At 35.1% G+C, this 57,671-nt stretch carries 56 protein-coding genes, 1 tRNA gene and 1 pseudogene (1 of these 58 running past the window's edge); 48 read left to right on the plus strand and 10 right to left on the minus strand.

Going from position 1 to position 57,671, the window contains the following annotated elements; translation table 11 throughout:
* Positions 1 to 214 precede the first annotated feature (214 nt).
* The 6 genes from KA828_RS02180 (at position 215) to KA828_RS02205 (ending at position 4,581) form a co-directional block, all read left to right on the plus strand.
* Positions 215 to 673 carry a MarR family winged helix-turn-helix transcriptional regulator gene (locus tag KA828_RS02180; protein ID WP_210125319.1) on the plus strand — a complete coding sequence of 153 codons (459 nt, stop codon included), beginning with the start codon at positions 215 to 217 and terminating at the stop codon, positions 671 to 673.
* 21 nt (positions 674 to 694) lie between these two features.
* The gene (locus KA828_RS02185) at positions 695 to 1,555 is read left to right on the plus strand and encodes a patatin-like phospholipase family protein (RefSeq protein ID WP_210125320.1); all 861 of its coding nucleotides are present in this window, start codon (positions 695 to 697) and stop codon (positions 1,553 to 1,555) included.
* 56 nt (positions 1,556 to 1,611) lie between these two features.
* Positions 1,612 to 2,043, plus strand: coding sequence for a 6-pyruvoyl trahydropterin synthase family protein (locus KA828_RS02190; protein WP_210125321.1), 432 nt, complete (start codon positions 1,612 to 1,614; stop codon positions 2,041 to 2,043).
* Positions 2,044 to 2,205: 162 nt separating this feature from the next.
* Positions 2,206 to 3,222: a hemolysin family protein gene (locus KA828_RS02195; protein WP_204193738.1), complete on the plus strand. Its 1,017-nt coding sequence runs from the start codon at positions 2,206 to 2,208 to the stop codon at positions 3,220 to 3,222.
* 155 nt (positions 3,223 to 3,377) lie between these two features.
* Entirely contained in the window at positions 3,378 to 3,806 is a 429-nt protein-coding gene (locus KA828_RS02200; RefSeq protein WP_210125322.1) for an Rrf2 family transcriptional regulator, read from the plus strand.
* Positions 3,807 to 3,942: 136 nt separating this feature from the next.
* On the plus strand, positions 3,943 to 4,581 hold the full coding sequence (locus KA828_RS02205) for an NAD(P)-dependent oxidoreductase (RefSeq protein ID WP_210125323.1): 639 nt from the start codon (positions 3,943 to 3,945) through the stop codon (positions 4,579 to 4,581).
* Between the two features lie 138 nt (positions 4,582 to 4,719).
* On the opposite strand, the gene KA828_RS02210 is transcribed toward KA828_RS02205, so the two are convergent.
* Entirely contained in the window at positions 4,720 to 5,634 is a 915-nt protein-coding gene (locus KA828_RS02210) for a LysR family transcriptional regulator (protein ID WP_210125324.1), read from the minus strand.
* Between the two features lie 174 nt (positions 5,635 to 5,808).
* Here KA828_RS02210 and KA828_RS02215 point away from each other — a divergent pair, with 174 nt between their 5' ends.
* From KA828_RS02215 to KA828_RS02245, 7 genes are all read left to right on the plus strand, one after another.
* A complete protein-coding gene (locus tag KA828_RS02215) occupies positions 5,809 to 7,125 on the plus strand; it encodes a GntP family permease (protein ID WP_210125325.1) in 1,317 nt (438 codons plus the stop codon).
* Between the two features lie 39 nt (positions 7,126 to 7,164).
* A complete protein-coding gene (locus KA828_RS02220; RefSeq protein WP_210125326.1) occupies positions 7,165 to 7,920 on the plus strand; it encodes a 3-hydroxybutyrate dehydrogenase in 756 nt (251 codons plus the stop codon).
* A gap of 41 nt (positions 7,921 to 7,961) precedes the next feature.
* A complete protein-coding gene (locus KA828_RS02225) occupies positions 7,962 to 8,384 on the plus strand; it encodes a lipocalin-like domain-containing protein (protein ID WP_053030165.1) in 423 nt (140 codons plus the stop codon).
* A gap of 147 nt (positions 8,385 to 8,531) precedes the next feature.
* The gene (locus KA828_RS02230) at positions 8,532 to 9,290 is read left to right on the plus strand and encodes an SDR family NAD(P)-dependent oxidoreductase (RefSeq protein ID WP_107629360.1); all 759 of its coding nucleotides are present in this window, start codon (positions 8,532 to 8,534) and stop codon (positions 9,288 to 9,290) included.
* 313 nt (positions 9,291 to 9,603) lie between these two features.
* Entirely contained in the window at positions 9,604 to 10,128 is a 525-nt protein-coding gene (locus tag KA828_RS02235) for a dihydrofolate reductase family protein (protein WP_204193878.1), read from the plus strand.
* 84 nt (positions 10,129 to 10,212) lie between these two features.
* Positions 10,213 to 11,262, plus strand: a complete 1,050-nt coding sequence (locus KA828_RS02240) for an ABC transporter permease (RefSeq protein ID WP_107629358.1) — start codon at positions 10,213 to 10,215, stop codon at positions 11,260 to 11,262.
* A gap of 12 nt (positions 11,263 to 11,274) precedes the next feature.
* Entirely contained in the window at positions 11,275 to 11,937 is a 663-nt protein-coding gene (locus KA828_RS02245) for an ABC transporter ATP-binding protein (RefSeq protein WP_075109084.1), read from the plus strand.
* Between the two features lie 85 nt (positions 11,938 to 12,022).
* Here KA828_RS02245 and KA828_RS02250 read toward each other — a convergent pair whose 3' ends face one another.
* Positions 12,023 to 13,432 carry an amino acid permease gene (locus KA828_RS02250; protein ID WP_204193742.1) on the minus strand — a complete coding sequence of 470 codons (1,410 nt, stop codon included), beginning with the start codon at positions 13,430 to 13,432 and terminating at the stop codon, positions 12,023 to 12,025.
* A gap of 363 nt (positions 13,433 to 13,795) precedes the next feature.
* Here KA828_RS02250 and KA828_RS02255 point away from each other — a divergent pair, with 363 nt between their 5' ends.
* From KA828_RS02255 to KA828_RS02270, 4 genes and pseudogenes are all read left to right on the plus strand, one after another.
* Entirely contained in the window at positions 13,796 to 14,419 is a 624-nt protein-coding gene (locus KA828_RS02255; RefSeq protein WP_070855389.1) for a nitroreductase family protein, read from the plus strand.
* Positions 14,420 to 14,644: 225 nt separating this feature from the next.
* Entirely contained in the window at positions 14,645 to 15,310 is a 666-nt protein-coding gene (locus tag KA828_RS02260; protein ID WP_204193744.1) for an MBL fold metallo-hydrolase, read from the plus strand.
* Between the two features lie 299 nt (positions 15,311 to 15,609).
* A pseudogene (locus tag KA828_RS02265) lies at positions 15,610 to 16,053 on the plus strand (VOC family protein); the annotation flags it as partial.
* Positions 16,054 to 16,315: 262 nt separating this feature from the next.
* Complete coding sequence (locus tag KA828_RS02270) at positions 16,316 to 16,606, plus strand: hypothetical protein (RefSeq protein WP_053030156.1); 291 nt, start codon at positions 16,316 to 16,318, stop codon at positions 16,604 to 16,606.
* Between the two features lie 240 nt (positions 16,607 to 16,846).
* Here the strand turns inward: KA828_RS02270 and lip are convergent, their stop codons facing one another.
* A complete protein-coding gene (gene lip / locus KA828_RS02275; RefSeq protein WP_204193746.1) occupies positions 16,847 to 19,063 on the minus strand; it encodes a YSIRK-targeted triacylglycerol lipase in 2,217 nt (738 codons plus the stop codon).
* A 372-nt stretch (positions 19,064 to 19,435) separates the two neighbouring features.
* A tRNA-Ile gene (locus KA828_RS02280) sits at positions 19,436 to 19,525 on the minus strand.
* Between the two features lie 235 nt (positions 19,526 to 19,760).
* Between KA828_RS02280 and KA828_RS02285 the strand changes: the two genes are divergently transcribed.
* The gene (locus KA828_RS02285; RefSeq protein WP_107629353.1) at positions 19,761 to 20,624 is read left to right on the plus strand and encodes a trypsin-like serine peptidase; all 864 of its coding nucleotides are present in this window, start codon (positions 19,761 to 19,763) and stop codon (positions 20,622 to 20,624) included.
* A 526-nt stretch (positions 20,625 to 21,150) separates the two neighbouring features.
* Entirely contained in the window at positions 21,151 to 22,026 is an 876-nt protein-coding gene (locus KA828_RS13375; RefSeq protein WP_481906419.1) for a hypothetical protein, read from the plus strand.
* A gap of 253 nt (positions 22,027 to 22,279) precedes the next feature.
* Here the strand turns inward: KA828_RS13375 and KA828_RS02295 are convergent, their stop codons facing one another.
* Positions 22,280 to 23,143: a helix-turn-helix transcriptional regulator gene (locus KA828_RS02295; protein WP_204193752.1), complete on the minus strand. Its 864-nt coding sequence runs from the start codon at positions 23,141 to 23,143 to the stop codon at positions 22,280 to 22,282.
* Positions 23,144 to 23,386: 243 nt separating this feature from the next.
* Here KA828_RS02295 and KA828_RS02300 point away from each other — a divergent pair, with 243 nt between their 5' ends.
* Genes KA828_RS02300 through KA828_RS02325 form a run of 6 tightly spaced genes read left to right on the plus strand, consistent with a single transcriptional unit; the run spans position 23,387 to position 28,983 of the window.
* Positions 23,387 to 24,358 (plus strand): substrate-binding domain-containing protein, encoded by a 972-nt coding sequence (locus tag KA828_RS02300; RefSeq protein ID WP_204193753.1) that lies wholly within the window; start codon positions 23,387 to 23,389, stop codon positions 24,356 to 24,358.
* The gene (gene rbsK / locus KA828_RS02305; protein ID WP_204193754.1) at positions 24,355 to 25,236 is read left to right on the plus strand and encodes a ribokinase; all 882 of its coding nucleotides are present in this window, start codon (positions 24,355 to 24,357) and stop codon (positions 25,234 to 25,236) included. The genes KA828_RS02300 and rbsK overlap by 4 nt, the downstream gene beginning before the upstream one ends.
* Positions 25,229 to 25,618, plus strand: a complete 390-nt coding sequence (gene rbsD / locus KA828_RS02310; RefSeq protein ID WP_204193755.1) for a D-ribose pyranase — start codon at positions 25,229 to 25,231, stop codon at positions 25,616 to 25,618. The genes rbsK and rbsD overlap by 8 nt, the downstream gene beginning before the upstream one ends.
* Positions 25,619 to 25,630: 12 nt before the next feature.
* Positions 25,631 to 27,127, plus strand: coding sequence for a sugar ABC transporter ATP-binding protein (locus KA828_RS02315; RefSeq protein ID WP_210125328.1), 1,497 nt, complete (start codon positions 25,631 to 25,633; stop codon positions 27,125 to 27,127).
* Positions 27,108 to 28,046, plus strand: a complete 939-nt coding sequence (locus tag KA828_RS02320; RefSeq protein WP_107629346.1) for an ABC transporter permease subunit — start codon at positions 27,108 to 27,110, stop codon at positions 28,044 to 28,046. The genes KA828_RS02315 and KA828_RS02320 overlap by 20 nt, the downstream gene beginning before the upstream one ends.
* Before the next feature lie 19 nt (positions 28,047 to 28,065).
* Positions 28,066 to 28,983: a D-ribose ABC transporter substrate-binding protein gene (locus KA828_RS02325; protein WP_204193759.1), complete on the plus strand. Its 918-nt coding sequence runs from the start codon at positions 28,066 to 28,068 to the stop codon at positions 28,981 to 28,983.
* Between the two features lie 326 nt (positions 28,984 to 29,309).
* Here the strand turns inward: KA828_RS02325 and KA828_RS02330 are convergent, their stop codons facing one another.
* On the minus strand, positions 29,310 to 30,158 hold the full coding sequence (locus KA828_RS02330; protein WP_204193762.1) for an oxidoreductase: 849 nt from the start codon (positions 30,156 to 30,158) through the stop codon (positions 29,310 to 29,312).
* A gap of 81 nt (positions 30,159 to 30,239) precedes the next feature.
* Between KA828_RS02330 and panB the strand changes: the two genes are divergently transcribed.
* The 4 genes from panB to KA828_RS02350 all read left to right on the plus strand — a co-directional run bounded on the left by panB (position 30,240) and on the right by KA828_RS02350 (position 33,486).
* Positions 30,240 to 31,058: a 3-methyl-2-oxobutanoate hydroxymethyltransferase gene (gene panB, locus KA828_RS02335; protein WP_053030143.1), complete on the plus strand. Its 819-nt coding sequence runs from the start codon at positions 30,240 to 30,242 to the stop codon at positions 31,056 to 31,058.
* Positions 31,051 to 31,905 (plus strand): pantoate--beta-alanine ligase, encoded by an 855-nt coding sequence (gene panC / locus KA828_RS02340; RefSeq protein WP_119636059.1) that lies wholly within the window; start codon positions 31,051 to 31,053, stop codon positions 31,903 to 31,905. Before panB ends, panC begins: the two co-directional genes overlap by 8 nt.
* Before the next feature lie 3 nt (positions 31,906 to 31,908).
* Entirely contained in the window at positions 31,909 to 32,292 is a 384-nt protein-coding gene (gene panD / locus KA828_RS02345; RefSeq protein WP_011274512.1) for an aspartate 1-decarboxylase, read from the plus strand.
* Between the two features lie 300 nt (positions 32,293 to 32,592).
* Positions 32,593 to 33,486: a hypothetical protein gene (locus KA828_RS02350; RefSeq protein ID WP_245336021.1), complete on the plus strand. Its 894-nt coding sequence runs from the start codon at positions 32,593 to 32,595 to the stop codon at positions 33,484 to 33,486.
* A 27-nt stretch (positions 33,487 to 33,513) separates the two neighbouring features.
* Here the strand turns inward: KA828_RS02350 and KA828_RS02355 are convergent, their stop codons facing one another.
* On the minus strand, positions 33,514 to 34,188 hold the full coding sequence (locus tag KA828_RS02355) for a M15 family metallopeptidase (protein WP_210125329.1): 675 nt from the start codon (positions 34,186 to 34,188) through the stop codon (positions 33,514 to 33,516).
* Positions 34,189 to 34,375: 187 nt separating this feature from the next.
* Between KA828_RS02355 and KA828_RS02360 the strand changes: the two genes are divergently transcribed.
* From KA828_RS02360 to KA828_RS02395, 8 genes are all read left to right on the plus strand, one after another.
* A complete protein-coding gene (locus KA828_RS02360) occupies positions 34,376 to 35,227 on the plus strand; it encodes a MurR/RpiR family transcriptional regulator (protein WP_204193765.1) in 852 nt (283 codons plus the stop codon).
* A 13-nt stretch (positions 35,228 to 35,240) separates the two neighbouring features.
* Complete coding sequence (locus tag KA828_RS02365; protein WP_053030139.1) at positions 35,241 to 35,543, plus strand: PTS sugar transporter subunit IIB; 303 nt, start codon at positions 35,241 to 35,243, stop codon at positions 35,541 to 35,543.
* Positions 35,544 to 35,567: 24 nt separating this feature from the next.
* A complete protein-coding gene (locus KA828_RS02370; RefSeq protein ID WP_053030138.1) occupies positions 35,568 to 36,863 on the plus strand; it encodes a PTS sugar transporter subunit IIC in 1,296 nt (431 codons plus the stop codon).
* Between the two features lie 14 nt (positions 36,864 to 36,877).
* Positions 36,878 to 37,195, plus strand: a complete 318-nt coding sequence (locus KA828_RS02375) for a PTS lactose/cellobiose transporter subunit IIA (protein WP_053030137.1) — start codon at positions 36,878 to 36,880, stop codon at positions 37,193 to 37,195.
* Between the two features lie 294 nt (positions 37,196 to 37,489).
* Positions 37,490 to 38,578 carry a DUF871 domain-containing protein gene (locus KA828_RS02380; RefSeq protein WP_204193773.1) on the plus strand — a complete coding sequence of 363 codons (1,089 nt, stop codon included), beginning with the start codon at positions 37,490 to 37,492 and terminating at the stop codon, positions 38,576 to 38,578.
* A 13-nt stretch (positions 38,579 to 38,591) separates the two neighbouring features.
* Entirely contained in the window at positions 38,592 to 39,596 is a 1,005-nt protein-coding gene (locus KA828_RS02385) for an N-acetylglucosamine kinase (protein WP_204193775.1), read from the plus strand.
* Positions 39,597 to 39,740: 144 nt separating this feature from the next.
* A complete protein-coding gene (locus KA828_RS02390) occupies positions 39,741 to 40,607 on the plus strand; it encodes a hypothetical protein (RefSeq protein WP_107629340.1) in 867 nt (288 codons plus the stop codon).
* Positions 40,608 to 40,747: 140 nt separating this feature from the next.
* Positions 40,748 to 41,299 (plus strand): DUF805 domain-containing protein, encoded by a 552-nt coding sequence (locus KA828_RS02395; protein ID WP_107629339.1) that lies wholly within the window; start codon positions 40,748 to 40,750, stop codon positions 41,297 to 41,299.
* 91 nt (positions 41,300 to 41,390) lie between these two features.
* On the opposite strand, the gene KA828_RS02400 is transcribed toward KA828_RS02395, so the two are convergent.
* Both KA828_RS02400 and KA828_RS02405 read right to left on the minus strand, forming a co-directional pair.
* Complete coding sequence (locus KA828_RS02400; RefSeq protein WP_204193777.1) at positions 41,391 to 42,572, minus strand: DUF418 domain-containing protein; 1,182 nt, start codon at positions 42,570 to 42,572, stop codon at positions 41,391 to 41,393.
* Positions 42,573 to 42,737: 165 nt separating this feature from the next.
* Entirely contained in the window at positions 42,738 to 44,345 is a 1,608-nt protein-coding gene (locus KA828_RS02405) for a MutS-related protein (RefSeq protein WP_204193779.1), read from the minus strand.
* A 266-nt stretch (positions 44,346 to 44,611) separates the two neighbouring features.
* Here KA828_RS02405 and arsB point away from each other — a divergent pair, with 266 nt between their 5' ends.
* The 3 genes from arsB (at position 44,612) to KA828_RS02420 (ending at position 48,702) form a co-directional block, all read left to right on the plus strand.
* Positions 44,612 to 45,901, plus strand: coding sequence for an arsenite efflux transporter membrane subunit ArsB (arsB, locus tag KA828_RS02410; protein ID WP_204193884.1), 1,290 nt, complete (start codon positions 44,612 to 44,614; stop codon positions 45,899 to 45,901).
* 470 nt (positions 45,902 to 46,371) lie between these two features.
* Positions 46,372 to 47,073 (plus strand): NAD(P)H-dependent oxidoreductase, encoded by a 702-nt coding sequence (locus KA828_RS02415; protein WP_107629336.1) that lies wholly within the window; start codon positions 46,372 to 46,374, stop codon positions 47,071 to 47,073.
* Between the two features lie 234 nt (positions 47,074 to 47,307).
* Complete coding sequence (locus tag KA828_RS02420; RefSeq protein WP_204193782.1) at positions 47,308 to 48,702, plus strand: YfcC family protein; 1,395 nt, start codon at positions 47,308 to 47,310, stop codon at positions 48,700 to 48,702.
* A 159-nt stretch (positions 48,703 to 48,861) separates the two neighbouring features.
* On the opposite strand, the gene KA828_RS02425 is transcribed toward KA828_RS02420, so the two are convergent.
* The gene (locus tag KA828_RS02425; RefSeq protein WP_204193784.1) at positions 48,862 to 50,058 is read right to left on the minus strand and encodes an MFS transporter; all 1,197 of its coding nucleotides are present in this window, start codon (positions 50,056 to 50,058) and stop codon (positions 48,862 to 48,864) included.
* Between the two features lie 142 nt (positions 50,059 to 50,200).
* Here KA828_RS02425 and KA828_RS02430 point away from each other — a divergent pair, with 142 nt between their 5' ends.
* The 8 genes from KA828_RS02430 to KA828_RS02465 form a co-directional block, all read left to right on the plus strand.
* Positions 50,201 to 51,103, plus strand: coding sequence for a LysR family transcriptional regulator (locus KA828_RS02430; RefSeq protein WP_204193786.1), 903 nt, complete (start codon positions 50,201 to 50,203; stop codon positions 51,101 to 51,103).
* 104 nt (positions 51,104 to 51,207) lie between these two features.
* On the plus strand, positions 51,208 to 51,447 hold the full coding sequence (locus KA828_RS02435; protein WP_107629332.1) for a hypothetical protein: 240 nt from the start codon (positions 51,208 to 51,210) through the stop codon (positions 51,445 to 51,447).
* Positions 51,448 to 51,598: 151 nt separating this feature from the next.
* Positions 51,599 to 52,126: a YfiT family bacillithiol transferase gene (locus tag KA828_RS02440; protein WP_204193788.1), complete on the plus strand. Its 528-nt coding sequence runs from the start codon at positions 51,599 to 51,601 to the stop codon at positions 52,124 to 52,126.
* A 140-nt stretch (positions 52,127 to 52,266) separates the two neighbouring features.
* Positions 52,267 to 53,301 carry an SDR family NAD(P)-dependent oxidoreductase gene (locus tag KA828_RS02445; protein ID WP_107629330.1) on the plus strand — a complete coding sequence of 345 codons (1,035 nt, stop codon included), beginning with the start codon at positions 52,267 to 52,269 and terminating at the stop codon, positions 53,299 to 53,301.
* Between the two features lie 180 nt (positions 53,302 to 53,481).
* Complete coding sequence (locus tag KA828_RS02450; RefSeq protein ID WP_204193790.1) at positions 53,482 to 55,092, plus strand: xylulokinase; 1,611 nt, start codon at positions 53,482 to 53,484, stop codon at positions 55,090 to 55,092.
* Between the two features lie 34 nt (positions 55,093 to 55,126).
* On the plus strand, positions 55,127 to 56,407 hold the full coding sequence (locus KA828_RS02455; RefSeq protein WP_343283851.1) for an MFS transporter: 1,281 nt from the start codon (positions 55,127 to 55,129) through the stop codon (positions 56,405 to 56,407).
* 14 nt (positions 56,408 to 56,421) lie between these two features.
* A complete protein-coding gene (locus KA828_RS02460) occupies positions 56,422 to 57,204 on the plus strand; it encodes a glucose 1-dehydrogenase (protein WP_204193792.1) in 783 nt (260 codons plus the stop codon).
* 179 nt (positions 57,205 to 57,383) lie between these two features.
* Positions 57,384 to 57,671, plus strand: the 5' end (the start) of a protein-coding gene (locus tag KA828_RS02465) for an ABC-ATPase domain-containing protein (RefSeq protein ID WP_204193888.1). It continues 1,416 nt past the right edge of the window; the window shows 288 of its 1,704 coding nt (coding positions 1-288); its start codon is at positions 57,384 to 57,386; its stop codon lies beyond the right edge, outside the window.

The raw sequence follows: 57,671 nt of genomic DNA on the forward strand, positions 1-57,671 counted from the left end.
TAATACGGATTTAAAATCCAAGGGAGTGCACAGTCTACTTCTCTCTACAACTATAAAAAATAGCTGTGAAAAAATCTATCGTCATAGATTTCTTCACAGCTAATCTTAGTATGTTTTTTAAATGAAGCAAGAGTGCGCCATCTATTTAGTTGACAAGTCAACCAATGCGTTATATAGTTCAATAGTTGATAAGTCAACTATATGAGGTGAGGCAATGCGAAACGATAAAGAATTTGAGTATCGTGATATTAAATTTATTGGAAAATTATCATCGAAAATATATAGACGGGGCAATATTTATATTACAGAGCAGTTAAAGCCATATGGAATAAACTACATCCAAGTCATGTGTTTAGTTGCACTCTATATTGAGAATGGTATAAAACAAGAAACCATTGTTGAAGACATCGGTGTAGATAAAGCAAGCGTGAATCGAGCAATTAAGTATTTAGAAGAAAAGGGTTATATTACAAGAGAACGCAATCAAGACGATAAAAGAGCGTATAATTTATTTCTTACGCCTAAAGCAATGGCATTTAAAGAAATAAGTTGGGACATTTTAAGTAATTGGGAATTAATGATTTCCGAGGGTATTGATGCTCAAGAGAAAGCAATTGCTTTCGATGTTTTAAAAAAAATGTCGCTAAATGCAGACAAATATTATAAAAATTAAATGAATCAAGGAGTATATATCATGATTAATAAAGACAATATGGAACATGCAATTGTATTAGGTGGCGGTGGATCACTTGCGATAGGTTGGGAATTAGGATATCTTTCAGTCCTTTCTAAAGCAAATATCGATGTGAGACACGCAGATTTAGTCATTGGTACCTCTGGAGGTGCTCAAGCTGGGACGAGTTTAACATCTCAACAGAGTTGGGACGAGATTTATGAACAACAAATTGCGCCAAAGGCCAATGAAGCACCACCAGTAGACGACATGTCTGATATTTTTGCCAGATATGCTCAAATAAAAAATAGTGCAAACACACCAAAAGAATGGATTGAAAATTATAGTGTCTATGCATTAGAGGATCACAAATTTAATGAAAGCGTCCATATTAATCGATTACAAAATAGAATTAAAGTATCCAATTGGCCTGAAAATCTGATGATTACGGCAGTAAATGCGAATAAAGCAGCGCGTGTTGCTTTAACTTCAGATAGTCAAGTCGATTTGTATAGAGCAATGGCCTCAAGTGGTTCATTACCTGGTGTGTGGCCGGCAACAACAATTAATGGTGAGAAACATTTTGATGGTGGTTGTCATTCTATGGAGAATGCCGATTTAGCTAAAGGTGCTAAAAAAGTACTTATCTTTGCGACAAACCTTCCTGTATCAACACCATACAAACTTGAAGATGCGATAAAAGAACTCGAAGAAAGTGGTTCAGAAGTTAAATTAATTACACCAAGTAAAGCAGTGTTCGATAAATTAAATGAACTCGGTGGCAATACGGTTAATCCAGCTATTAGACCTGACATTTTTAAAGCGGGGGAAGCACAGGCCCTTGAAGATGTAGAGATGATACGAAGCTTCTGGAATGAATAAGCCTGATTGGCTTCCAAAGCAATGATGAAAATAGATATAAAAGGGGGAACGCAAACATGTCTAACCGTTTCGATCATGTTCAACCACCAAAGCAGTTTAAATATAAAGAAGGACAAACCATATTAAAGCAACAATATGATTTCGTCTGTGATAATCGAATTTATTATAGTGAAACGCTCTATCGAGATTTGAATAATCATTCATATCGCTTGTATGTAGACGTACTTTCGCCGATTGGTGATTATGGTTTGGGATTAGATTTTAATGATATAGACGCGATTTATAGCAAAGTGATTGAACCAAAATTAAACCATCAACTCATCAATGAGACGTTACCGGATATGAACACGACTGCTGAAAATATTGCGATGTGGATTTGGGATGAATTTGAACAACATCTTCCAGAACAAAATTATATGCATGAATTACAATTATTTGAGACTGACCGCCATGGGGTAAGTCTAAATCGTACAATAATGAAGTCGTAATATACAATTGAACACTATAATAGTATGGTTCTTAAGGATGTATTTTCAATTAAGTGCTATTTATATTAGTATTTAAAATTTAAATATTTTGATTATATATAAAACATTGATATAATTAGTATAGTAGAAAGTCTACAATTTTTTTATTTTGGAGGAACATATTTGGGGACCACATTTAGTCTTATTACTTTTATATTATTATTAGTCCTAACGGCTTTTTTCGTTGCAACAGAGTTTGCTATCGTAAAAGTCAGAGAAACAAGAATTGCGCAATTGTCTAATGCAGGAGAGAAGAAAGCAATCGCTGCTAAAAAAGTTGTCGATCATCTTGATGAATATTTAGCTGCCTGTCAATTAGGTATTACCATTACCGCACTAGGTATAGGTATGGTTGGGGAATCAACATTTGAATTTATTCTACATCCGTTATTCAGTAGTATCGGTATTCCTGAAGCGTGGATACATCCATTTACAATTGGTGGTGCATTTGTTATTGCGACATTTTTACACGTAGTTGTAGGTGAGATGGCGCCTAAGACCATTGCGATTCAAAAAGCAGAGTATATTACATTACTCTTTGCAAAGCCGATTATCTTTTTCTATAAAATAATGTATCCATTTATTTGGATATTAAATGGTGCAGCACGATTAATCTTGAAAATGTTCAACATGAAACCAGCTAAAGAGAGTGAAGTATTCCACTCTGAAGAAGAATTAAAACAATTAATTCAAGATAGCCATGAAGGTGGCGAAATTAATGACAGTGAATTACACCATATCAATCAAGCATTTAAATTCGATAATTTAGTCGCAAAAGACATTATGATCGATCAAGCACATGTTAAAACACTCAATTTAAATACGCATTTTGATGATGCGATTCAACAAATTAAAGTAGATGCGTTTACGAGATATCCAGCTGTTAAAGATGATCAAATCGTTGGTTTTATCCATTCCAAATCACTATTTAACGTGGATCAGCCATCTAAGTTAGAGACATTTGTTAATCCAATTATCAACATTAAACCGGATACGCCATTGAAGCATATCTTGGAAATGATGAAGAAGAAAAAAGTTCATATTGCCGCAGTTTATGATGATGCAGATTTCAAAGGAATCATTACTTTAGAGAATATTCTGGAAGAAATCGTAGGCGATATTGAAGATGAATATAATTAATGTGAACATAGTCTTATATAATTAATACAATTGCTTATATTGACCCTATCATTGAGATTTGAAAGTCTGAATGGTAGGGCTTTTTTTATGGATCGATTTAAAAAATTGACATCCAACTCAACTTGTAACTATAATGGTTACATGAGGTGAGAAGATTGAAAATTAGTAGTCGTTTTACTGTGGCTGTGCACATTTTAGCGTTAGTCAAACTAGAACAGTCGCAACCATTAACGTCTTCTTGGATTGCCAGCAGTGTGAATACAAATGCTGTCGTCATTAGAAGGTTAGTTAGTAAATTAAAACAAGCGAACTTAATTGAAACACAGCAAGGTAGTGGCGGTATTCAATTGTTGAAACCATTAACGGACATTACATTACTTGATGTATATCAAGCGGTGGAAGTAGTAGAAGAAGGCGAATTATTCCAAATGCATGAAGACACGAATATGAATTGTGTTGTAGGTGCTAATATTCAAAGCGTACTTGAAATCGTTCTCTTACGCGCACAAGATGCGATGGAAGGTGTCTTGGCGAATGTTACGATGGAGGATATCGTTTCAGATATCTTGCAACAAAACGGATAAGTCGTCATCCGTTATATCCAACTTGTAACTAAAATAGTTACAAGTAAAAATAACAATACCAATTCACTATAACGACCTAATTGAAGCATATCACCAATGAAATCACTATAAATACAAATAAGTGGAGGAATAAATAATGAAAATTGGCATTATTGGAGCAACAGGTAAAGTAGGAACTAAAGTATTACAAGAAGCAACACGTCGTGGTCATGAAGTGACGGCCATCGTCAGAAATGCGGCTAAATTAAATCACTCAGATGTCAAAGTGATTGAAAAAGATATTTTTAATTTAACAACAGATGATATTAAAGATCTTGATGTCGTTGTTAATGCGTTTGGCGCACCACTCGGCGAGGAAGAAGCCCATGTTGAAGCAGGACGTGCGTTAATTGCATTATTAAAAGATGTAGATACAAGAGCGATTATTGTTGGAGGTGCGGGAAGTCTATTTGTGGATGAGGCACAAACAACTCGTGTCGTTGATACACCAGATTTTCCAGATGTTGTTAAACCAACAGCTAAAGGTCAAGGACGCAACCTTCAAGACCTTAAAGATACAGAAGGTATCACTTGGACATTTGTAAGTCCATCTGCAGAATTTGATGCGGAAGGTAAACGCACAGGATCATATACATCAGGTAAAGATCAATTATTAGTTAATAGTCAAGGTAATAGTTACATTAGCTATGCAGATTATGCGATTGCGATTGTAGATGAAGCTGAAAATGCAGACCACATTAATGAACGCTTTACTGTTGTTGGCGAACAAGCGTAATTGATTAAACGAGCCATTTAAGACGAGTGGAAATATTGTCTGAGTATAAATATACAAAGGGCGTGGAACAGAATGCTTTATGATTCATTGTTCCACGCCCGTTTTTTATGGCTAATACGATTGTTTTTAATATATATCTTATTTCATTCCGGATTTCGCCATTTGGATAAAGGTCTTAGCTGCTCTGGATAACCGTTTTTTATCATTTTCTTTATATGCTAACACGACTTGATTGTAATAATGATGCGGGTTCAACTGGACAAACGCACCATTAAATCGATCAGATGTCATATCTTTAACGCTTTTAGGGACAAATGTGATAGCAATACCTTCATTTACGAGACGAAGCGCGTTCTCTACACTCACCGTTTCCATCATTACGTCAGGTACGACATGATAATCGTTTAAGATTTGATTGGTTAATTGACGTAACGTCATTTCAGGCTTCAGCAAGATAAATTTTTCATTATGCAATAAATGAAATGGGAATTTACCATCATCTGCATGGGCTTTCGCTTGGTCGATAAGGTTATGCCCAGGCGGTAATGCTAGATAGACATTTTCAGTATACAAAATATCATAAGATAAATCCTCAGTGTACAACGGTAAAATCGTTACACCGATATCCACTTTCTGATCGTAAACAATTTGTTCGATTCGATGTGCCACTTCTTCTACTAATTCAATCTCGACACCAGGGTAATGCTCGATAAACTTTGGCAAGATACTATAAAGCGTATGTGTAGCTAAAATTGGATTTACACCTATACGGATGCGTCCCTTTTTCAAATTAGAAATCGTCTGTAACTCATCGCGCATTTGCGTGTCGATATCTTCAATGTCGTGTAAATAATCTAGAAATCGTTCAGCTGAATAAGTGAGTTCTAAAGGATTACTGTCGCGATTAATCAAAGTAACGCCTAAGTCATTCTCGACTTCTTTAATATAACGACTTAAATAGGGTTGAGATATATAAAGATGTTTCGCTGCGTGTGAAATACTGCCATAACGTTGAATAGCTTCTAAATATTGAATTTTATTTTTATAAGTCATGTAGATGACCGCCTTTCATCGTGCTATATATGGCTATAACTATTTAGTTATACATTTGATAGTTAAATACGTCTTTTACATTTAGACTATAAGGTCAGATAATAGATTTAGACATAAAACAGACACATTTTCCAGAATGCGTATTGTTAATTTCATACCTTTGGGGGTGACATGATGGACATGATTGGAACGATAGGGATTGTATTAGCAATTCTTTTCATTATATATATGTCAGACAAGAACTATTCTATTTTAGTTATAGGTCCTTTGGCATCTATTATAGTCATTTTGACGAATAATTTACCATTTTTCGACTCATTAATTGGTACGAAAGCGTCATATATGACTGGGTTAGCAGATTTTATCGTTAGCTTCTTTGGCGTTTTTATACTTGGTTCATTATTAGCGAAATTTATGGACGAAAGTGGCGCAGCACAATCTATCGCTGAAAAGATTGTGTCAAAAACAGGAACGAATAGTCCATATGCTATTTTAGTTGCTATATTCATTATTACAGCAATCTTAACATATGGTGGTATTAGTCTTTACGTTGTTGTATTTGTATTAATTCCATTAGCGAAACCACTTTTCAAAGAGATGGACTTAGCTTGGAACTTAATCGGTATTCCAGTTATGCTTGGTTTGGGTACATTTACCATGACTATGCTACCCGGTACACCTTCAGTACAGAATGTTGTACCAACTAAGTATTTAGGCACAACATTAACAGCAGCACCGATATTAGGTATCGTAGGAACGATTGTCGCAATTGCATTTGGTCTTTGGTATATGAAACATGCATTAAATAAAAGTATCGCAAAAGGTGAATCTTTTGCAGACTATAATATCAAGGATATGCAATTTGACAAGAAGGAACAGACACCGCATTTTCTATTAAGTATATTACCAATTGTCGTGCTTATTGTGATGAATATCGTTGGTAGTGCAATGGGTATTTCCAATATTATACTGATTAGTTTAACGACAGCGATTATACTTTCAGCACTTCTATTCTTTAAATACATTCCAGTTAAAAGACAAGTGCTCAATGAAGGTGCATCTAATTCATTAATGCCAATGTTCCTTACCGGCTCAGCAATTGCATTCGGTACGGTTATTACATTAGCGCCAGGATTCGAAACGATTCGCTCATTAATATTAAATATTCCGGGTAACCCATTAATTAGCTTAGCTGTTGCATCAGCACTATTTGGTGTGATTACAGGTTCAGCATCAGGTTCACTCGGCATTGTGTTACAAGCATTTGGCCAACACTATGTTGAGATGGGCATTGATCCTGAAGTGATTCACAGAGTTGCAGCGATGTCATCATCAATATTTACAGTAATGCCGCACACAGGCGTTGTATTAACATTCTTTGCAATTACTGGTTTAACACATAAAAACGGCTTTAAATATTTATTCATTACAAATACCGGTGCCAACCTTTTAGCGCTGATCGTCATATTATTAGGCGTAATTATTTTTTAGGAAAAGGCAGCACCAAACACTTATAGGAGGTAATTTATTATGACAAGAAATGTAATCGTAACAGGTTCAGCACAAGGAATAGGATTTGCAATTGCGCAAGCATTTGATAAAGAACAGGATCGTGTGTTCATCTTTGATATGAATCAAGAAGCGGCAGACAAAGCAGCGAATGAATTAAATAATGGCGTTGCATATAAAGTAGATATTACAAATGAAGATGAAGTGTCACAAGCAATTAAAGACGTGAATAATCAATATGGTGCGGTTGATGTATTAGTTAATAATGCAGGTATTCAGCACATCGATAAAGTTGAAGATTTCCCATTAGATCAATGGAACAAAGTGATTGGTGTTATCCAAACAGGTACATTCTTAATGACTAAACACGTGTTACCTTCAATGAAACAACAACAAAGTGGACGTATTGTGACAATTTCATCAGCACACGGTGAAATGGCGGACCCATTTAAATCAGCTTATGTTGCTTCTAAATTTGCACAAATTGGTTTCACTAAAACAGTTGCGCTTGAAACGGTTAAAGATGGTATTACAGCAAATGCTGTGTTGCCTGGACCTGTGCGTACGTCATTAATTGAGAACCAATTAGCACACCTTGCAAAACAAGATGGCTCAACAGAACAAGAAGCAATGGAAAAATATATTACAGGTAAAATGCCTATGAACCGTTTATTAGAAACTTCAGAGATTGCAGCAACAGTTGTATTCTTAGCTTCTGAAGGTGCTACAGCGATTACTGGTGAAACAATCAGTGTTTCTGGCGGTTCAAACGCATAATCATCAATTATTTTAAAAAATTAAGAAAGGATGTATTTAAAATGGCAGAACTTAAAGAACAATTAATCGGAACTTGGAAATTAGTTAGATATCAAGATGAAGATAAAGATGGCAACATCTTCTTTCCACTAGGTAAAGATGCAACAGGATTCATCATGTATAATCCAGATGGTTATATGTCAGCACAATTAATGCAACAAGGACGTCAAGCTTATGAATCAGGTGACTTACACACAGGCACACAAGATGAAATGGCTGAAGCAGCACATGGTTACGTTGCATATTCAGGTCGTTTTGAATTAGATGAAGAAAATTCAACAGTGTACCACACAATGGAAGTGAGTATGAATCCAACTTGGTTAGGCGATACACAACCACGTTTATTTGAATTAGAAGGCGATACACTTAGCATTGTAAACGGCAATGTGCCTAACCAAAAATTAGTTTGGCAACGTGTGAAATAAAAATACTGTTCACGAAATGATTAAAGCGTACATTTTAAAGGTAGGCATGTTGTGAAAGCGATATGCGTGAGTCAATGTGATGTATAGCTTTCAATAATGGTACTTTGCACATCGTATACAGAGATAAATCAAAGGGAGATGTTAAATATGAGATACAATGAGTTCGAAGGGAAAACAGTTGTTATCACAGGCGCAGCATCAGGAATTGGGAAAGCTACAGCATTAAAATTTGCTCAAGAGAAAGCAAATGTCGTTATCGGAGATGTCGATGAACGTGCGCAACAAACAGCACAAGACATCAATGATAATGGTGGTCATGCAGTATTCGTGAAAACAGACGTTTCTGATCCAGAACAGGTACGCGCATTGATGCAAAAAGCACTTGATGAATTTGGTAGTTTGGATCACGCATTTAATAATGCAGGTATTTTAAATCAACCGAAAAAATTCGCTGATCTTGACCCTGAAACATTCGATAAAGTGATGAATGTTGACGTCAAAGGCGTATTCTTATCAATGAAATATGAATTAGAAAGCATGCTTAAAAATGGTGGCGGCACAATTGTTAATACTGCATCAGTTGCCGGATTAATTGCTGACCCTCAAATGGGACCTTACATTGCTGCAAAACATGCAGTTGTTGGAATGACAAAATCAGCAGGTTTCGACCATGCAACAGATGGCGTGCGTATCAATGCTGTTGCACCTGGCTTAACTGAAACAGAAATGACGAAAGCTTGGAAAGATGATGATGAAAAATGGCAACAAATGATTTCAGGTGTACCAATGGCAAAAGCAGCACAACCTGATGACATTGCTGACATCGTATTATTCTTATCATCTGATTCAGCAAAATTCATGACAGCACAAGTTTACCTTGTTGACGGTGGTCAAACAGCACATTAGTCTTCATATTTATAAGATTTAGTTGTAATGAGTCTAGGAAATAAAAATATAATAATGCTACTTTGTAAATTTGCAGTAGCTGACTGAACTGAGAAGGTGCTTAAACTAAGTGCCTTCTTTGTTTTAGTCATGCTTGGAGTCGGGGCCCCAACACAAAAAATCACGAAAGTGATTTTACAAGCTAAGCAAGCTGGGGTTACTACGAATTCAAAAGAATTCTGTCCCACTCCTTTCGCCTTTGTCTTTATATTATAAGTCATTATCGGTATAGTTAGGTTCAAACTATATTATAGAGAAAAGTGAGTGGATAATGATGTCAGCAAATATTTGTGCCTATTTAGGCGTATCTGTCGATGGTTATATAGCGGATCAATATGAAAGTGTTCAATTTCTAGAAGAGGTCGAAGGCGAAGGGGATAATGGTTATGCTCAATTTTATGACAGTGTCGATGTTGTGATCATGGGTGGGAATACATTTAGATGGTTACTCAATAATGGCGTTAAGACAAATCCATATGAAGGTAAACGCGTCATCGTAATGAGTACGCAACACGTTACGATAGACTGGGATATTGAATTTTATAGTGGAGACCTAAAGCAATTGTTTACGCAATTTAATAATGACGCACTGGTTTGGATTGTAGGTGGCGGTGCCTTAATTTCTGAGTTAGTGAATTTAAATATGCTAACATCAATGCGCTTAACGCTGGCACCTAACTTATTAGGTCAAGGTATCAGTTTGTTCAATGATATTAAGGATAACGTTCATTTAACGTTGCGAGATGTGACGCAATATAACCAATTTGTAGAACTTAATTATGACATTAATTACAAATAATAAAAAAATTTAAATCAATTTATTGTAATTCTTAATATAAGTATTGCTATACTTGTTAATAATATGCATAAAGGAGGGAAAGACATGTTTCTTGCATGGAACGAAATTAAGCGTAATAAGCTGAAATTTGGATTAATTATAGGCATTCTTGTATTAATTAGTTACTTACTCTTTTTATTATCCGGCCTAGCGAGTGGTTTAATTAATATGAATACAGAAGGCATCAAGAAGTGGAAGGCAGATGCGATTGTCTTAAATAAAGATGCTAACCAAACTGTGCAACAATCAGTCATAAAAACATCAGACGTTGAAGGCAAATTTAAAGAAGAGGCGCCTTTGAAACAAATGGGCGTTATAGCATCAAATGGAGATAGTGAAGAGAATGCGCTACTCTTTGGTGTAACGTCAAATTCATTTTTGATTCCAAAGATTGAGGAAGGTAAAACATTTGATAAAGATAATGATGTCGTCATTGATCAATCATTGAAAGATAAGGGATTCAATATTGGTGATACGATCAAGTTATCTCAATCTGATGAGAAATTACATATCGTAGGGGTATCAGAAAGTGCTAAATATAACGCTTCTCCAGTTATTTTTGCGAATAATAAAACGATGGAAAAAATCAATCCAGCATTATCATCAGATAAAACCAATGCCGTAGTCGTTAAAGATAGTAATTGGAAAGATAAAAAGGTTGATAGTGATTTAGAGGTTATAGGTATCGATGACTTTGTAGAAAACCTACCAGGCTATAAACCACAAAACTTAACAATGAACTTCATGATTACATTCTTATTTGTTATTTCTGCTACAGTCATCGGCGTATTCTTATACGTGATTACATTACAGAAAAAGAATTTATTCGGTGTGTTAAAGGCACAAGGATTTACAAATGGCTTCTTAATGAAGATGGTATTAGCACAAACCTTTATATTAGCCTTAATCGGAACATTAATTGGTTTAATACTCACCTTACTGACAAGTTTAGTCTTGCCTGAAGCGGTACCTGTCCAATTTAATATTGGTACACTCATTATCTTTGGTATCGTCTTAATATTAACGTCACTTGTTGGTAGTTTATTCTCAGTACTATCTATTCGCAAAATCGATCCACTCAAGGCAATCGGATAAGGAGGTGCCACTATGTTAAAATTTGATGAAGTAACAAAAGAATTCCAAGATGGGAATCATATCATTGAAGCAGTTAAACCAACATCGTTATCGTTTGAAAAAGGTGAACTGATAGCCATTGTCGGCCCTTCCGGTTCCGGTAAGAGTACGTTTTTAACAATGGCTGGTGCGTTACAAACACCAACATCTGGTGAAATTTATATCAATGATAAGAAAATTTCGCAAATGAGTCAGAAACAATTAGCTAAAATGAGAATGAAGGAAATTGGTTTTATTCTACAAGCGACCAACTTAGTCCCATTCTTAACAATCAAGCAACAATTCCATTTATTGAAAAGTTATAAAAAAGATGTCTTAAGTACAGAAGAATACGATAAGTTGTTGAATGATTTAGGATTAAAAGAAATTGAAAATAAATTACCTTCTGAGGTGTCAGGAGGACAAAAACAACGTGTCGCCATAGCTAAGGCGATTTATACGCAACCATCAATTATTTTAGCCGATGAGCCAACTGCATCACTTGATACAGAAAATGCAATGGCAGTTATGGAAATCTTAAAAGAACAATCTAAACAACGTCATAAAACGTGTATCATCGTTACTCATGACGAACGTTTAACTAAATTCTGTGATAAAGTCTTTCATATGGAAGACGGACGTCTAAAAGAAAAATAAACAAATGAAAACACCCTCCAAGTAGGCTTTAAGTGGTCCTACTTGGAGGGTGTTTATAATAGGTTGAGATAACTTTAATCAACATCTATTTATCTTGTAATTCTCTCTCTAAATCAGTTTCATCTTCCATCGCGATGGTCGCTTTTTCAGATTCTTTTTTATATTTTTGATACATAATTACCAGTACAATTCCCCAAACTGGTGCAAAGAGTACAGCATAACGTGTACTACTATTGATCAGTAAAACAATAAAGATAAATGCGAAGAAGACTAGAATCGCATACGCCATATATTTGCCACCTGGCATTTTAAATGAACTCTCATTGTGTAATTCTGGGTTTCTTTTCACGAAGCCTAGATAAGCAATCATAATACATGTCCAAATCATAATATTAAGTACTGTTGAGAACGTTGTGATTTGAACGAATACTTTCGTAGCGTCTTTAAATATAGCGTTTAAGATAATCGCAATACTTAATAAACCACATGTTAATAAGATAGCGTAATATGGGACACCATGTTTATTCGTCTTATGTAAGAATGGCGGTCCTTGCTTTCTGCCGGCTAAACCGAATAACGTACGGCTATTAGCGAAAATACCACTATTACATGATGAAGCGGCAGCTGTTAATACAACAAAGTTAATAATTCCCGCTGCAAATGGAATACCAACTAAACCAAATAGTTTTACATATGGACTTTCCGCAGGATCTAATTGATTCCAAGGTACAACTGACATAATTACTGCTAATGAACCGATATAGAATATTAATATACGGAAAGGTACGTTGTTAATTGCTTGTGGGATTGTTTTATATGGGTTCTTAGTTTCCCCTGCAGTGATACCGATTAACTCAATACCAATAAATGAGAAGATTGCCATTTGGAAGGCCATTAAGAAACCAGAGATGCCGTTAGGGAAGAATCCACCATAACGCCAAATATTCGATACACTTGCTGTACCGTAGTCAGTCTTCATTGCGAAGACAACCATCACAATACCTACAACAATTAACGCAATAATTGTTATTACTTTAATTAGTGATAACCAGAATTCTAGTTCACCAAATAGTTTGGCGCTGAATAAGTTCATGCCAACAAGTACAAGAATTGTAAATGCGACAGTTAACCAGTTCGGTATTGCTGGATACCAAAACTCAACATATTTCGCGACAGCTGTTACTTCAGCCATGCCTGAAATAATCCATGTGAGCCAATATGTCCAACCAACCATGAACCCTGCCATTGGACCGATGTGATGATGCGCGATATCCCCAAATGATTTAAATCCTAAATTAGATAATAAGATTTCTCCCATTGCACGCATAAACATAAATAATACGAAACCAACGATAATGTATGTAAGTAAAATCGATGGACCTGCTAAATGAATGGATGCACCGGCACCTAAGAATAAACCAGTACCAATCGCACCACCAATTGCAATCAGTTGTATATGCCTATTGCTTAACTCCCTTTGTAATTTATCTGCCATAATGTTCGTCCTTTCATGAGTATATACATGACTTAAGGTTATGACTGACTATAAATACCCTTAATAATTAGTTAAATAATTGTATTAAATTATGTAATTAATTTTTTTGTTAAGATTAATGATACCCTATTTATTAATTTTTAATCAATTGATAATTAAATGCCGGGCTATTTTAACAAGCACAGGTACATGGATTGAAATCATTGTGATACATCAAATCAGTGGTTTCATTGGCGCTTTCGTTACTAAGGAAGACTGACGTTAGTCTAAAGTGTGATAACATCGGGAAACAAATCATTGTACATAGATGCTATTTGCATTTAAATTATAACTAGAGAAAATGAATAGAAAGTAGGCTAAATCATGCTTAATGACTTTAATGAAATATTAGAAGGTCGTAGATCAGTTAAAGGTTTCGACCCAGACTATAAAATTCCGCATGAGGAAATGAATGAGATGATTGCAAAAGCAACCAAAGCACCTTCATCAGTAAACATGCAACCTTGGCGTTTTGTTGTGGTTGAAAGTGACGAAGCGAAAGCGAAATTGCGTCCATTGATTCAATTCAATACGAATCAAAATGACACATCATCAGCAATGATTATTATCTTCGGCGATTTACATTGCTATGAAGAAGGCGAATATATTTATGAACAAGCGGTGCTTAATGGGCACATGCCACAAGAAGTTAAAGAACAAATGTTGCCAATCGTGTTAGAGAATTATAAAAATCGCACACGCCAATCAATGAATGACATTGTGAAAGTAGATAGTAGTTTAGCCGCTATGCAATTGATGTTAGTAGCAAAACAACACGGTTACGATACAAATCCAATTGGTGGCTTTGAACATGAAGAAATCGGAAAAGCATTTGGCTATGATTTAGAACGTTATGTACCTGTCATGATTGTCGCTATCGGTAAGAAAGCTAAAGAGGCACATACATCATTCAGAATGCCAGTTGATCGTGTCATCGACTATAAATAATACGTTAAACATATCATGCAAGACACAGTAGCGAACGCCATTGACAACTGTCGATAACAAGTTTTGGCTACAGTCATCCACATGGTGGGGCGGAACAGTAAATTCATGATGAATGCTGTTTCGCCCTTTTTAATTAAAATAAAGACCATGAACATGAACGGTCATATTCAATATATAGAAAAAGGGTATAGCTAAAGACGCAGAAATTCACAAAGGGTGATTCACATGGAAAATAAACAATTCGAGACATTAACACACATAGAAAAGGGATTATATGAAACTACAAAGGCAGTCTTACCATTTGATAAACGTTACCGTATCAAATCATTTGTATTAGAGCGACCATCAGGCAATATCATCATATATCATTCTCCAGGGTTAAATGAGGCAGATTCAGATATTCAATTATTAGGTGGTGCGACGCGCGTTTTAATGAATCATGAGCATGAATCTCTAGGTGGACACCCTCGGATTGATGTACCGTTTTGGATTCATCGAGATGATGTAGCCGCTATACGTCATACAGTGGCCATTGATGGGCAGTTCGAACAACGGGAGGCAATTGCAAATGATTTGGAAGTCATTCCTACACCCGGACATACGCCTGGTACAACCATGTTTCTATGGAATAATGGTGAGTATCGCTTCCTGTTTACTGGTGATTTTTTATGTGTAGAAGGTGGCGAATGGCGTACTGTGATATTGAGTTCAAGTGATCGAGACGCATCGATTAGAAGCTTGGAGATGATTCGTGATTTAGCGTTTGATGCGATTGTACCTTGGGTTGCGATTGAGGGTGAAGACGCAATTTATTATGTTGAGAATGAAGAGGATAAACAAAATAGAGTGCAAAAGATAATTGACCGTGTTCGTCGTGGTGAAAATACGTAAACATAATATGAATAGTTTATTAAACGGGGGGATAGCATATGAATATCAATAGAGGCATTAATCATATTGGACTGACTGTACCTGATATCGAAGCGGGAGTGGGACAGAATTATTTTTAAATTCGTCGTCCCTCTCCCAACTCGCTTTGCTTGTAGAATTTCTTAGTGAAATTCTTTTTGTTGGGGCCCCGCCCGCAAGGATGACTAGAACTGAAAAAGCTTGATTTAAGCGCATTTCAGTTCAGTCAGCTACTGCGAATTTGCAAAATAGCACCATCATATTATTTATGTCCCAGGCTCCTTAATGGCAAGATTGCCTATGATAGTCAACGAAAGAACGACGTGCCACGTGGTGGAGAAACGGTTGAACGCATACTTGGCTTAGAAAAAGGGGCCGCCATTATTCATAAACGTATGATGGTCTTTGGCAATGGACCGAATATCGAAATGTTTGAATTTAAAGATGCGTATCAAGGTCAAGTGCAATCATTACAGGATATTGGTTTTACACATATTTCATTTTATATCGAGGCAGAACATTTTGATGAAGCTGTTAAACAGTTAACGCGTGCTGGTGGACAGCCGATATCTGAGCCTCATGCGAATACAAAATATGAAGATACGGAAGGTAACCGTACCGTTTATGTGAAAAGTCCGTGGGGAAGCTTAATCGAATTACAAACCGTACCGAATGGATTTTACTATCCAGATGATAGCGAAGCAGCCGTTTTTGTGCCGAAATAGTTAGACGATTGATTAGTGAAAAATATATCAATATTCATTAATATGACACATTTGTCATATTTAAAAATTTAAGTATTTTCTCCTTTTGAATTAAGGTATAATGCCTTTATCAAGCCTTTCAAGGGGCTTAATGAGCTAGATGTTATAGGGGAATTCGGGCTGTTTGATAGATACTATTTTGAATATCTATGCTTAAAAAGGGTATAAATTTAAAGACATAATTTTTTTGATATGTCAACAAAATTTTAAGGGAGTAATAGTCATGATTGATATTCAAATTCAAAAATCAGAATTAATCGAAGCAATTGAAAGTATTGTAAAAGAAAAAGTATATGTTGAAAGTGACGATGCATGTGAAGTATTAGCGACTGAGATTGTCAATGGCTTGGAAGAGTTGAATAGCGATGAAACGCAAGCGAATAATTTGCTAGGTCTAAATAGTGAATTGCAGCACAAGGTTGATCAATCAAATGGCGCAATCGATAAAGTAACCGTCTCCACTGCAGGTAATGCCTCCAGTAACGTACAATCTATGAATGCGCGTGCGAAATAGTCAGTCGTGGTTAACATAATCATGATGAACAAGAGACCTTTCAAGTACAATGGCAATCAACGACAAATGATAAGCACCACCTATGTTAAGAAGCAAATGCTTTTTAAGATAAGTGGTGCTTATTTGATTTGTCATTTATTTATGAAAATAAGACTTTCAAAATATTAAATAAAGAACCTATTAATTGAAGCACAGTACCAGACATGAGAGGACCTCCCTTCGGTTAGATTGAAATATGTGTTAAGCCTCACGTGTTAGCGACTCACTTTGAACTAAATCATCGGCTAAACTATGCCAAAATTGTTGTAGTTCGTCTCTAGTACGCTTCGTATCAGAACTATCTTGACCTACAAAATCGATATGGTCCCAATCATGTTTCGTTGGAGTGACTTGCCAAATGCCTTTTTGATTCGTATCTGTAGCTTGAGTAAAGGCTTGATTAAATGGATGTTGTGACGAAATAACAGACACTAAGCCATCATTTTCTCGCCATTCTTTTTCAGCTACCTTACCGATCACATTAGCAGTAAGGGTGAACGGGAAATATAAATTTAAATCTGATTTTTGACGTCCGAATAATGATGCATGTGTTGATTCACCAGTGTATGTTTTATATAAAATATTTGGATTTAAAGATGTTTGGCGATTAAGATTTGTCGCGCCTTCACGTGTTAAATCATAAAAGCCATTGTCTTTTGTTTGCCATAATTTAGAATCTTTAACACGTTTGGCGTAGTCGATATAAGATTCATTCGGTTGTTGTTTTAGACCCCATTGAGACAGACCGAAGTCTACACGTGAATCTTTATTGCCAAGTACTTTTCCTGCGTCAAAGACAATTTGACGAATAAGCGCCTCGTTACCTAATAAATCTGATGCATGTGTGCCGTTATGTGGCGTACCAAGCGTTGTTATGGAAGAAATCATATTGTCGTGTTGACCTTGATATAATGGTGAAATTTCGCCACCATGAACACGTTGGTATTCCTGTTCTTCTGGATTACCATTTCTTAATAGTGCCTCTAATTGACGAATGGTCTGACCACCCATACTATGTCCAACTAGATGGACTTTTTGACCTGGTTGCCAATCTTTATAGACACCTTCGTATGTTTTGCCGTAACGCTGATGACCATATTTGGCAGCGTGTGCAGCCCCATAATCAACCGTTCCACCTTTAATATAGTAATAAAGTTCAACGGCACGATCGTAGTTACTACCAAATGCACTAATACTTGCTTCATAAGATTCATAACCGTTTTCTTCTAAATCTTGGCGAATGTTTAATTTATCGCCACCCCAATAATGTGCTAATACAGATGGGCTTATATCATCAGTAAAACCACTAAAGCCGTGAACTAAAATAATAGGATCTTGGTTTTTATACTGAGCTTGTTTCGCAACTTTATTGGTTTGATCTTTTGTGCCACTTGTCGCTTGAGATTTAGATTGCGTATTGGTTGTTGCGACTGCATTATTTTTAAGTGTATTTAACCCTGATTGTGCATCTTTATCTTCCTTAGAAGGGTTGTCGTTATTGAAAGGGTTAGTTTGCGCATCAATAGAAATGTTAACATGATCGCCCTTTTCTGTGTTGAGATTTTGTGATGCTTGAGTTGTCGTTGTCTCTTTTTTAGTTATCATTTGTTGCTGTGACGGTGTGGTTGATTTAAGTGCCTCGTTTTGATGGTTATCTTTTAGTTGTGATGGCGCTTGTTGATTGTCGTCTTTTGATTGAGTGGATTGCGTTGACAGTTGTTGTTCAGTTGCGCCACTCTTGCTCGAATGTACGTCATTTGAAGACACACTTGTATCCTTAGATTTAACAGTATTTGAATGTGGTTGATTTAAGTCCGCTTGTTTAGTTTCAGATGTTTGGTTAACTTGTGGTTCAGTATGTGGTGTCACTTTCTTAGTTGAATCATCCGTCTTCGATGATGGTTCAGATGATTGTAAAGATCGTTCATCTTGTTCTAATGATGCTGCGTGTTCTGTTGATGTGACTTCGTTAGTAGTTGTTTTAGAAGTTGGTGTTTCAGTTGAATGTGTTTGTTGAGAAGTTGATGTCACTTCTGTGTGTTGATTGTCTGTATTTGAATCTGGCTTCTCAGATTCTTCAGTAGAAGGTTGATGCGTCTCGTTGGAAGAAACATGATTCTTAGATGCATCCGTTTGATGAAGTTCATTATGTAAGCTTGTTTGATTGTTATTTTCATTTTTAATTTGAGACACATTGTGCTTTGCTTGTTCAACGGATTGAACTTGTCCCTTTTGAGCCTCTGGTGTGTCATTATCCCCAATAGATTGTGCTGACGCCGTATCAGGAGTTCCCAATTCCTGTTGTTTCTCGGCTGCCTGTGCTGAGCCACCTCCCATGAATAGCAATGTCGCTACTACAATTGATGACGCACCTACGCTTAATTTACGAATACTAAATCGGTTCTCTTTTGTTTTCATAAACAGCACCTCTATTTTATTTAATTTTTGAAAATGTAAATCAGTGAATCCATGTTAGATAAATAAATTAATAATTAGACGTGGTAAGAATTCAAACAATTTGCTAAATATCGCCTTAATTTCTTCCATAATGACCTTCCTTTCTTTTGAAAAGAGAAAACGTTTGCAGAACTAGATAAAAAAATATGTATTGATAAGGACAGTTCAAGTGGAAAAACGTATCTCTTTCAAAGTAATTTAAACAAATAGTAACCTTGCTCACTAGCAATTGTCAATGACTTAGTAGGAATCGTTTTTTATATGGCAACGAGTTGGGACGATCTTTAAATCATAAAAAAGACTGAAACGATCATCGTTCCAGTCTAGAAATAGCGGAGAGGGAAGGATTTGAACCAACGCGAGCAAAAAGCTCCTACCAATCATAAATGATTGGCCTCTTTAGCCAGGCTTGAGTACCCCTCCATAAATATATTTTTTAAATATGTTTTACAGTTTACCTCTATCAATTTATTTTGTAAACGAAAAATACTTTGTTTTTGTTATTAAATTAAAAAATAAGTCTAAAGTTTTATTAATTAATAAGTCTAAAGACGTATATTGTCCGACTAATATCATATAATAATATTGAAAAATTATTATATTAAGCGATGTATGTCGTGACATAGCTATATAAAAGAAAGGTATTGAGGAGAATAATATGTGGAAATCAAAAGTTGGTAAAACATTTATTGCAAGTGTAGTGATTGGAACAACGATGTTTGGTTATGCTAGTCATCATGATGAAGCGCAAGCTGTTGGTAACTATTATTATGATGGCTTACATGCAGGTGAGTACTCAGGATATTTAAAAGCTAAAAAGATCAGTAACAGTTCAATTTCAAACAAATATTATCCAAATGCATCCCAAAGTAATTTGAAATCTATTGGTCGTGTTTCGAATTTAAATGGTTGGAAAGTGGGGATTCCAGAATATAAAGGACAAGACTCAATGGGTACTGGTACGGTTATTGGTGCGCATACTTTTGTCACAAATGGACATGTTATTGATGATAAATATGGTAAAGCCGCAGCACCAAAATATATTAAATTTCAATTGAATCGTAATGGTAAATCAATACCTTATACTTTTCATGCAAATGAAGTCATTAAGGTACCGCAATATGATATTGCGATAGTCCACACTAAAGAAAATATGTCGAAGTATGCTAAACCGATACGTATTGCGACAGATTCAGAAATTAAAAAGTTGAAATTTAATACACCATTATATTCATTAGGTTACTCAAAAATTAATGGTGACAATACGAAACCATATCTTAGTAAATTTCGCGTAACACAATTTTCCCCTAATGGTTCAGAAATTCAAACGAAAGACATTTTTAGATCAGGTGCGTCAGGTTCGCCTATGTTAAATAGCAAATATACTACAATGTACGGTATGAGAACGTATGGACACAATTTAGGTGGTACTGCTACCGATATGTATGCTAAGCAAGAAGCTTCTGGAGGAGAATCTTTCAAAGGATATGCTGGCAAATTTGTTCGTCAACATATTAAGTAATTTGATTAAATAAATTGAATTACAAGCGTTTCGCAATTTATTTTACAAAGGGAGTAAAGGGTGGAGAGAAATGAAGAGAAATTATTTAATGATTGGTGCGCTTACTGGAACAATGTTATTAGCTGGTTGTAGTTTAAGTGACTTTGGTCTTGGAAATGGAGCATCCGACGATAATAACAAATCATCACAAACGGATAAATCGAATAACGATAGTAATTCGAAATCTGATAATAGTACTAATAATAAGAAAAATAATGATGCGAATTCAGTAAACAGTGTTAAAGATTTAAATCAAGCAGAGAAAGTGGCATTAGCGCTAAGTGATGACAGTGTGTCTAATATAGCGATAACTGCCAATGATTTAAAGCGTCATTCATACATTGAAAATAGTAATACTGGGAAAAGGCAACAAAGTATAGATAAATACGAATTACAAGCAACTGGAGAAGCAGTTGAAGACGCACCAGAAGGGATGACATTTTATAGTGCTTCACCTGGCAAAGGATCCTTTGCGACGTTAATCGGTGTGAGTGATGATAAAGTAGCAGTAATAGGTACGCAAAATATAGGCAAATATCAACAATTTATTCAATCCGACTTAGGATATGAACTTGATGTTAAAGATTTATATCATAAATATGGCAAAGATTCGGATTATAAGAAAGTGGCAAAACAAATTTCGATTAGTGGCGGTTCTAATAGTACGCATTCGGCCGACAGTAATGATAAAAATACGAAAGAATACTTTGCTAAAGTGTGGCTGACAGCACGAAATGACGCGGATGAAATATTTAATGGAGAAGACCATACGTATGAACCTATAGATATGTCGGGCAAACCGATTAATTCATATAATGAAGATGCGTCAGAGGTGTACCCTGAGGGAACGATCGTATTAGCACCGTCTGTTAATGCGTTAGGTCACATTACGTTTAAAGATAATAATGATGGAACAGTCACATTTTATGATGTACCAAGTCATTTCCAAGATCATCGTTGGATTGAAGGTGGCTACTCTAAACAAGAAACTGCTCGAATTTTAAATAATGGTCAAACGAAGAAGATGAAGAACGCGTCAGATTCAGAAATTGAAAAGGTAGCAAGTCATATTACGTCAGAAACAGCTAGACAACCTGAAGATTTCGATAGTTCAAACTCAGAAGATAACGATAATAGTTCAAGTGATGAAACGGTGACACGCGATAATGTGATTGATAAAGTCGAAGCATACGAAGGGCATACCTTAGATACAGACACATACACTTATAAAGAACCAGAAAAAAATTCTGACGGCGATTGGGGCTTCTCATTTACTGATAAAAATGGTGAATTAGCTGGATCATATATAGTAACCTCAGACGGTAGCGTTACGAAATATGATGAAAACGGAGAAGAAGAATAAGTTAATAATATATAAGGCACCTCGTTAATTTAGNNACTAAATTAACGAGGTGCCTAATTTATTGTAATTTGGAGATACATAGTTGAATTACGAAAATCTCTTTGCTGGGGAAAAGAAACGTAAGTGTTCACACACTGACGTAAGTAGTTCTAATGATTAAAATCAAAGAACTGCTTTAGAGCCTTTCCCACAGGAAAGCGAAATAACTTAAGCAAGCGAAATCTATCTATGAACTACTTTACGAACACTTTTATTATTTATAAATACCTTTAATCTCATCTAATCTTTCTACAAAACTATCAATATATGATTGTGGTTTCAGAATCTTAGCATGTGGCGCTAATTGATAAGCGATATAGTACGCATCGAAACGCGTACAATTCACCCATACTGTGATATAATCCTCACTTCGTTCAACAACTTCCTTAATTGAAAATTGCTGTTGGAATTGGTTCCAAAATTGATTATGAATTTGGAATAACACAGGATTACAAGTGCCATCTTTCTTAAATTTTAAATTTAAAATCTTAACAGACAGAATATCTCGAAGAAGAATCGTTTCAATCTCATGGTCTACCTCATATGTAAACCAATAGTCATAATGCATATACAAGATAGATAACGGTTTAACCACTATCTTTTTATCTTGAAGTTCAATGCGAACAATTTCTTTATTCACGATTGCTTTTTGCAGGAGCATGAGATGTTTCCCAGGCAATAATTCTTGTCTGATTTTAAATTGATGTAACGTACTCATTAAAACATGTTTATCTGAAACTTTCATTGAAGTAATTGAACTAAGTAAAAATTTATGAATATCGTGATGCAATATAGGCGTTAAGCTTTGAAGTTTAATGAGCAGACTCAGAATGCCCAAACTGTGTTTACTTTGAGTATCCTGCTTAAGTTCGTATCCTGCCAATTGATGATTATAAACGACTCTAGTATTACTAGGATTCCAAAACTCATTTTCATAAAAGAAAGTGTTAATCGTATTAATATCACGTTGAATTGATTTTTTACTTACATCAGTGAATTGATTTAAGTCTTGTTGCGTAACAACATAACCTTTAAGAAGCAAAGTTAAAATATTTAGTATACGAGTTGATTTATCCAAGAATTGGGTCCCCTTTGCATCAATTCTGTATTTACTTTGAAAATTAACTATATAGTATCATATTATTTTTGTAATGTGTATAATTCCAAATTTAAAAAATAGCGATATATCAATAAACATAAATAATAAGATAGCGTACATTTACAAAAGTAATAATCTATAAATGTTTTATTTAATATTGCATTTAAAAGAAAAAAGTGATAAATTTTTGTGTAAGCGGTTACACATAAAAGGAGTGGCAAAGTGAGAACGATTAAAGAAGTGGCTAAACAAGCAAATGTTTCAGTAGCCACAGTTTCAAGAGTGATTAATAAAAGTGGTTATGTTAAAGAAGCAACACGTAAAAGAATTGAACAAGTCATCAAAGACCTAGATTATTATCCAAATGAAACTGCAAGAACCTTATTCACAAAGAAATCTAAAACGATTGGACTGCTTTTACCAGATATGAGTAATCCATTTTTTACAATTGTTGCTAAAGGTGTTGAGGATACTGCAATTCAAAAAGGGTATCATGTCATGATTGGTAATGGTGAAATGCAAGAACATAAAGAACTTAACTATTTAACCACATTTAAAGTGAATAATTGCAGTGGCGTCATTGCTTCACAATTATCGACGCAATTTGCTTTTGATCAATTCAACTCCTATCAATTACCCTATGTTCTCATTGACCGCGTTACAGATAATCAACAATGTATCGAAGCAGATCATTATAAAGGTGGTCAATTACAAGCTGAGGCAATCATAGAAGGCAATGCGCAACGTGTATTAGTGCTACATCAAGACCTAAATTATCGCTCGTTTGAAGAACGATTCAACGGTGCAAGAACGACGTTAGAAAGTCAGGGCATTCAATTATGGATTGAAGATGAGCGTGATATCACAATGGATAAATTGCAGCGTTACATTAAACACAATGATATCGATAGTGTGATATGTAGCAATGATGTATCAGCACTGAAAATGATGAAATGGTTACATGATTTACATATTACTATTCCAGATGACGTACAAGTCATTGGGTATGATGATATCCCGTTAGCTAAGCTATTTTATCCAAGTCTCACAACCATCAAACAACCTGCTTATGACATTGGTAAGCAAGCAGCATTAGGTTTGATTCAACAATTAGAACATAATGATATCACAACGAAAGTAGTATTAGATGTTGATTTAATTTATAGAGAATCTACAAGGAGGAAGACAAAATGACAAGTATTTATGTAGTTGGAAGTTTATCTATTGATTTAGTCGTTTCTACGAATCGAGTACCAAGTAAAGGTGAAACCGTACTAGGTGAGTCATTCTTTACGACACCTGGAGGCAAAGGTGCAAACCAAGCCGTAGCAGCTGCCAGACTTGGTGATGATGTGTATATGGTAGGACGCATTGGGGATGACGATTTTGGTAATCAAATTTTCACAAATTTAGAAGATAACCATGTTTTAACGACATTTCTGAAACCCGTTACACATTCAGCATCAGGGACAGCACATATTACATTATCAGACAATGACAATAGCATTATTGTGGTGCCTTCAGCCAACAACTATGTGACTTCAGCGTATGCATTGGAAGCATTAAATCAAGCGCAAGCAGGTGACATTGTATTAATTCAACAAGAAATTCCTGCCGAAACAGTTAAAGACGTCATAACTTATTGTGATGATCATGATTTAATCTCAATTCTTAACCCGGCACCATTCCGAGAAGTAGAAGCAGAAGTCATTGATAAAGCGACATATATTACACCTAATGAAACAGAGAGTAACGCGATGTTCCAGACTAACATTGATGAAGCGTTAGCACATTATCCTAACAAACTGATTATTACATTAGGGGATAAAGGTGCTATGTATCATAACGGCACTAAAAAGGTTCATATCGCAGGATTTAAGCGAGAAGTTAAAGATACCACAGGTGCCGGAGATACATTTAATGGTGCTTTCGCAGTAGGATTACAAAAGGGATATTCCATCGCACATGCCCTTACACTTGCGAATTTAGCAGCAAGTCACTCAGTAACAGGTATGGGCGCTCAAGGTGGTATGCCGACCTTTTCAGAAATAGAAGGTGAATTCGATGTATAAAACAGGCATATTAAACAGCGAAATTTCAAAGGTACTTAGCGACTTAGGACATACAGATCAAATTGTAATCGGCGATTGTGGGCTACCAGTACCTAAAGATGTTAAGAAGATTGACCTAGCACTAACGTTAGGGAAGCCTAGTTTCCTAGACGTTTATGACGTCCTTAAGCAACACATGGAAATTGAACATATTACGATAGCCGAGGAAATGGAAGTAAACAATGCACCTATTTATAAGCAAGTGACACATGACTTTTCAGGCATAACACAAGTCGATCATGAAACGTTTAAAGCATTAACGAAGGATGCGAAAGCGATTATACGTACAGGTGAAGCAACACCATATGCAAACATCATACTTCAAAGTGGTGTCATATTTTAAGGGGTGAGATTAATGATTCAAATGACTAATATTCATAAAGCCTTTGGTGATAACGAGGTGCTTAAGGGTGTTGATTTTACTTTGAAACCAGGTACCGTCCATGCCTTAATGGGAGAAAATGGGGCTGGAAAATCTACGCTAATGAAAATTTTAGTAGGTATTCATAAGAAAGATCAAGGTGTCATGACGTATTCTGATGTTGAAATAGAATATAGCAATCCTAAAGAAGCGGAAGAAAAAGGATTAACCTTTATACACCAAGAATTGAATTTATATCCAGAATTAACAGTACTCGATAATTTGTTTGTAGGAAAAGAAATCCGCAACAAAATGGGCATACTCAATACAAAAGCAATGAAACAACAGGCGGAACAAGTATTTAAAGAATTAGATTTCTACATTCCGTTAAATAAAGTAGTTAAAGATTGCTCGATTGGTGAGCAACAAATGATAGAAATCGCTAAAGCGATGATGACGAAAGCACAAATCATTATTATGGATGAACCGACAGCTACCTTAACAGACAAAGAAATCCGACGTCTATTCGATATGATTCGTAATTTAAAAGCAAAAGGTGTTGCCTTTGTTTACATTTCGCATAGAATGGCTGAAATATTTGAGATTTCAGATGAAATAACAGTCATGCGTGATGGCGTTTCTGTGATGTACGATGAAACACGTCATCTAACGTACAACCAAATTGTGAAAGCAATGGTAGGACGCGAATTAGATGAACAATTTCCACATAGAACGTATGAACCACAAGATATGATCTTAAATGTAAAACGGCTCAATAATCCGCTACATCATATTGAGAATCAATCATTTTATCTTAGAAAAGGTGAAATACTAGGTGTAAGTGGCTTGATGGGTGCAGGACGTACGGAAATGATGCGCAGTTTATTTGGTGTGGATAAAGCGGACAATGACATTGAAATTAAAGGTCAACTAGTGACGATCACGTCCCCAATTGAAGCGATGAAACATGGACTTGCCTTTATAACCGAGAATCGTAAGGAAGAAGGATTAATTTTAGACTTCTCCATTCAAGACAATATGGTGTTACCTTCGTTATTTAGCTTTTCAAAACGTGGCATCGTAGACGATAAGAGTTCTGAGCAATTTGTTGATACGATGCGCAAAAGACTGAACATTAAATCGCCAGGCAAGCTACCAGCTGGTTCATTATCAGGAGGTAATCAACAGAAAGTCGTATTAGCTAAGTGGATTGGTACGGGTGCGCAAATCATCATATTGGATGAACCTACAAGAGGTATTGATGTTGGCGCTAAGAGAGAGATTTATCAACTTATGAATGAACTTACAGATCGTGGTGTGTCTATTATTATGGTCTCATCTGAATTACCGGAAGTCATTGGCATGAGCGATAGAGTGATGGTCGTGCATGAAGGTAATATCAAAGGAGATCTTACAGGAAATGAAATTACAGAAGAAAATATTATGACGTTAGCTACAGGGGGAACTTTAAATGAAACAGTTAACAGCTAAAACATCGTTCATGGAAAAGATTATTCCATTTATTGGTCTAATTTTATTAATTATTGTAGTGAGTATTTTAAATCCATCATTTTTAGATTTATCTAATTTACTCAATTTATTAAGACAAATTTCTATCAATGGTCTGATTGCCTTTGGGATGACATTTATTATCTTAACTGGTGGCATAGATTTATCAGTAGGTTCAATCCTTGCTTTATCATCTGCGTTTATTGCACTGATGATTACAAGTGGTGTTGATCCAATTATCGCCTTAATTATAGGTGTACTGATAGGCTTTATTTTGGGTGCAGTCAACGGTTTACTAGTGACGAAAGGGAATATGGCGCCATTTATTGCAACACTTGCGACAATGACAATCTTCCGTGGATTAACACTAGTCATTACTGACGGCAATCCAATTACTAATTTAGGTGATAGCTATTTATTCCAATTATTTGGTAAAGGCTACTTTATTGGTATTCCGGTACCAGCAGTAACGATGATTATCGTATTTATTATTTTACTTATCATTCTTCAAAAGACAACGTTCGGTCGTCATACATATGCAATTGGTGGGAATGAGGTAGCAGCTAAAATTTCAGGTATTAAAGTGAATAAAATTAAAATCTTTATTTATGGTATTTCAGGATTAATGTCAGCGTTAGCCGGAGGAATACTAACATCACGTCTAAATTCTGCACAACCAACAGCAGGTATGTCTTATGAGTTAGATGCGATTGCCGCGGTCGTGCTTGGTGGTACGTCATTGACAGGTGGTAAAGGACGAATTGTTGGGACACTTATAGGTGTACTTATCATAGGTGTTTTAAATAATGGATTAAATTTACTCGGTGTGTCTTCATTCTATCAACAAGTCGTTAAAGGTGTAGTCATTTTAATTGCGGTATTAATTGACCGTAAAAAATAAGAGAAAGCAGGATAACAATATGAAGAAATTATTAGCCATTACATTAGCACTCGTCCTATTTTTAGCAGCGTGTTCCTTAGAATCACCTTTGAAAAATGATAAAAATGGTAAAACAAATAAGAAAAAATCAGAGATTACAATTGGTGTAAGTATTTCAACGTTAAACAATCCATTCTTCGTTAAAATTAAAAATGGCATTGAAAAAGATGCAAAAGCACAAGGGATGAAAGTCAAAGTTGTAGATGCACGAGATGATTCAGCAAAACAAACGAATGACATTGAAGATTTAATTCAACAACAAGTGGATTACTTAATTGTTAACCCGACAGATTCAAGTGCAATCTCAAGTGCGGTAGAATCAGCTAATAATGAAGGAATTCCGGTAATTACGTTAGACCGATCTGTAGATAAAGGTGATGTAGCGTCATTTATTGCGTCAGATAACGTTGAAGGTGGTAAAATGGCTGGAAATTACTTGGTAGATAAAGTCGGTAAAAATGCCAAAGTGGGTGAACTTGAAGGTGTACCTGGGGCAAGTGCGACTAGAGAAAGAGGTAAAGGGTTCCACGACGTTGCTGATAAGCAGTTAAAAGTCATCGCCAAACAAAGTGCAAAGTTTGATAGAGCAGAGGGGTTAAATGTAACGCAAAACATGCTTGAAGCACACCCTGATATCCAAGCAATCTTTGCCCAAAATGATGAAATGGCTTTAGGTGCAATAGAAGCAATTGGTGGTAAGGAAATTCAAGTCATTGGATTTGATGGTAATGAAGATGCGATGAAATCCATTAAAAATGGCAAACTAGATGCGACAATTGCGCAACAACCTGAACTTATGGGTAAAGAAGCAATTAAGGTAGTTAATGGTCTAATGAAAGGCGATTCTGTCGATAAACAAATTAAAGTGCCATTAAAGTTAAAACAAAGTAAGAGTTAACTAGAAAAAAGAGTATGAGACATCAATCATATGATGATGCTATTTTGCAAATTCGCAGTAGCTGACTGAACTGAAAATGCGCTTAAATCAAGCTTTTTTCAGTTCTAGTCATCCTTGCGGCCGGGGCCCCAACACAAAAAATCAAGAAAGTGATTTTACAAGCAAAGCAAGTTGGGGTTCGGGGCCCCAACACAAAAAACCACGAAAGTGATTTTACAAGCTAAGCAAGTTGGGCTTCGGGGCCCAACAAAAAGAATTTCTTAAAGAAATTCTACAAGCAAAGAGGGGTTACGACGAATTTCAAAAAATACCGTCGCATCCCCTTTTTACTTTGCAATAGAATGATGTGATAGTAAAAGGGCGTAAACAGTGTCTAGATGTGGTGTATTGAGATTATAGTATCTCGCCTTGCTATAGATAAAGCCTTGAATGGCTTCAACTTCAAGCGGTTGGCTATTGATCACATCATAATACATACTCGTACCCATATGGTCAGGATAACCTGCATAAATCTGCATAATATCATCGACCAATGAATCAGGAAGCGTAATGCCCTCTGATAAAGCTACGTGTTGTCCCTCGTATAATAAGTTTTTACATAATTGTTCCACTTCTTTAATTTTTAAGATTTGAGCGGTATTATGACCAAGCGCAGTAATAGAATTAATACCAAGATTAACTAATAATTTATACCAAATTTTGTCTTCAATATGTTCTTCAAGTACGAGTTCAATTTTTGTGTGATCAAGTAACTGTTTTAAGCGCATTGTTTGAGCATCTTTTTGAACATGTAAGCGATAATCACGAAAATGTATGACTTCGTTTCCCGACTTTTGGCCACTAATATAAACAACAGCTTGGTAAGTGTGTTGAAATGGAAGACGAGATAGTAGGCCGTAGCCATTTTGAGCTAAAATAAATAATGTTTCGTCATGGGCTAAACGATGTAACTTTGGAATTAAATGATTAAGCTGATGTGTTTTGACAGCAATGATTATAACGTCAAAGGTCGACGTCACGTCATCTATATTAAATACTTCTATCATTTGATTTGCGGGTTGAATGGTTATGTGTTTATTAGAACGACCAATTAGTGTGACGTTTGGCAACGATGTTTGTAGTTCATAGGCGATAGTAGTGCCAACCGCACCTGGTCCAATAACAGCAATCTGCATTTAAAACTTTCCTTTCTAGGTATTCTTACATATAATTATACGTATTATTATCGAACTTTTAATATAGGAGTTAATTTAAAAATGAAAAATTTAGCAAAATTAGTTGAAATGAAACAAGAGAAAACAAAAATTTCGATGATTACGGCATATGACTTTCCAAGCGCAAAACAAGCACAAGATGCAAATATAGATATGATTTTAGTGGGTGATTCACTTGGAATGACAGTGCTTGGTTATGAGACGACAACACAAGTGACGCTAGATGACATGATTCACCACGGTAAAGCGGTACGCAGAGGCGCAGATGATACCTTTGTAGTAGTAGATTTACCAATTGGCGCAGTTGGTGTGAGTGACGAACATGATTTGAAAAATGCGCTCACACTTTATCAACAAACAAATGCGAATGCGTTAAAAGCAGAAGGTGCACATTTAGTTAATTTCATTAAGAAATCAACACAAATTGGAATACCAATTGTAGCGCACCTAGGTTTAATGCCACAAAGCGTGGGTGTTATGGGCTATCGTTTACAAGGTAGTACGAAAGATGCAGCTGAACAATTAATTCAAGATGCACATGCGGTACAAGAAGCAGGCGCAGTTGCCTTAGTATTAGAAGCAATCCCTAGTGACTTAGCTGGTTTAATTAGTGACCAATTAGATATACCAGTGATTGGTATCGGCGCAGGAAAAGACACAGACGGTCAAGTATTGGTTTATCACGATATGTTGAATTATGGTGTAGATCGTTATGCTAAATTTGTGAAACAATTTGGTGATTTTTCAGTGGGAATTAAAGGCATCAAACAATATGATGAGGAAGTTAAGGCAGGGACGTTTCCAGCTGAAGCACACACATATAAGAAAAAGATATTGAACGAGGTAAATGGTAATGACTAAAGTAATTCAAACTGTAGCTGAGATGCAACACATTACGCAAGAATTGAAACGTTCGGGGAAGACCATTGGTTTTGTTCCTACAATGGGTGCCTTACATGAAGGGCATTTAAGTATGATGCGTCGCTCAGTTGAAGACAATGATGTTACAGTGATTAGCGTATTCGTTAACCCACTACAATTCGGGCCAAACGAAGATTTCGATGCGTATCCACGTCAAATTGATCAAGATGTCGCTTTAGTTGAAGCTATTCATGTGGATTACGTCTTTCATCCAACAGTAGAAGAAATGTATCCAAACGAATTAAGTGTAACATTGAAGGTGGGACGTCTAGCGGAAGTCTTAGAAGGCGCACAACGTCCAGGTCATTTCGACGGCGTTGTGACTGTCGTGAATAAACTATTTAATATCGTCAGTCCTAATAAAGCTTACTTTGGTAAGAAGGATGCGCAACAACTTGCAATCGTTGAAAAAATGGTTGAAGACTTTAACCATCCAATTGAAATTGTTGGTGTTGATATTGTACGTGAAGCGGATGGACTCGCACGCAGTTCGCGAAATGTATATTTAACTGACGATGAGCGACAAGAGGCTGTTCACCTAAGTAAAAGTTTAGCATTAGCGCAAACGTTATATAACCAAGGGGAACGTCGTAGTCATATTATTGTTGGTGAGATTAAGGCATATTTAACGGAACATACGCGTGGTCATATTGATGAAGTTGCAATTTACAGTTACCCCGGTTTAGAAGTTGCGACGGAAATACAAGGTCAAATCTTTATATCACTCGCTGTTAAATTCTCGAAAGCACGGTTAATAGATAATATTATTTTAGGAAGTGAATCGTAAGTTATGATTAGAACAATGATGAATGGTAAGATTCATAGAGCACGAGTAACAGAATCAAATTTAAATTATGTTGGAAGTATTACGATAGATGCAGATATCTTGGATGCAGTTGATATTTTACCGAATGAAAAGGTAGCCATCGTGAATAACAATAATGGTGCCCGCTTTGAAACCTATGTCATTGCTGGTGAACGAGGTAGTGGCAAAATTTGCCTTAATGGTGCAGCATCTCGATTAGTTGAAGTTGACGATGTGGTGATTATTATGACTTATGTTCAATTAGATGAACGTGAATTAGTTGACCATGCACCGAAAGTTGCTGTGATGAATGAGAAGAATGAAATTATTCAAATGATTCATGAAAAAGAAGGCACTATAATTAAATAAATAAGTATGACGGCAGTCTAAAAATATTGAAATGATTTCGAGGGAGTGGGACAGAATTCTTTTAAATTCGTCGTCCCACCCCCGCAAGGATGACTAGAACTGAGAAAAGCTTGATTTAAGCGCCTTCTCAGTTCAGTCAGCTACTGCGAATTTGCAAAATAGCTTCATTATATTATTTATGTCCCGGACTCTTTCTGTGTATATTAGGTGTGATTTAAATTGCAACTATAACCTCTAATTAAATAATTATTTTATAGTATAATAAAATTATATAAATTGATTAGATTAGAGGGCTCGTTTATGAAAAGATTTATATTACTTAGCATCACATTTATGTTGATTTTAACAGCTTGTAGTACGAATGAATCGTCCAAGGAAGATAAAACTAAGTCACATTCGAAACAAACGGATACTAAAACAACAGAAGACAATAAAAAACAAAATAAGTTTGAAAGCAAAAAGAAGAATGAAGAAAAAACTAAAGATATAGTAGCTAACTTTTCGGAAAAGGAAAAATTAGCTTTAGCATTTTGTGTCGACCAATATACATTAACTAAAAATGAAATTTTAACTGGATTTTATTTAGCCATAGCACCAGCTGGGGAGTATCATTATAAATTAGTCGATTTTACGTTAGTTAAGCATGATAAACCTGTTGCAAATGCGCCAAAAGATATGCATTTTTACACTGTATATCCTGATAAACGAAATTTTGCTGCAATCATCGGTGTGAATAATGAAAAGATATTCTTAGGCGGAACACAAGCCGCAATCATAGATTATAATGCATTGATGCAATATGGTAGAGAAGTGAATTTAAGCGATGTCTATTTAAAAAATAAACATAACAAAGCTTTGCCAGAATTAGTAAGTAAAATGCATATTGATAATAAGTATCCTGACATTAGTTATGACGAGAATGACATCTCTTACAAACAGTTGGAGAGATTGGGTGGCGTAGGATTACATCTTAGAAATCAAATTTATCAAATTATTGCAGATTTTGAAGGTGTTAGTTTAACAGATTCAGGTTATTTGTGGGAAGATGTGAAGTTACTTAATTCAAATGGTGATTGGTCGGTACGATATCGCAATCAAGATGGAGAAATCGTTGGTTCCTATAGAAATAAAAATGGCACACTTCAAAAACTCGATGCTAATGGTAATGTAGTCAAAGAAAAAAAGGTTGAATAGTATTTAGAACGCTCAGAGAGTCATAAGTTAGCTTTCTGAGCGTTTTTTAGAATGAACATATTCTTCTAAGGCTTTGCCAGATTGGGCTACTTTAGTAGCTGTGTCCTTTCCTAAGTAGCGAAGATGCCATGGTTCATATTGATAGCCCGTTACCTGTTCTTTACCTTTGGGATAACGCACAATAAAACCATAGTTATGGGCATTGCGTGCAATCCATTGCCCCTCTTTAGTATCTCCAAAACATTCACGTAAATTGCAATTTGATCCAATAGCACCTACATCATAACTTAATCCACTTTGATGTTCAGAAGTGCCAGGACGCGCACTATATCGATTCGCAGCTTGTTCGCCATCACGCGCAACATACTGCTGATACAGACTCACTTGTGTTTGATAACTTCTGAAACCACTCATCTGATAAAGATTTACACCCTCTTCGCCAGCATCAGCAAACATCCGTTGTAATGCACGTTGCGCTTTCGGATTTTCACCAGGATTGTAATCAGGTGGGAGCGTTGTTGTTTTATTAACAATTAAAATATCGTCATAATACGTTCGACCATTTTTGATTTCTTTCTTGTGTACATGATGAGTTGATTTTTGTGATGAATCATGATTATTTTTGCTTTTTGAGTCATGATTATCATGACATGCACATAAGATTAAAGTACTCAAAATTAAAATTGCAATAAGCTTTTTCACAATATAATTCCTTTCCCAAAAAAGTTTGTTAATAGAGTATTCTTACAATGTAAGATTAGCATAAAAAAAGAAATGAAATAAGATGTAAAATAACTAAATTACATACAAATTAGATTTTGACAAATGTAATAATATTTTGTAAATTGTAATTGAAGTGAAATATTATTCCTTTTAGAGGTGATGTTTATTGCATGGTAGTTTAATTTTTATTGAATCATCTTTAAGCGATTTAAACCCCTCGGAACGTAGAGTTGCTGAGTATATTCTTAAACATCCGGAAGAAATTATTAATTACTCAGTACAAAAGCTAGCCGACCTAACAAACGTAAGCGTAGCTACGATTGTTAGGTTATCTAAAAAGATGAAATGTAAGGGCTTTCAAGATTTAAAATTGAAAATCGCATTTGATTTAAATGAACCTGGGAATGTACAACGCGATTATGCAGAAATTGATGAAGATTATTCAATTGAAGAAGTCACACAATCAGTATTTCATAACAATACTAAGACTTTAAAAGACACAGAAAGGATTTTATCCACAGTTAGTATTAAGCAAGCTTTTGAATTAATTATCAATTCAAGAAAAACTTGTATTTATGGAATTGGTGCATCAGCTATTATTGCACAAGATTTTAAACAAAAGTTAACGCGTATAGATTATTGGTGTGATGTAGGAAGTAGTTTTGATGAGCAAGTTACTTTAAGTGCTAACCTATCTTCTGAAGATGTTGTAATTGCAATATCAAATTCAGGTCAAACTAAAGATATAGTCTACGCTACGCAATTAGCTAAAGAAAAGGGTACAAAAATTATTTCTATAACTAAATATGGTGATAATTCAATAGCTAAATTAGCAGATGTACAATTGTTTGTTAGTTCTTCCGAAAAAACGATACGAAGTGGGGCAATGAGTTCAAGAATTGCTATGCTAAGCATCATTGATATTTTGTATATTTGCATCGCTAGTGATGATTATTTAAGTAATCGCCAGAAATTAGAGAATACAAGAAATGCTATAAAAAACAATAAATTAAAATAGAGGAGTGTTTTAAATGAAAGTAATTATGGTTTGTTCAGGTGGAATGTCAAGTGCAATGGTAGTTGATTCAATTAAGAAACAAGCAGATAAAGAAAACTATGATCTTGAAATTAAAGCAGTAGGATCTGAAGAATTTGAAAATCAAATCGAACATTATGATTTAGGGTTAGTTGCCCCACAAGTTAAACACCGTTTAGATAAATTTAAAAAAATGGGAGAAGAAGTTGGTAAACCAGTTGATGTAGTTGATCCAATGGGTTATACACCAATAGGTGCACCTAAAATTTTAAAACAAATTAAAGAATACGATAACTAATATACATGTTTAGGAGATGGTCTTATGCAAAAGATATTACAATGGCTTGAAAAAGTATTAATGACACCAATGGCAAAAGCATCGGAGCAAAGACATTTAGTTGCCATTCGTGACGGTATTATTGCAACATTACCATTGATTATCGTCGGTTCATTCTTCACTTTGTTTGCATCACCACCAATACCCTATCTCGCAGATTTAGTACAACCACATGCTGAGAAGATTATGATTGCAAATAGAATGACGTTGGGGTTAATGGCTTTATACGCAGCATTTTGTATGGGTTATAACTTATCAAAATCATATAAGATGGATGGTCTTTCAGGTGGCTTACTTTCATTAGCAACGTTTCTAATGATGAATATTCCATTGAATTTAGATGATAAATTAGCTAAAAAGGATGCCGTTGGATATGTATTGCCTATGGCAGATTTGGGAGGGTCTGGTTTATTTGTAGCTATCATTTCTATGATATTTGCAGTAGAAATAAGCAGATTAGTTATTAAATCTGGTTTTACTATTAAAATGCCTGAACAAGTCCCTAGTTCAGTTGCCAGATCTTTTGAGTCTTTAATTCCGGCTACTTTAGTTATTGTTATTTCATGGTTTATCCGTGTGATTTTAAATGTAGATTTAAATAAAATCGTTAACATGCTATTTGAACCACTCGGTAAATTTGCAGGAGATTCATTGTTAGGCGCTTTGATACCAGTATTCTTTATCGTTCTTTTATGGGCTGCAGGTATTCATGGTGTTGCTGTCATGGGTGCTGTTTTCCAACCAATTTGGTTCTCGCTCTTAGATCAAAATATTGATGCTAAAGCAGCGGGAGAACAACTACCTAATATCGTTGTAGAACCATTTTTCCAATGGTTTGTCTGGATTGGAGGCGCAGGTGCGACGTTAAGTCTGTGTATATTAATGGTTTTCTCTAAATCAGAATATCTCAAAAAAGTAGGTAGATTCTCAATTATTCCAAGTATATTTAACATAAATGAACCTCTCATTTTTGGGACACCATTAGTAATGAATCCAATTCTAGCTTTACCATTCATATGTATTCCTTTAGTTTTAACTACTATTACGTACTTCGTTTTTAAATTGGGATTAATTGCAAAAATTACCATATTAGCACCGTGGACATTACCTGGACCTATTGGTGCATTGTTTGCGACTAATGGAGATTGGAAAGCACTTATATTAGTATTAATCAATATCATTATTGCAATTGTACTTTATTATCCTTTCTTTAAAAAATATGAGCGTGAAATGTTAGCTCAAGAGCAAAGTCTTAATGAAGACGCTACTGAAAAAGATTAGGAGAGGTAATTGTTATGGATAATAAAAATGAAACAGAGATATTTGAAATTATTGCACATGGAGGAAATGCAAAAAGTTTAGCTTATGAGGCATTAAATAGTGCTACTGAAGGCAACTTTGAAGAAGCAAAAAAATTTCTTGATGAATCAGAGAGAGAAATGGCAGAGGCTCATAAAACACAAACACGTTTAATACAAGATGAAATTAATGGTGAAAAAGTTGATACGTCGTTATTAATGATTCATGCACAAGATCATCTTATGACAGCATTAAGTGAAAAAAGTTTAATTGAAAAAATGATTGAGCTATACAAAAAGTTAGAAGAGAAGTGATTTTCCATGAGACTTTTATATATCCTAGGATTATTAATTTTAATATTTTTTTGCTTCAAGTTATCACAGTTGATTATTAAGAAGGTTGTAATTAACAGATGGTTACTTTTGATTATTATGCCATTTATTATTGGTATTCCAGTTTTAATCTTTGATGAGATTAATTCATTCGGATGGACCGTTATTTACGTGTTGATTATATTCAATAGTATTTTATTTTTTGAACAGTCAAGACAATTACTTGAAAATAAAAAAATTAAAGGCGTTATTTATAAATCTGAGGAGGGCAAGTAAATGCATCGATTAGGTATTTCAATTTACCCTACACAATCTGATCTAGAGAGAATGAAGAATTACATTGATACCAGTGTGAAATATGGCTTCAAACGTATATTCACTAATCTGCTATCAGTAAAACAGGAAGATCGTGAAGTTTTTGAGAAGTTTAAGGAAATAGTGAAATATGCTAATGAGAACGGTATGGAGGTCATAGCTGATATAAATCGAGAAGTATTTAAAGATCTTCAAATAGATAATTTAGACTTATCATTTTTTAAAGATTTAGGTGTATCTGGGATTCGAATTGATTCTGGATTTTCTGCTCAAGAAACAGCGAAAATGACGCATAATAAGCAAAACATGTCTATTGAATTAAATATAAGTACAAGTGCAACATTTATCAATGATGTATTAAATTTTAAACCTGATAGAGATAAGTTAATAGGATGTCATAATTTCTATCCACAAAAATATACAGGTATATCATTTAAGCATTTTAAAAAAACCTCAGAATCATATAAACAACATCAATTGACGACTGCGGCATTCGTAACATCTCAACACGGTAAAATAGGGCCTTGGAAAGTAATGGAGGGGTTACCTACATTAGAAAGTCATAGAAATTTACCTATTGAAGTTCAAGCAAAGCACTTATTAATGACTGGATTAATCGATGATATTATTATAAGTAATGCATTTGCTTCTGAGGAAGAGTTATACGCATTATCTAAGATTAATTTATCAATGCCTACGCTTGATATAGAATTAAATCCTGAAATTTCTAGTTTAGAAAAAAAGATTGTGTTAGAAGAAGATCATTTTAATCGTGGCGATGTCTCAGAGTATGTTATTCGCTCAACAATGAGCAGAGTACATTTCAAAGATAAAGATTTCCCGCCTCATAATACTTCTGAGATTAAAAGAGGAGATATTTTGATTTGCAACGAAACTTATGGTCACTATAAGGGAGAAATGCAGATAGCACTTCAAAATATGGAAAATGATGGTGTAAAAAATGTTATAGGTAAAATAACTGAAAATGAACAATTTCTATTAGATATGATAGAGCCTTGGGAATCTTTCGTATTAAATGTGAAAGAATAGGATTGATATAACAATGAGTATTAATAAAAAATACTATATTGGTATTGATGGTGGAGGAACCAAAACAGAAGGTGTCATTGGTAATAATTACGGAGAAATTATTGGACATACCCTAGCAGAATCTACAAATATACAAGTTAAAGGTTTGGACACTGTTAAAGAGATATTAATGAATATGATATCTAATTTGAGAAAACAAGCAAAGATAGACTTAAATGAAATTGATACGATTTATTTATCATTAAGTGGTGCTGGGAGAAAAGAAGAAAAACATTTGATTATAAAATCATTGGAAGCGTACAAATTACATAAGATAAAAATTGTCGTTGAAAATGATGCTATATGTGCTTTGGCATCGGGGACATTTGGAGATTCTGGTATTGTACTCATAGCAGGAACTGGATCTATATCATATTACTTTAATAAAGAAACAAATGAAATGAATAGAGTCGGTGGATGGGGGTATTTACTAGGCGATGAAGGCAGTGGGTATGATATAGGCAAAAAAGCACTTACTGCAGTAATGAAAAATTATGATGGTAGAGGTCAATCAACTCAATTAACTGAAGCGGTTAAGCAACAATTAAACTTGATACAAGAAACAGAAATAATTCCGTTTGTTTATCAAAATATGGAAATGAGATCAGAAATTGCTTCATTAACTAAAGTAGTGTTTGAGGTTGCCAGCAGTGGTGATATGGTTGCTAAAGATATCATTAGTAACAGTATGGACGCATTGATTGAATTAATTAATGGCTCGTTCCTTTCGATTAATAAGGCACAATATCATCCACCTATTGTATTATGTGGAGGTCTATTCTCTAATATTCAGTTTAAAGAGACATTTATGAATAAATTAAAAAAAGTTTATCCGAGTAATGAAATTATAATACCTAAATTTCCACCGGTGATTGGAGCCTATACACTATCTTTAAGAGAAAATAGCGAAAATAGTTTTACTCATACAATTCAACAAACAATTAAACGTAGCTGGAAAGAGATTGATACATTAAGTTAAAAAAGAGTGTTCCTGAGATGATAAAGGAACACTTCTTTTTTTCAAGAAATACTTGCAATTAAGTGTTTACAAAGTACACTTTTATAAATAAAATATAGTATAATTAATTGATTTTAAAAATGCAAATGATATGAGGAGACATAGATGAAAAAACTAGTATTTATATGTGGGGTGTTTTTACTTTTACTTGCAGCTTGTGGTTCTAATGACGGTTCTAAAGAAGATAATAGTAAAACGAAATCTAATGCAGAACAAACAAAATCTAAGAAGTCTAAAAAAGACCAAGAGTTGGAAAAAGAAGTAGCAAAACTTACTGAAAAACAAAAATTGGCTCTTGCCTTCTGTGTGGAAGATGTCGATCGCTATACATTGACTAAGAATGAAATTTTAACAGGTATTTATGAATACAGACTTGCGTCTGGTAATAAAAACTTTAAGCTAGTTGATTTCAAACTTGTGAAATATGAAAAACATATTGATAATGCACCTAAAGGTATGAATTTCTACAATGTATCACCTAATAAAGGGAACTTTGAAGCATTGATTGGTGTGAGTAACGACAAAATCTTTGTTGGACGTATGCAATCGGGTTCATTAGATTATAAAGACTTATTAGGCAAAGGCAAAGAGGTCAAACTCATTGATGTTTATAAAGCTAATAAAGATAACAAAGCTTTACCAGAATTAACTGACAAAATAAATATTGTAGATCAATTATCTAAAAAAGATAAAGAAGACAATAATCCATTATCTGCAGCATACTTAGAAAAATCAGGAACAGTTAATACATATTTCCGTAACCAAGTGTATCAAATGATTTCAGATTTCGAAGGTATTGCGGTAGGTAAGACAAACTATTTATGGGATGATGTTAAAATGGTTGGTCATAGTGGCGATTGGATTGTCAATTATCGAAATAAAGATGGCGAAATTTTAGGGACGTATAAAACTAAAAATAATAAAATTCTTAAATTAGACCCTAATGGTAAAGTCATTAAACAAGAAAATTAATAAACCAATATTATAGAGTTCTCATGTTAATTGTTTTGGCCTGAGAACTTTTTATATAGGGTTTTATAATTATGTCAGTATGGTACGATGAAACTGAAGGGAAAGACGGCAATTAAAATCACGCAAAGGAGTTTATGCTTATGAATCCAAAGGTAGGTTTTGGCGAAGCATTTAAGTTATTTTGGAAGAATTATTTTAATTTTAAAGGACGCTCAAGACGTAGTGAATTCTGGTTTATGCAATTATGGCATGTCATTTTTTACGGACCAGTACTCATTCTTTATATTGCTTCTTTAATCATGGTTATGTTCTCAGCAGCATTAGAATCTGGAGCGTTATCAATAGTAAGTATAGTCATGTTAGTTGGCACAATCATTTATATGATTTTATATGCAATTATAACTTTCATTCCGAATTTAGCATTGACAGTCAGACGCTTCCATGACACCGATCGTACGATGCTTATTCCAATTTTATCGGTTATATTAGGTGTGATATCTTTTATTAGTCAATTGATTTGGGATATTAATGACCCTAACGGTGACAATGGCTGGGCATTATTGTTTATTCTTCTACTTGCACTCGTTCAATTTGCTATTTCAATTTATCAATTAGTGATTACATGTTTAAATAGTAAATTTAATAAAAATAAATATGGAGAAAGCCCTAAATTTAAAGGACATTATGAATAATTCATTGTTTAAAAAAATGCTTTTAGCGATATAAATTAAGGTTCAACGTGTAGTTTATCATTATAACCACGTTGAACCTTTTTTAGTATGTCTATTTTCGCTTACCTACATGCCATTTCCAATAAGTGAACATACGTAGAAGATATTCTAATGGACCGTATCGGAAGTGTCTTTGATGTAATGTTGCTAATACAACTAAAAGAATATAAATCACAATAAATAAAATGCTGGTATAGATGAGTATATCTTTGCCAAATAATCCTAAACCGTAACTATAGAAAATAAGTGTACCGATAATACTTTGAGTAATATAAACGGTGAGCGAGATTTTGCCGGCATTTTCTAAACCTTTAAAGATAGGATGTTTCTCATGACGTTGATATAAATATTTAAATAAACTCATATAACCAAATGATAAAACAGGTCCAAACATAGCAAGGAGTACACCGGAAATTGCATCGTTATTTAACCAAAGTATGGTTGATTTGGCAATAATCGCTATTGGTATCAGGTATATGAATAATTTCGACGACCAAAAGTGTCTTGCATCTTTTTCGAACCAACCAGATCTAGAAAGAAAGATACCTAAAGTAAATAACGGTACCTCAAAAAGGATGGCTACCAAGAAGATGGCGCCCTTATTATCACCTAATTGATCTTTTAATTCTGCAAATTTAGGAGATGGCGCAATGTCATCTACATGATGAATGTCGTCATAACTACCTTGTGTGTAAATCTGCTGTACTTTATGAATATAAGCAGCAGCATCATGATTGTCGGATGTTGTAGACGGTTGTGAATCATCAAACATAGACCAAATGCCCATGATGAAGACGAGAGAAATGATGATAATATTAAACCATTTAAAGGCTTTCGTACTAAGTGAAATGAAAGGGATGACACATAACATCGCTAAACTATAAGCGGTTAAGATATCGCCTTCCCATATGTAAGATGCATGTATAAAGCCTAAAATCAGTAAGAAAATGGCACGACGTAATAATTTTAATCTAGGTCGTGGTAATCCTTTTAATTTCATAGACTGATACAACTTATCCATCGAAAAGCCAAATAATATGGCAAAAATAGGTAAAAAGCTCTCTTCAACAAGTACAATGATAAGATTGAATATGCCTTGGTTGATGGGACTTAAATGGAAATGTTCGATGTAGTCTTTGCCGGATAAACTAAATTGAAATATAAGTAAATTAGCAAGAAATATACCTAATAAGCTGAAACCTCTTAAACTGTCAGCAAATGTAATACGTTTCATAATGTCACCTCAATACATACAGTAAACAATAATGATAAAATCTAGCATAAATGTACCTTAAATCCATCTTAAATAATTAACATCACAACAAAGTAGTGGAGTGATGAAAGTAGAATTTAAGCTCAACACCCCACATATGCCGATAATGTTTTACATGAAACAATGTTAATCCAAATCTTTAACTTGGTCTTTGGCACGTTTGTAAATGCTGTTAGGGAAGTGGGTAATACGCAATAATTCAATAGCGTTTCGCGTATTGGCTTTACCTGTTTTAATCTTATAATCGAAATGAATTTCATTGTTTTCAATCGTTTCATTAAAGTGATAGTTATGATAATTGTCTTTTAACAATTCGGAAAGTTCGATATCATGTGTTGCTGCTACAATTCTGTAATTGTGCAATTGATTCAAATACGATAATACGGATTCTGAAGCCGCAATACGCTCAGTTGTATTTGTACCTTTGAAGATTTCATCAATGAAACAATAAACGGGCAATGTCGTTTCTATGTCAAATAAGCGACGAATCGATTTGAGTTCAGCCATAAAGTAACTATCGCCTGATAACACATCATCGGCATTTGCCATAGAAGTATAAACTAAGCCAGGTCGATAGCTAAATGTATCGGCTGTCGCAGTTTCAATCGTTTGTGCAAGGATAATGTTAATAGCTACAGCTTTCATAAATGTTGACTTCCCTGATGCATTTGAACCGGTTAGTAGAATATTGTGTTTAATGTCGAGGTCGTTTGGGACGGCATTGTCCAGTAAAGGATGAACTAAGTTTGCGAATGATACGTGCGTGGTTTCTGACCAGACAGTCGGCTCACAATATGTCTCCAACGTGCGTCGATACATGGCTAATGAATAGTGATTATCTAAGGTACTCACATAGTCATAGCAGGCGAGTACTTCGTCTTGATACCGATAATACGTATGCTGGATGATATGGAAGAGGAAGTAGTCAACCATAAATGCCATCTTGATTAACATGATGAATGCGCCGCCAATATCTTGATCGCCCACTTCGCCAAGTAGACCGCTAAATAGACGCGCACCTTTAAAGTGATTAAAGTTCGTCTTAACTTTAGGTGTGCCTTCAATTTGGTCAAGATGATAGCCTTCTTTAAGTACTTTCGCTGTGTAGAATAGTGACTTCAAATCTTGATCATATGTGCGTTTAAGACTACCAGATAAAATAATATTCAATAGCACTGCGAAAAGAGTTATAAGTACACCAGTTGATGGCGAAAATAGAATGATAATAATGCCAATCAATGGTAAGAATGGACATATCATAAATAAATTATTACGTTTAATCGGTTTAAGTTGATCTGGAAAGATAGGATAAACCACTTTTCCGATAGAAGCGAGATGATAAGATACATTAACTCTAAATGTTTCATTGTTATTAAAGTAGTCTAAGAGTTGATGGTCATTAACTTTAAACATATTGCGCAATGTAGCGAACCAACGCATTTCTCCAATTGCTGTGAAGTTAAAGTTACTGCGATGGAAGATTTCCTCCATATTTAAATCTGACCATGTTTTATCGTCAATAAGATTATCGTGTTGATCACGCTTGAGCTCAAATTGATAATCTAAACGAGCATTTGGACGTATAAAGTTCTCAATTGGCTTCTTATTACGCCAAAGTGTATGTATATGATGAATTAACTTTCGCTTATCTGAAACGTTCAGAGCAATATTCACAATTAACCCCAGAATGATGATGCCAATCACCAATAACGCATAAGTCTGATAAATATTCATAACTAAACTCCTTAAAAATTTAAATCGCTTACACAATTATTTCATAATATGATGTAATTAACAAAGATAGATCAATCACGCTATATCAGTATAAAAATAATATAGGATTACTCAGATAACCTTTGCCACATAGGTTTCACGTTGTAGCTCGTGATATGCTTAATAATGGTATAGGAGGCTTTAGTTGTTATGATAGAGAAACAAATAGCATCTACATATAATTTAATGAACTATAACATGTGCGTGTGCCATGGTGAATGTATATGATGACAGCGCTAGCAATTACTATTTTCGTTATCACGCTCGTATTTGTCATTTGGCAACCCAAAGGACTTGATATAGGAATAACGGCCGTTATAGGCGCAGTTTTAGCACTCATTACTGGGGTTGTGGGTTGGTCAGATATTGTAGAAGTAATGCATATTGTTTGGAATGCGACGTTAACATTTGTGGCGGTCATTTTAATCTCATTGATTCTTGATGAAATAGGTTTCTTTGAGTGGGCTGCTTTACATATGGTTCGAGCATCTAAAGGTGACGGTTTCAGAATGTTTGTGTACATCATGATTCTCGGTGCGATTGTTGCAGCTTTCTTTGCGAATGATGGTGCTGCGCTGATTCTAACGCCAATTGTGTTAGCTATGGTACGTCATCTTGGCTTCAATAAGAAAGTCATCTTTCCTTTTGTTATCGCAAGTGGTTTTATCGCGGATACAACGTCATTACCATTTACAGTAAGTAACTTAGTGAACATCGTTTCAGCGGATTATTTTAATATTGGTTTTGTAGAATATTTGAGTCGTATGTTTATGCCCAATATATTTTCATTAATTGCAAGCATCATTGTACTTTGGCTGTATTTCCGAACGTCTATTCCGAAGACAGTCGATATTCAAAAGGTTCAAAGTCCTAATACTGCAATCAAAGATCAGAAATTATTCCGTATGTCTTGGCTTGTTTTAGCAATACTCCTAATAGGTTATCTTGTCAGCGAGTTCATACACGTACCAGTGTCTCTAATAGCCGGCTTTGTCGCCATTATTTTCTTACTCTTGGCACGTCAATCAGACGTTGTTTCTACTGGAAAAGTCATCAAAGGTGCGCCATGGAATATCGTGATTTTCTCACTAGGTATGTATCTAGTCGTCTTCGGACTTAAAAATGTGGGCATCACAACTGTCTTAGGGCATATATTCGCATCGATATCTACGCATGGCTTATTTACCAGTATTATGGGGGTAGGCTTCATATCTGCAATATTATCATCCATTATGAATAACTTACCGACTGTTTTAATTGATGCGATTGCCATACATCAATCACAAGTAACAGGTATGCTTAAAGAAGGTATGATTTACGCTAACGTCATAGGTTCTGACTTAGGTCCGAAGATAACACCTATAGGTTCATTAGCCACTTTGTTATGGCTTCACGTTTTAGCTCAAAAAGACGTTAAAATATCATGGGGGGTCTACTTTAAAACGGGCATCGTTATTACAATTCCTGTACTCTTTATGACGTTGTTAGGTCTGTTTCTGACATTACTCATTTTTTAACACATCAATCATATTTCAAGATGAATATGACAGTTAGGCATTGATACGTAGCTTTTAAGAATAGATGGACATCAAGTTTAAATCATCTGATAACATGTTAAAAGTATATTCAAGAGAAGTTAGATTGCTCGCCATCCCAAAATGTTAAAGTATAATTCGACCATTCAAACAGTTAATGACTAACTTTTATACACCTTGCAGTCTAACCTCCTTGTAATATAAGGCTTAGATATATACATAGTTGAATATACATAAATCGTCATTAGAAGAGCTTTGAGCGTCTAGTACTAGTGACTTAAGTGAGATAACGGATGTGTCGTCTATGATCCGTCTATCTCATTTTTTTATGCATTTTAAAAACTTAGTTAAAAAACATGTTAATGACATTAAAACGAGCATAATTTTTGGTGAAATGATGGTGTCATAGTATCTTAAAGCTATAACTATACCAATTCTATAGAGGTGAGAGTGTGAAAGCATTAATTGTATACGCCCATCCTGAACCAAAGTCGTTCAATGGCGCATTAAAAGATAAAGCTGTAGAAACATTAGAGGCACAAGGTCATGAAGTTAAAGTTTCCGATTTATATGCAATGAACTTTGATCCAGTAGCTCGAAAAGAGGATTTTGAAAATCTGACAGATCCTGACTTCTTCAAATATGCAGTGGAGCAAAAACATGCCTATGATAACGATGAACTGACATCAGTGATTAAGGGAGAATTTGAAAAATTATTATGGGCTGACTTAGTCATTTTCCAATTTCCATTATGGTGGTTTAGTGTTCCAGCGATTCTTAAAGGTTGGTTTGATAAAGTCTTTATTTTTGGTGGCATTTACGGTGGAGAATATGACCGTTACGATAAAGCACGCTTGACTGATAAAATCGCAATGATTTCAACGACAACGGGTTCACCCGAAGGCAGTTATGCTGCCAACGGTTTCTCAGGAGATATACACGAACAAGTACTATTCCATATTAATCACGGCATGATTTATTTCTCTGGAATGACACCGTTAGAACCATTTATCGCTTATCAAGTAAGTCATAGTGAAGCAGTAAGACACGACTATCTTGAACAATTAGCTGAAAAATTAAAACATATTGATGCAATTCCTAGAATTAAATATCCTAAATTAGCAGATTTCGATGATAATGGCCAATTAAAGTAAAAGGTTGGTAGTTAGAGGTATCGGGTGTGGCGCAGTGAATTCAAATAGAATGCTGTGTCACGCCCGATACTTTTTTAGTTCACCAATTTTCAACGCCCGTTAGTATACGTATGAAATAACAACAATAACAAATGTAATTTAAATTGTAATAGTATATCTGATTGTAAATAGGGTATGATGTAAATAATCATTGAGTGAATGATAGTCATATTCTATATAAGGTGTTGATGAGTCATGGAAGAGAAGAAACGGAAGATATTTAAGTTTAAGACGCCACATACATATGCATTATTAATGTTTGTCATTTTTCTAGCTTGGTTGCTAACATATATCATTCCTGCTGGTGAGTATGCACGTGAAAAGAAGGGTGACCAAACGCTTGTCGTTTCAGGAACATACCATACGGTAGAATCGGCAAATGTAAATTTTCTCGAAATATTCAGAGCCATTCCTGAAGGTTTGATTAGTGGTGGAGAGATCGTATTCTACATATTCCTTGTAGGTGGCGCCTTTGGCATTATTCATAAGACAGGTGCTTTTGAAAATGGTGTTAACAAAGCAATGAGAACGCTAGGAAAGGCCAACTTTCTTATGATTCCATTAACGATGACGGTATTTTCTATATTAGGGTTTACAATTGGTTTAGCAGAGGAAACGATTATCTTTGTACCAATTGGAATCATCATCGCACGTACATTAGGATACGATGCTTTAACAGGTGCAGCTATGGTGATTTTAGGCGCTGCGAGTGGTTTCAGTGGAGGGATGTTAAATCCATTCACAGTTGGGGTAGCTCAAACTGTCGCTGAATTACCCATGTTCTCAGGCTGGGGCTTGCGTACGATGATCTATTTATTTATCTTAACCGCTGCCATTTCAACAGTGATGTTATACGCTCATAAAGTGAAGAAAGATAAATCTAAGAGTATTGTGTATGAGCTCGAAAAAGAAGAAGGCCATACAGTACAAGAAGTTACTTACCAACATTTTAGTAAACGACAAGCAGCAAGCTTATTGATTATCGTTGCTACAATTTTATTTAATGTATTTGGAATATTTGTATTTGATTGGACATTTAATGACATGAGTGCCAATTTCTTACTCGCAGGTATTATTGCTGGTTTAGTAAGTGGACTCGGTTTAAATGGCACATTTGATGCTTTAATCGAAGGGATGGAAAATATTTTATTTGGTGCAATGATTGTTGGATTCGCCAAAGGTATTGTTGTTATTTTGGAAAATGGCAAAATCATCGATACGATTGTTCATGGTATGACAATGCTATTGTCAGATATACCAGCTTCATTTGTTATTATTGCGATGTTTATATTACAATTTTTACTTAATTTCTTTATACCATCTGGATCAGGACAAGCATTAACAACCATGCCCTTAATGGTACCAATATCTGATTTGCTTCATATTAATCGTCAGTTAACTGTCCTTGCTTTCCAATATGGAGATTCAATAAGCAATATTTTATTCCCAACGTCAGCAATCTTAATGGGAGCGTTAGCTGTTGGACGCATTACCTATACACAATGGATAAAATTTGTATGGAAATTGATACTGCTTTGGGTGGTTATTTGTGCAGTAGCCATGTCGGTGGCACTTATAATTGGATATTAAAATGTGTCTTTAAATCTACATATAAACAGTGTGAAAATAAAATGAGGTAAGACTGACGTTTGTCTGAAGTTAGATTTCGGTGCGTCTAATAAACATTGATATATCAATAGATAAGCGCGTTCCTGACATTAAAGAAACGCGCTTGTTTCATATGATCAATTAGTTGTCTACTGTTGTATTGAATGGATGTTTATGATGTTTACCATGAACGATATAATACACAATAATTGCGACGGCTAATAGTAAAGCCATGGCTAAATATAAGTTGCGATATCCCATAAATGGAATGATTAGTCCAAGTATAAATGGTCCCATACCGGCACCGAAATCTACGAAAATAAAATAGGTTGATGTTGCTAACCCCATTTTGTGCTTAGGAGATTGTTGAATTGCAATGGCTTGTGCAGTGGGAATAATGGTGCCATAACCAAAGCCGATAAATGCTGCTGATATCAGTAAAAATAATGATGAGGTTGTCATACTCAATATAACTAAACCAACTACAAAACTAATCATAACTGGATACATTACTTTATTTTCACCATAATGATCATAAATTTTGCCAGTGAAAGGTCGGGTTACAAATGTAGCTAAGGCATATACAACAAAGAAATAACTTGCTGCAGTAACTAAATTTAGTAACTCGGCATAAATGGATAAGAAAGATAACACACTTGAATAAGCTATGCCAACCAACATTGTAACCATTGAAATCGGTAAGGCTTCTCGTTGTAAATAAGCGTGAATGCCTTTAGGTTGAGCATTCGCTTCATCTTCGTTTGAGGCGATATTGATTGGAAGCCTTTTAACAAAAGTAGTGAAAACTAAAGCAATTACGATACTGATTAAACTAATCGTAAAGATAGAAGAAAAACCTAGACGATGATTTAAAATTAATCCGAAAAATGGTCCTAAAGCTGACGCTAATGTCACACTTAATCCATAATAACCGATACCTTCACCTTTACGTGCTTCAGGAATAATTCTTGAGGATATGGTGCCAGTTGCTGTTGATGCGAATCCAAAAGCAATACCATGTATGAAACGAACTAACATGAGAATCCATATATTCGTAATAGTGAAGTATAAAGCAATTGCGGCCACTGAAGCGATGACACTATAAAATAATATCGATTTCGGTTGGAGGTAATCAATGATACGACCCGAACCTAAGCGTCCACCTAACATACCAATAATAAATACACCTGCAGCTAAGCCTCCAATGCTTTCAGATGCGTGATATTCGTCAATAGTAAACGCTGTGATCGTTACGATAAGCATGTAATGTATTAAATACATAAAGAAGTTCACTAATGTAACGAAGATAAAATCTTTTGTCCATAAGCGATGTTCCATTATGTCCCTCCTAAAATAGTTAGAGTGACTTAGACTCTATATTGTTTTTTAAGCGCATGGTTTATTATATAAATAATAAAAACTAATGTATAATTAGAATAAATGAATTTAATATAAGTAGAACTGATATAAAGGGGGATATATGAATTTCGAACAATTGAGTTATGTTAAAACAGTGTATGAACAGGAATCTATGATTCATGCCAGTGAACGTATGCACATTAGTCAATCAGCGATGAGCCAATCTATAGCGCATTTAGAAGAAGAATTAGGTTATAAATTATTTTATCGTTCTAGAAAAGGGACAGTACCTACAGAAATCGGTAAACGTCTCATTCCTAAGATATTAGATATTATTGAAGCCAAACATGCGCTGCTTTCAGAAGTTGATAGTATTGAAACACATTTTGAAGGTAGAATTAAAATTGCTACGAACCCAACCTTGTTCCATAAATTACTTCCTAAAGTACTCTCTCAATTTAAAAACGATCATCCCAATGTAGACATCGAAGTCATTGAATCTGACAAAGAAGATATATTAAGAATGATTGAAGACCATGATATTGATTTAGGGCTGATAGGTAAGACCAATCATTCTGAAATATCAAATCATATTATTGAATTTCCACTTTATTTTGGTTCGAATTTTAAATTGATTGTGCCAGCTAAATCGAAACTTTCGTTTAAAGAAACCGTGGATCTTGAGGATATTAAAGCGTACCCATTTGTCTTATATGATCGTAGCTTTTATCATCATCATTTAAAGAAATTTCAAGAAGCGAATGGAGATTTGAAGATTGTCTTCCGTACAAATAATCCAATTGTCTTAATGAGAACCGTTGCTGAAGGGCTAGGTGTCGGTATTGTATCAAGCTTTATGGTTGAGAATGAGCCTTTTTTAAACAATGAATGGATTAAAGCGTTACCTTTAGGACGATCTTTCGATTATACAGTTGACTTTGTAGCCATCACACATCAAGAACATCAAAATGATCCAACCGTGCTTGAATTTATTAACTATTTAAAAGACTATAAGACGTTGTAAACAACATATGACAAAGATGTGTCGATTTTGTTATAAAAATTTTGCTCAATTCAAATAAATTTTAGTATATAATACTGTGTAACACCGATTGAAAGGAGCAACTTATGAATTTACATAACATTAACTTAGTTTCAGGTATTTTATGCTTATTATCATTTCTATTAGTAGTTTCAATTATGTTTACTAGCATGTTCTGGTTTCTTCCAGGATTGTTCGTCATGTTATTAGCTATTATTGCGAGTGTTTTAGGCATCTTAAAAGGCAACAAAGCCATTAATATTACAATGTTGATTTTAAATATTGTATTTTTAGTTATTTTCTCAAGCCCGTTATTACTAGCATAAGCGTGTGAGAAAATCATATATTTTGAATTGATATAAGATAGCGGCTACAGAAATTAATCGATAACATTAATTTCTGTGGTCGCTTCTTTTTATTACGTCTTAATAAGGGTAAGTAGAAGGTATAACTAAAGATAACTAAGGGGGATTTATCATGGACGTAAGATTTCCAATAGGAGAATTTGAAGCACCTAGTAACCCGACATTAGTCGATGTGAAGGAATGGATGAGTGACATAGAAGTGTATATTGACCATCTTAGTGCAACGGTCAATTCGCTAACTGATACGCAATTAGCACGTCGTTATCGAGAAGGCAGTTGGACAGTCAGACAATTAGTACATCATATCGCAGACTCTCAAATTAATTTATATGAAAGATTAAAAATGGCGCTTACTGAGACACAGATAACAGCATATATGTTTGATCAAGAACGTTGGGCCGAACTACCAGATTCAAATTTACCTATCCAAGTATCAATGAATATTTTAGATGGGCTCAATCAACGCATTGTTAAAATGGGGAATCATGTTACAGAAGATGATTTAAAACGTTCAATTAAGCTTTCAGATGGTAGCCAAGTACCAGTTTCAGAATTATTGGCAAAATTATCATGGCATGAGCGTCATCATCTAGAACATATCAAGATTGCTTTATCAGACCAAGGTGTGTCACAAGCATAACGTGTTCAAAAATAATTATATGAAGAAGTCTCTACAACCTAAGAATGAACTTTATCAAAAGTAAGTGTTAATAAGCATACTACAAGGATAAAACTGTTATAATCTGAACTTACTAAGAGATAGATAGGGGAGGAAGTTTCATGAAGGAACAAGTTTTAGTAACTGGAGGTACAGGCTTCTTAGGTTTGCGTATAGTCGCGGCGTTGTTAAAACAAGATTATGGCGTACGTGCAACAATTCGTTCATTGTCTAAGAAAGAAACGGTACTTGAAGCATTGAAAGCACAACAAATTGACACGCAAAACCTAGCGTTTGTTGAAGCGGATTTATCTAAAGATGATAACTGGGAAGAAGCTATGGAAGATTGTACATATGTCATGAGTGTCGCTTCGCCTGTAATAATGGGGAGTGTAAGTGTGACCGATGAACACGCCATTAATAAACAAGCAGTTGAAGGGATTCAACGTATTTTAAGAGCTGCTGAGAAGACAGATGTCAAACGTGTCATTATGACAGCAAACTTTGGGGCAGTTGGATTTAGTAATAAAGATAAGTCGAGTGTGACAACAGAAGCATATTGGACTGACCCTAATGAAAAAGGACTTTCTGTGTATGAAAAATCTAAATTGATTGCAGAACGCGCAGCATGGGACTTTGTTAAAGCGACTGAAAATCATATTGAATTTGCGACAATCAATCCCGTTGCAATACTTGGTCCTTCGTTGAATCAACATATGTCATTGAGCTTCCAATTTGTAGAGAATATCGCCAGTGGCAAAATGAAACGTATCCCTAATATCCCAATGAATATTGTCGATGTCAGAGATGTGGCATTAATGCATGTTTTAGCAATGAAGACACCTGAAGCCAATGGCAAACGTTTTATTGCTACTGCAGATGGACAAATTACTATGCCCGAAATTGCACAATTAATTAAACAAGAACGCCCTAAACTAGCAGACAAAATTTCAACTAAGACAATTCCGGATTTTGCGATTAAGTTAGGCGCTAGATTTAACAGTGAAGCACAAGAAGGTAAGTTATTACTTGAAATGAATAGAAATGTCAGTAACCAACAAGCGCGAACAATCCTAGGATGGACACCAAACTACACACAAGAAGAAGCCATCTTAGCATCTGTTGACTGTATGATAGAACACCACATCTTAAAATAAATATAAGTGAATACGCCATTTAAGGTAGCACCTTTATCTATAATATTGTAATTAGAAGATAAAGGTGTTTTTTTACTTACAAAATTTAGAAAGCGCTTACTTTTCTCTTGTTTCATGAAAAATACATATGCTAGTATAAATCTATGATAACGTTTTCATAACAAAAAGTAAGGTGAAACGATGAATAATACAGAGATTAAACAATTTATTGAAGCAGGACATTTAACGGTTGGTATTGAATTCGGATCAACACGAATTAAAGCGATAGCGATTGATGATCAATGCCAAACACTCGCAACAGGTTCATTTGAATGGGAGAACAGTTACCGTAACGGTTATTGGACATATTCGATGAATGACGCATGGGTAGGTATTCAACGTGCATATGGTGTAATGACGCAAGAACTTAAAGACAAATATGATGTGACAGTGCGTCAACTCGCTTCATTAGGTATTAGTGGTATGATGCATGGCTACTTACCATTTGATGACAATGATGATTTACTCGTGCCATTTAGAACTTGGCGTAATAACAATGCTAATAAAGCAGCTGAACAATTGCGTGAAGATTTCCAAGTCAATATTCCAGAACGTTGGAGTATTGCGCAACTTTATCAATCAGCATTAGATCAAGAAGCACATGTTGAGAAAGTACGTTATATGACGACGCTTGCGGGATACATACACTGGTATTTAACTGATGAGAAAGTATTGGGTATCGGAGATGCATCAGGCATGTTCCCAATTGATAGTGAAACACAAGACTATCGTGAAGATATTATTCAGCGTTTTAATAAGAAATTTTCTGAAAAGGGTTACACACAAGACATAAGAGATCTCTTACCTAAAGTGGTTGTAGCAGGAGCGTATGCCGGACGTCTTACGGAAACGGGTGCGAAATTAGTAGACCCGAACGGTGAGTTACAAGCTGGATGTCCATTATGTGCACCTGAAGCAGATGCGGCCACAGGAATGGTAGCGACGAATAGTGTAGCACCAAGAACAGGGAATATTTCGGCAGGTACAAGTATCTTCTCAATGATTGTTCTTGAAAAGCCAATTAAAGATGTTTATCCAGAGGTAGATATTGTTACAACACCAGATGGTTATGAAGTAGCAATGATTCATGCGAATAACTGTACATCAGATATTAACGCGTGGGTTGATCTATTTGGCGAAGTCTTTGAAGCGATGGGCGTTCAATATGATAAAGGTGAACTATTTACCAAATTGTTTGAACGTGCTTTAAAAGGCGATGATGATTTAGGTAAGTTATTGTCATTTGGTTATATTTCAGGTGAATTTATTACAGATGTACAACATGGCTATCCAATGCTTGTACGATCAGTAGATAGCAATTTTAATTTAGCTAACTTAATGAAGACGCATATTTATAGCGCATTTAGTACGTTGAAAATTGGTATTGATTTACTAAAAGAAAAAGAAAATATTCATATTGATTCAATGTTTGGTCATGGTGGCATCTTTAAGACTGAAAAAGTTGCGCAATCCTTCTTAGCGGCCGCTTTAGACAGCCCAGTGCGTGTCATGCAAACTGCGAGTGAAGGTGGCGCTTGGGGTATCGCTGTCTTAGCAAGATACATGATTGAAACAGAGACATCTAATTTAGCAACTTATTTAAATGATTTCGCATTTAAAGGAACAGAATCTATGACTATTACGCCAACTGAAGAAGAAGTTGCACAATTTGAACAGTATACAGAACGTTTTAAACAAGGCATTCCACTTGAACGTCTTGCGCATGAACAATTTCATTCAGAATATAAATAACAACTAATAAACAAAGGTAGAAAGTGGGATTAAAGTGACGAACGAGATAGAAAAACGAGAACGTCAATTTTTAGGATTGCCTATGGTATTAATATGGGGTTACATTGCCGTAGCAATCTTCATGACCGGAGATGGTATGGAACAGGCGTTTTTATCTAAATATATTATGAGCCTGGGCTTTGATAATTCAGAAGCTGGTAATGTCTTAACCGTTTATGGCTTAGTGGTAGCAATTGCTTCGTGGTTATCAGGTGTGATGGCTGAGATTTTTAGCCCAAGACGTGTGATGACATTCGCATTTATCATTTGGATGGTCTTCCATGTTGGATTCTTAGTCCTTGGTTTAGAACAACAGAACTATGCCATGATGATGATCATGTATGGTATTCGTGGTTTAGCATATCCAATGTTTATTTATAGCTTTGTCGTATGGATTACATATTCTTCACCAAGTTACAAGCTTGCGTCAGCCATGGGTTGGTTCTGGGCAATGTATTCAATTGGTATAGGTGTATTAGGTTCATATTTACCAAGCTTTTCAATTCCAGTGATTGGTGAGATGGGCACTTTATGGTCAGCATTAGTCTTCATCTTAATTGGTGGATTAATCGCGATGTTCTTAGTTAAAGATAAAAAAGGTAAAGACGTAGAAGCGCAACATATGACTAAGAAAGAAATGTTAAGAGAATTTGGTCGAGGGATTACTATTCTTAAAAATAAGAATGTAGCAGTTGCCTTTGTCGTACGTATTATTAACCAATTGTCATTATTCGGCTTGGTTGTATTCTTACCTCATGTTTACACTGCAGATTTTGGTTTCACTACGTCAGAATGGTTACGTGTATGGGGCTTAATGTACATTATTACCATATTCACAAACTTATTCTGGGGTATTATGGGTGATAAAATTGGTTGGGTACGCCAAGTCCGTTGGTTCGGTTGTATTGGTATGGCCGTATCCACATTAGCGTTTTATTACTTCCCATCATGGAGTGGGCCTAATATCATTGTGACAACGTTAATTGCGATTATGTTTGGTTTCGCAGTTGCTGCGTTCGTCCCAATGTCAGCTATATTCCCAACGTTAGTCCCAGAACATAAAGGTGCAGCAGTATCTGTACATAACCTAGCCGCAGGATTAAGTAATTTCCTGGGTTATGGACTTGCAAGTGTGATGCTCATCTTCGCTTCAGCAGAAGTGACTATTTGGGCTTATGCAGTGATTTATGTATTAGGCTTTGTTCTTACATTCTTTATGAAAGTACAACAGCCTGGAAGACAAGTCAAAACAACAATTAGTTCACAATCAAATTAAAAAGGATGATAAAAATGACAAACATTATTGATCAATTTAAAGTAAACGGTAAAGTAGCAATCGTAACAGGTGGTGCCATGGGTCTAGGTAAAGCGATGGCAGAAGCATTGGCACAAGCAGGCGCAGATATTGTAATTGCAGACATTAAATTAGAATTAGCACAAGAAACAGCGAAAGCAATTGCTGATAATGAAGGCGTTAAAACGACAGCATTAAAAGTAGACGTAACTAATCCAGAAGACGTTAATAAAATGGTGGATGACGTCGTAAATGAGTATGGCAAAGTAGATATCTTAGTCAACAATGCGGGTATGACAATTAATGAAAAAGCAGAAGATGTGTCTTACGAAAATTGGTTAAAAGTAATTAACTTAAACTTAAATGGTGTCTTCTTAGTAGCCCAAGCAGTAGGACGTCAAATGATCAAACAAGGCTATGGTTCAATCATTAATACCTCATCTATGTCAGGCTTAATTGCCAATAAACCTCAAGAACAAGCATCTTATAATGCATCTAAAGCAGGCGTTATCATGTTAACGAAAAGTTTAGCAATGGAATGGTCTAAATATGGCATCAAAGTAAACACAATTGCGCCAGGATACATGAAAACGGCATTAACTGAACCAATGTTTAATACTGGTGGCGAAATGATTGACTATTGGATGGGAGCAACACCAATGGGTCGTCCAGGTGAACCAGAAGAGCTAGGAGGAATTGTTGTATACCTTGCATCAGATGCGTCATCATTCGCACAAGGTAGCGTATTTACAATTGACGGTGGTTACACAGCATTATAATCATATTTAATGATTGACAAAGATAAATAGTTACAATATACATCTCAACAGTAGGTGAAAATCTATCTGTATGAGGTGTATTTTTTTATAAGCAGATCAGGAATTTCTAGAATGACGTTATGCTTGCCGGTTAGGTCGGGTAAACAGTACATATAGACTTATTGAACGGAGGAATAATGATGAAACGCTCGACAGATCTCGATAAGACATTGAAATCTTTAGATGGACAAAAATACGGCGCGTATAAAAGAATTAAAGGAACATATGTCTTTAATCAATTTCGTTTAGCTATTGATCATGTACAGGTAGACCCTTTTGCGCCACCTTCAAAAATGCGACTTATGATCCAACGAGATGTTGCTCAAATTCCGGATCATTTACTAGATACGAAAGACAAACGGCTTGCAGTATCGGACTTCTTAACCCGAGCGTTTGCCTATCAAGTCGCAACGTTTAATCGCACTGTA

Origin of the sequence: Staphylococcus sp. GDY8P85P, from assembly GCF_017892405.1 — a bacterium.
In the GTDB taxonomy this organism is placed as follows: domain Bacteria; phylum Bacillota; class Bacilli; order Staphylococcales; family Staphylococcaceae; genus Staphylococcus; species Staphylococcus borealis.

What these genes read in the sequence shown, in the direction of transcription:
- KA828_RS02180 (WP_210125319.1), top strand. Translation starts at nt 215, where the DNA reads ATGCGAAACGATAAAGAATTTGAGTATCGTGATATTAAATTTATTGGA.
- KA828_RS02185 (WP_210125320.1), top strand. Translation starts at nt 695, where the DNA reads ATGATTAATAAAGACAATATGGAACATGCAATTGTATTAGGTGGCGGT.
- KA828_RS02190 (WP_210125321.1), top strand. Translation starts at nt 1,612, where the DNA reads ATGTCTAACCGTTTCGATCATGTTCAACCACCAAAGCAGTTTAAATAT.
- KA828_RS02205 (WP_210125323.1), top strand. Translation starts at nt 3,943, where the DNA reads ATGAAAATTGGCATTATTGGAGCAACAGGTAAAGTAGGAACTAAAGTA.
- KA828_RS02210 (WP_210125324.1), bottom strand. Translation starts at nt 5,634, where the DNA reads ATGACTTATAAAAATAAAATTCAATATTTAGAAGCTATTCAACGTTAT.
- KA828_RS02215 (WP_210125325.1), top strand. Translation starts at nt 5,809, where the DNA reads ATGGACATGATTGGAACGATAGGGATTGTATTAGCAATTCTTTTCATT.
- KA828_RS02220 (WP_210125326.1), top strand. Translation starts at nt 7,165, where the DNA reads ATGACAAGAAATGTAATCGTAACAGGTTCAGCACAAGGAATAGGATTT.
- KA828_RS02225 (WP_053030165.1), top strand. Translation starts at nt 7,962, where the DNA reads ATGGCAGAACTTAAAGAACAATTAATCGGAACTTGGAAATTAGTTAGA.
- KA828_RS02230 (WP_107629360.1), top strand. Translation starts at nt 8,532, where the DNA reads ATGAGATACAATGAGTTCGAAGGGAAAACAGTTGTTATCACAGGCGCA.
- KA828_RS02235 (WP_204193878.1), top strand. Translation starts at nt 9,604, where the DNA reads ATGTCAGCAAATATTTGTGCCTATTTAGGCGTATCTGTCGATGGTTAT.
- KA828_RS02240 (WP_107629358.1), top strand. Translation starts at nt 10,213, where the DNA reads ATGTTTCTTGCATGGAACGAAATTAAGCGTAATAAGCTGAAATTTGGA.
- KA828_RS02245 (WP_075109084.1), top strand. Translation starts at nt 11,275, where the DNA reads ATGTTAAAATTTGATGAAGTAACAAAAGAATTCCAAGATGGGAATCAT.
- KA828_RS02250 (WP_204193742.1), bottom strand. Translation starts at nt 13,432, where the DNA reads ATGGCAGATAAATTACAAAGGGAGTTAAGCAATAGGCATATACAACTG.
- KA828_RS02255 (WP_070855389.1), top strand. Translation starts at nt 13,796, where the DNA reads ATGCTTAATGACTTTAATGAAATATTAGAAGGTCGTAGATCAGTTAAA.
- KA828_RS02260 (WP_204193744.1), top strand. Translation starts at nt 14,645, where the DNA reads ATGGAAAATAAACAATTCGAGACATTAACACACATAGAAAAGGGATTA.
- KA828_RS02270 (WP_053030156.1), top strand. Translation starts at nt 16,316, where the DNA reads ATGATTGATATTCAAATTCAAAAATCAGAATTAATCGAAGCAATTGAA.
- lip (WP_204193746.1), bottom strand. Translation starts at nt 19,063, where the DNA reads ATGAAAACAAAAGAGAACCGATTTAGTATTCGTAAATTAAGCGTAGGT.
- KA828_RS02285 (WP_107629353.1), top strand. Translation starts at nt 19,761, where the DNA reads ATGTGGAAATCAAAAGTTGGTAAAACATTTATTGCAAGTGTAGTGATT.
- rbsK (WP_204193754.1), top strand. Translation starts at nt 24,355, where the DNA reads ATGACAAGTATTTATGTAGTTGGAAGTTTATCTATTGATTTAGTCGTT.
- rbsD (WP_204193755.1), top strand. Translation starts at nt 25,229, where the DNA reads ATGTATAAAACAGGCATATTAAACAGCGAAATTTCAAAGGTACTTAGC.
- KA828_RS02315 (WP_210125328.1), top strand. Translation starts at nt 25,631, where the DNA reads ATGATTCAAATGACTAATATTCATAAAGCCTTTGGTGATAACGAGGTG.
- KA828_RS02320 (WP_107629346.1), top strand. Translation starts at nt 27,108, where the DNA reads ATGAAACAGTTAACAGCTAAAACATCGTTCATGGAAAAGATTATTCCA.
- KA828_RS02325 (WP_204193759.1), top strand. Translation starts at nt 28,066, where the DNA reads ATGAAGAAATTATTAGCCATTACATTAGCACTCGTCCTATTTTTAGCA.
- KA828_RS02330 (WP_204193762.1), bottom strand. Translation starts at nt 30,158, where the DNA reads ATGCAGATTGCTGTTATTGGACCAGGTGCGGTTGGCACTACTATCGCC.
- panB (WP_053030143.1), top strand. Translation starts at nt 30,240, where the DNA reads ATGAAAAATTTAGCAAAATTAGTTGAAATGAAACAAGAGAAAACAAAA.
- panC (WP_119636059.1), top strand. Translation starts at nt 31,051, where the DNA reads ATGACTAAAGTAATTCAAACTGTAGCTGAGATGCAACACATTACGCAA.
- panD (WP_011274512.1), top strand. Translation starts at nt 31,909, where the DNA reads ATGATTAGAACAATGATGAATGGTAAGATTCATAGAGCACGAGTAACA.
- KA828_RS02350 (WP_245336021.1), top strand. Translation starts at nt 32,593, where the DNA reads ATGAAAAGATTTATATTACTTAGCATCACATTTATGTTGATTTTAACA.
- KA828_RS02365 (WP_053030139.1), top strand. Translation starts at nt 35,241, where the DNA reads ATGAAAGTAATTATGGTTTGTTCAGGTGGAATGTCAAGTGCAATGGTA.
- KA828_RS02370 (WP_053030138.1), top strand. Translation starts at nt 35,568, where the DNA reads ATGCAAAAGATATTACAATGGCTTGAAAAAGTATTAATGACACCAATG.
- KA828_RS02375 (WP_053030137.1), top strand. Translation starts at nt 36,878, where the DNA reads ATGGATAATAAAAATGAAACAGAGATATTTGAAATTATTGCACATGGA.
- KA828_RS02380 (WP_204193773.1), top strand. Translation starts at nt 37,490, where the DNA reads ATGCATCGATTAGGTATTTCAATTTACCCTACACAATCTGATCTAGAG.
- KA828_RS02385 (WP_204193775.1), top strand. Translation starts at nt 38,592, where the DNA reads ATGAGTATTAATAAAAAATACTATATTGGTATTGATGGTGGAGGAACC.
- KA828_RS02390 (WP_107629340.1), top strand. Translation starts at nt 39,741, where the DNA reads ATGAAAAAACTAGTATTTATATGTGGGGTGTTTTTACTTTTACTTGCA.
- KA828_RS02395 (WP_107629339.1), top strand. Translation starts at nt 40,748, where the DNA reads ATGAATCCAAAGGTAGGTTTTGGCGAAGCATTTAAGTTATTTTGGAAG.
- KA828_RS02400 (WP_204193777.1), bottom strand. Translation starts at nt 42,572, where the DNA reads ATGAAACGTATTACATTTGCTGACAGTTTAAGAGGTTTCAGCTTATTA.
- KA828_RS02405 (WP_204193779.1), bottom strand. Translation starts at nt 44,345, where the DNA reads ATGAATATTTATCAGACTTATGCGTTATTGGTGATTGGCATCATCATT.
- arsB (WP_204193884.1), top strand. Translation starts at nt 44,612, where the DNA reads ATGACAGCGCTAGCAATTACTATTTTCGTTATCACGCTCGTATTTGTC.
- KA828_RS02420 (WP_204193782.1), top strand. Translation starts at nt 47,308, where the DNA reads ATGGAAGAGAAGAAACGGAAGATATTTAAGTTTAAGACGCCACATACA.
- KA828_RS02425 (WP_204193784.1), bottom strand. Translation starts at nt 50,058, where the DNA reads ATGGAACATCGCTTATGGACAAAAGATTTTATCTTCGTTACATTAGTG.
- KA828_RS02430 (WP_204193786.1), top strand. Translation starts at nt 50,201, where the DNA reads ATGAATTTCGAACAATTGAGTTATGTTAAAACAGTGTATGAACAGGAA.
- KA828_RS02435 (WP_107629332.1), top strand. Translation starts at nt 51,208, where the DNA reads ATGAATTTACATAACATTAACTTAGTTTCAGGTATTTTATGCTTATTA.
- KA828_RS02440 (WP_204193788.1), top strand. Translation starts at nt 51,599, where the DNA reads ATGGACGTAAGATTTCCAATAGGAGAATTTGAAGCACCTAGTAACCCG.
- KA828_RS02445 (WP_107629330.1), top strand. Translation starts at nt 52,267, where the DNA reads ATGAAGGAACAAGTTTTAGTAACTGGAGGTACAGGCTTCTTAGGTTTG.
- KA828_RS02450 (WP_204193790.1), top strand. Translation starts at nt 53,482, where the DNA reads ATGAATAATACAGAGATTAAACAATTTATTGAAGCAGGACATTTAACG.
- KA828_RS02460 (WP_204193792.1), top strand. Translation starts at nt 56,422, where the DNA reads ATGACAAACATTATTGATCAATTTAAAGTAAACGGTAAAGTAGCAATC.